A 44,964-nucleotide genomic window follows, 5' to 3' on the forward strand; every position below is an offset into this window, starting at 1 on the left:
AACTGTTGGAGGCAGATCACCGACCGGCCTCGGACACAGGGGTGCTGATAGGTCAGTCGCGGATTTCAGCGTCCGCGACGCCCCAAAGCGCCGCCTTGGGCACCCAGCCGCGATAGCCGCCCGCGGTCAGTTGGCACCATTCAGGATTGCAATCGCCAAGGCGGGCCACAACACCGGGTTCCAGCATGGCGTTTTCTAATGCGTCCGCTTCCGGGCGATTGCGCAGCGCTGTCTCACCCTCGATCACAACAGTCCGCGAGCCTGACAGCATCCGGTAATGGACCCAGCCACCTTGCCCGTCGCGGTCAATCACCCGCCGCCAGTGGCCGTATTCAGCAATCACCTGCAGCGGCATATCACGACGTTTGAACACCCAATCGATGCGATGCGACAGTGACGGACCGCGCCGGACATTCGCCTCGCTTGCACGAAGTGACACAAAACGGGGCAGGGGGAGGTTTGTTTCGGGGCCGATGGCTGGACCCGTCTCGGTCTGTTGGGCATCACTTGCGCCCACGCAAAGCATGACCGCCAAAACGGCGATCTGCATCCGGCAGAGCCACTGCGCCCATGGACCTAACTTGGCACCCATTACTTGCCCTTAACTGCTCTTTTTGTGGCGCGCTGTTCTTGTGCTGCGCGTCCCTTTGGCGCAACCTGCCATGCGACGAGTGATTTGAAAACCCGGGGAGATGTTTGAATGCCAGGTAAACAGTTGAGTGTTGTTGTGACGCGACGGTTGCCCGAGGTGGTTGAAACGCGTCTCAAAGAGTTGTTCAATGTCACCCTGCGCGAAGATGACACCCCGATGTCCACCGATGATCTGGCAGCCGCCATGGCAAGTGCAGATGTGCTGGTCAGCACCATCACTGATCATATCGATGCCAATCTTCTTGCCCGTGCTGGGGAGAACCTCAAACTGATTGCGAACTATGGGGCGGGTATCGACAACATTGATGTTTCGACCGCGCGGCAGCACGGCATCTATGTCTCGAACACACCCGGTGTGGTGACAGAAGATACCGCCGATATGGTGATGGCACTGATCCTTGGTGTGACCCGCCGATTAGCTGAGGGGCTGCGTCTGGCGCAATCAAATGACTGGCAAGGCTGGTCACCCACGGCAATGATGGGTGGGCGGATCAAGGGCCGCCGGTTGGGTATTCTGGGCATGGGGCGGATTGGTCAGGCGGTCGCACGCCGTGCAGCGGCCTTTGGCATGCAGGTGCATTACCACAATCGCAAACGCCTGCGTTCCGAAATCGAAGCGACGTTGGATGCCACCTATTGGGAAAGCCTTGATCAAATGGTCGCACGGGTCGATGTCCTGTCGATCAATTGTCCGCACACACCTTCGACGTTCCACTTGATGAATGCGCGCAGGCTGAAGTTGATGAAGCCTGATGCGGTGATCGTGAACACCTCACGGGGTGAAGTGATCGACGAAAACGCCCTGACAAGGATGCTACGCTCTGGTGAGATTGCGGGTGCAGGTCTGGATGTGTTTCAACGCGGTCACGCAATCAACCCGCGTCTCAAACAACTGCCAAACGCGATCCTCCTGCCGCACATGGGGTCGGCAACACGCGAGGGGCGGATCGAGATGGGCGAAAAGGTTATTGTGAATATCAAAACCTTTGCCGATGGTCACAAGCCACCTGATCTGGTTGTTCCGGCGATGCTCTAGCCGCCCCAGGTTTCGGGCAGAACCTGAGCTTGCACTGCCTCTTCGATGATCGTCTGATAACGTGGCATCGAATGCGCAAGAAACCTCTGGTCCGTCGTGGAACGCAGCAGTTTCGCCTTGCCCATATGGGTAAACGCGCTGGGCATCTTGGGTACAATATCATCGGTGCGGTTTAGCAAGAGGCACTTGTCGTCATGCTGCACGCGGTTTTGTGTCTTCTTGGGGCGGGGTGCTGCAAAACCGATAGCGGGCGCGTCATAGCTTTTTGACAGGATCTGTGTGGCCGCTGCGCCAAGCGAATGTCCGATAATGAAGTTGGGTTTGATTCCTTCGTCTTTGAGCCAGTCAAAGATCACCCGCGCATAGACCAGAAACCCCTGATGCCAGATTGTACCCGAAGCGCCATGCTCGGTTCCGCCATTGCTCATCGTTAGGCGCCGGTTGCCCAACCGCAGGGGGCGCAGGTTGAACTTGATGTAATCACGCACAGAATTGGAGCCGGGCAACAGTAGGATATTCCCCTGAAGCACATGCGCCTGTACATCGTTGTGATCCAACGATTTGATCACCGGAGGCGAGACGATCTGCCCCGCCGTATAGCTTGCCTTGGCCAATGTGGCGGCGTCTCTGAGCCTGTAGATTGTCATAACTTCCCCCTTCCGTTGACGTAAGGGAGCACGAATGTACGTCTCCGGCCAGTGCGGAAACCCTGACCTGAATTGCGCAATGATGTGCAGTTGTCGGTTTTGCGCCTCAACCGGTCGGCTGGTTCTATCGCCGCGTCACCGTTTCGCGCAAGTTATGGCGGATAGGTGCCAAGAGGAGTCGCGCTCATGAAAACGCAAGTTAAAGCATTGGTTGTTGGTGGCGGCGCAGTTGGCACGTCGATTGCATATCATTTGGCCAAGGCCGGCTGGAATGATGTCATGTTGCTGGAAAGGGATGAACTGACGTCTGGTTCCACCTGGCATGCTGCCGGTTTGCTGCCGCTTTTTAACATGTCATTTGCGACGACCCACATCCACAAATACTCGGTCGATTTCTACAAATCGCTGGAAGAAGAAACCGGGCTGAACGCCGGTTTTGCCGTCGTTGGCAACCTGCGCATGGCGCAAACGCAGGAACGGATGGATGAGTATATGCTCTATGCCTCCACTGCTGAAACCTGTGATGTCCCATACGTTTGGATGACCCCGGATGAGATCAAGGCGAAATGGCCATTGATCAATACTGAGGACCTCAAGGGCGCGATTTATCATCACACCGACGGCTATATTAACCCAGCCGACGTCACTCAGGCGATGGCCAAAGGTGCGCGCCAGCATGGTGCCGTGATCGAGCGTAAATGGCAGGCGGATGCGTTTCACTGGACCGGTGAGGCTTGGGAGGTCACTTGCACCAAGATGGTCGAAAAAGGCGGCAATCTGGTGCCGTCGGACGAGCAGGTTGTGATCACTGCCGAACATGTTGTGACGGCTTCGGGCAACCATGCCCAGACCACTGCCAAGAAACTGGGCATCAAGATGCCAGCGATCCCGGTCGAACACCAATTCATCGTCATGGACAAAGACCCTGCGCTAGAAGCCTACCGCGCCGAGGGAAATGTCGAGCACCCGGTCGTGCGTGACGCCGACGCGCAATCCTATGTCCGCGAGGAGCGTGGCGGCTGGATACTTGGTGTGTATGAAAAAGGCGCGCCTGCCGTGTTTGAACACGGTGTGCCGGACAGTTTCCGCGCCGACCTCTTTCCGCTCGATCTGGAGCGGATTGAAGAACAGTATATGGCGATGATCCACCGCGTGCCGTCATGCGAGGAAAGCGGGTTGAAGGATGATTTCAACGGCCCGATTTGCTACACCCCTGACGGCAACCCCTTGGTCGGGCCCGCGCCGGGCCTGCGCAATATGTGGCTGGCCGAAGGGTTTTCTTTTGGGATCACCGCTGCGGGTGGCACAGGCTATTACCTCGCCCAGATGATGGTCGATGGCGAGGCCGAGATCGACATGGCCTCGCTTGATCCCAAACGTTACGGCGACTGGATGACGACCGAGTATGCAGCCCGCAAGAACGTAGAATGCTACGACCACGTCTATGTCCTGCACCATCCGGACGAAGAACGCCCGGCCTGCCGTCCGCTGCGCACGTCACCCGCCTATGACCGGCAAGCCGCTCGTGGCGCACAGTTTGGGTTTGTGAACGGGTGGGAGCGTCCGAACTATTTCGCACCCGAAGGGTTCAACGACCACGACAGCCGTTCATTCCGACGCGGCGGTTGGTGGGAATATGCAGTGGAAGAGGCCAAAGCGATCCGCGAAGGGGTCGGATTGATCGACGCCACCGCCTTTACCAAGCACATCGTCAAAGGCCCAGGTGCCACTGCTTTCCTTGAATGGTTCACCACCAACAAGCTGCCCCGCGTTGGCCGGATCAACCTGACTTATGCGCTAACTGATCACGGTACGACCCGCACGGAGTATACCATCGTGCGGTTGAAGGATGATGAGTATTATCTTGTCTCTGCCGGTGCTTGGACCGACTATGACGCCGATTTCCTGCGCAAGGCGGTTGAAGATAAAGAGGCCGAGTTTGGGCGCATTGAGGTGCAGAATGTCACGACCCAATGGGGAGTCTTTGCCATTGCAGGGCCAAAGTCACGTGATGTGATGAATGCCGTGATCAAGGATGCAGACCCGGCAACAGCACTCACTAACAAGCGGTTCCCGTGGCTGTCCGCCAAGCAGATCGAGTTGGGCATGTGTCCGGTGAATGCGATCCGGGTGGCGTATACCGGCGAATTGGGCTGGGAATTGCATCACCCAATTGAGATGCAGAACTATCTCTTTGATCTGCTGGAAAAAGCGGGTGAACCGCATGGCATGAAACTGGTCGGTGCCCGCGCGCAGAACTGGTTGCGGCAGGAAAAATCCTATCGTGCCTTTGGCACTGAGCTGGGCCGTGACGCGACACCATTGGAGGCGGATTTGCCGCGCTTTGTGGACCTGTCCAAGGACTTCAATGGTAAGGCCGAAATGGAGGCAAAGGGCATCCGTTCAAAATGCGTGACCTTGCTGATCGATGGTCCTGACGATGCTGATCCATGGGGGCGTGAAGCGCTTTATGACATGGAAGGCAGCCGGGTTGGGCGTCTGACATCCGGGGGCTATTCTGTCGCGTTCGAGAAATCTATCGGGATGGGCTATGTGAGGCCCGATCTGGCAGAGGTGGGAACCAAGCTACAGGTCAAAATGCTTGATCAGCTTTGGAACGCCGAGATTGTCGAGGACAGCCCCTACGATCCCAAAAACGCAACGATCAGGGTTGACGGTTAAGTCTGAATCTCGGTGAACAGGCGCTGCACGTAGCTATGCAGCGCCCGTTTGCCGCGAAAAATACCGATGGCTTTGCCAATCAGGCTGGCACCGACAACCACCGCAAGCGCTGATGACAAAGGCACGCCAAGCGCCGCGTCCGGTGGCCAACCCCAATGAAACAATGTGAGGGCGACGGGAATGCTGATCAGCATTGCAATCGCCCCTTCGGTGCAGCCGCAAGGCCGGATCAGTTGTGCCAGACGATGTTCGGTCAGCGCGCGCTGCTCGGCGGGTAGGTGCGGTAGGTCGAGTTTGATCCGCCTGATCCGGTTGGTTTGCCTGACAACCTCCCACAGCTGATGGGGCTGTGTGATGTGGAGGTCGACCTGAGCCATCTAGCCGGCTCCGAAGAAAGCAAAGAAGATAATCGCGGCGACTAGGACGATAACGCCTGCCACGCCCAACCCGAACAACGGGTGTGGATGATGGCAGCGATGCCCCTGGTGTTTTTCGTTTTCCATGGCGGATCTCCCTACGTTACAGATAGGTCACGTGGCGCGAGGACCGCACGACACTGGATTGCCAGTTTGTCAGTAGCGGTTGCGCGATGCCCGGCGTTGCTGAGTTCATCAGGTTGCCGGTGTCCTCATTATGGCCCAGCAGGCAGGCGTGCCCGATTTCATGGGCCAAAAGCGCGGGCGGGCGTAGTGCGGGCCCTTCAATGGTGACGTAATTGTGGGTGCCAGACATCGAACAGCCGTTTGTTGTGCCCGGTTGGATGTCGTTGACAACAAATCCGACGATCTCGCCCCCGTAACCGATGACATTGCGCCAGTTGGAAGTGAACTTGCAGGTCTTTGTCACAAACTCGAACCAGCTGCCGTCCACCCACCAATCAGCAAAGAAGCCACCAGCGCCGCAATCCACGGTGATACTGCCGCCGGGCGGTGAAATACCCGATTCACAAAACCCGGTGAAGCGAGCGTCGATATTGCTGGTGCGGTCGTAGATTTCGATCACACTGTCCACCAGTGGCTGCAATTGGGCCTGCGTGGCAAGTGGGACATCATTGATGACCGGGATGACCACGCCGAAATACATCTTCTTGCGTGGGCGCACGCCCGCAAGGCTGAGGATGAAGTCAAAAATGCCGACAATGCGCCAGATAATCTCAAGCACCCAGTTAAGCACCGTGCGTATGATGCCGCCGATGATCGGAATAGAGAGGATCAATCCCACAATAAAGCCGATGACGTCCAGAATGACATTGACCACGGTACAGACAACGCGTGTGACCCATTTGCCAACGGTGACGACGACCCAGCGCACGACTTTGACGGTGACCCAGACAAGCCAGCAGAACAGTTTGTTCAGGCAGAGCATCCACCATTTGCAGCGCTCTTCGCGGCATCGTTCTTCTTGTCGATCTTCCCATTCTTCGATGGGGCGTTCGACTTGTTCTTCAATCCATTCGTGAATTTCGACACAGGTCCGACCCATGGCGCACCTCTCAATCTGCATTATGAAATATGTGGTTTCTAATGGCGAAATCATGACACAGGCTGTTTTTGCCGCCTATGCGGGAATTCCCTACTTATAGGAAAACACGTGTGTTTGGTTCAAAGTGGCGTCAAGCACCACGCAGGAGACCACTGAGATGTCAGAGAAAATCGCCGTCGAAAATGTGAATGTGCCGGGTCAGGTCACTAATGTGGGCCGGGCGAAATATGATGCGATGAAAACTGCAATGCTAAAGACGTTGCCCAAGACCTCTCCGGGAATGACAGCCAAAGAATCCAAGGAAGCTGCGAAGGCGCATCTGTCCGATGATCTGTTTCCCGAAGGTGCCACCTCAGGCTGGTGGCAGAAATGCGTCCAGCTTGATCTGGAGGCAAAAGGCCTGGTGATCCGCGAGGACACCAAGCCATTGCGGTTCTACCAAACCTAGTTAGATGGAGCGCTTGCGCTTGCGGCCATCAATTCGGCCATGATCTGGTTCATGCTCTCCGGCACGGTTTCCTTACTGTGATGCATGATGCTCATGTGTCGGTCGATGCAACAGCAAGCGGGTGGCGCTGCTGCCCTGCGTCATCAAAGTTCTCTGGGGCGATCCAGTTCTCAAATGCGGCCTTGATCCGTGGCCAGTCCTTGTCGAGGATCGAGAACCACGCCGTGTCCCGGTTGCGCCCTTTGTAGACCAAGGCTTGTTTGAACAACCCGTCGTAGGAAAACCCAAGCCGTTCCGCTGCCCGCCGTGATGGGTCGTTTAACGCGTCGCATTTCCATTCGTAACGCCGATAGCCCAGTTCATCAAAGACGCGCGCCATCATCAGATACATCGCCTCTGTGGCCATCACCGTGCGTTGAAGGGCAGGTGAGAACGTGATGAAACCCACCTCGGCGACCCCGTTTTCGGGCTGGATGCGCAGAAAACTCGCGACACCGACCGGATTGCCGTTGGATTTGTCGATCACGGTGAAAAAGAGCGGATCTTTGCTTTCACAGGCCCCTTGGACCCATGCGGCGTAGGCTGAGGCGTCCGAAAACGGTCCCGTTGGCATATAGGTCCAGAGCGTGCCGGTTTGATCCGCACTGAAAGCGGTATGCAGCGCTGCGCTATGGGTGGGTTCAAGTGGCACCACGTCACAGGTACGTCCGCGCATGGGTGTTTTGGGGATCGTTGCACAGCAGGTCCAGTTGGGCACTGGCGCGCCGATGGGTTGCCCCTGATCATTGTGATGTGTGCTCATGTGAACCTTTGTGGTGAAAGTTGTGCGATGGTAGGGGCGGGCAATTCTGGTGTCGCTCCACCGACGATATCTGCAAGTAGTCGGCTGGCCCCCGGCGCGGATTGCATGCCATAACCGCCTTGGCCCGCACACCAGACAAAGCTGGGGTCGGCACCATCACGCCCCAGCACAAGATTGCGGTCAGGCGCAAAGGTTCGCAGACCCGCCCAAGAGCTGATCAATCGTGTCACGGGTTCGGTCACAAACCCTTCATAACGGGCCAATCCTTCGGCCAGCACCATGTCATCGGTGTAGGCGTCATGTGGGGTGGTGGGGTCCTCTTCGGCTGGGGACACGATCAGCGCCCCTGCGTCCGGTTTGCAGTACCAGTCTTCGCCTGCGCCGAAGGCCATGGGCCAGCTACTCAGATCATGACCGCCGGGCGCGGGGATACGTGCCATAGAGCGGCGCAGAGGCGTGAACCCAAGCGGCACAATGCCTGCCATCTTTGCGATTTCGTCAACCCATGCGCCTGCAGCGTTGATGATGTTGCGAGCCTCAAAGGTTTCATTGCCCGCGACGACCTCCCAACCTGACTGTGTGCGCGTGATCGCTCTCACCCCGGATTTCACCGTGATCGCGGCGCCGTTGCTGCGTGCGATGCGTGCGAAGGTCTGCACCAGCTTGTCCGTATCAATGTCCCAGGCTGATCCATCATATGCGACACGGTCCACGACCTTATCATCTAGCACGGGGATCATGGCCTGGGCTTCTGCCAGGGTAATCTGCTCAAGATGCATGTCGTCAACGTCATGGGCGAAAATTTCGGCCAATTCCTTGGAGCCCACAAGCATCAGGCCACGCGGGCTAAGCACATCTGCTTCGCGGTGGAAATCACGGCTGGCTTTGTTTAGCTCTACCGTTGCAGGCTTGCCGTAGTTCTGCTCAAACATGGCCGCTGATCGACCGGAGGCATGATAAGCTAGCGCGTCTTCCTGTTCGAGCACCGTAACAGAGCCCAGCGCAGAAATTCGTGCAGCGGCTGAAATCCCTGCAATTCCACCTCCGATGATAAGAAAATCAATCATGCTTCTTCCAATCTGTCTGTCGCTGGTGCGGGGCTTTGGCTGAGGCGTGTGATGTGTGCGTAAAGCGCAGAAGTAAGCGTCAGATCGGCTGCCGCGAATGACGGTTCAAGCTGTGCGACTGAGCGTCCGGAGATAATCGGATGCGGCAGGCATGGATGGGCTGCGGCCCAGGCCACTGCCAATGTTGCCGGGTCGACGTTTTGTTCTGCGGCCAATGCAGCCAGTCCATTGGCCGCATCATGCATCCATCGCTGATCATAGCGCGCCTTGTAGCGGCTATCTTCGGTCAGCCGTCCCGTGCCGCCCTTGGCGTACTTCCCAGTCAGCAACCCGCCACCAAGCGGTGAATACGGGACAATCGCAATGCCCTGATCGCGGGCCATCGGGAAAATTTCGACCTCGGCTTGTCGTTTCACCAGACTATACATCGGCTGGATGACATCGATATTTGTACCAAGGCTGTGTGCGACCGCTTGTGCCTTCATCACCTGCCATGCAGCAAAGTTGGACACGCCGATATGTCGGATCAGCCCCTTTGATTGCAGCTCTGCCAGTGTCGCAAAGGTCTCTTCCAGCGGCGTGTCATCATCAAAGCGGTGCAAATAGAGCAGATCAACCTGATCTTCGTTCAACTGACGGCGAGAAGTGTCAAACATCTGGGTGATATTCTGGCGCCCCGATCCGCCAATATAGCCAACCTTCGTTGCCAGATAGATGTCATCCCGCGCTGCCTTGATCAGTTGACCCAGGATCGTCTCAGAGGCCCCATTGGTATAGGCTGCAGCAGTGTCGAAATGGTTGATGCCATGTGCGCAGGCGGCCGCGAACATAGCTTCGCTTTCGGTTGGTTCGGCGGTGCCGCCAAACTGCATTGCCCCAAAAGTCAGTCGTGAAATCGGCTGGCCGCTACGTGTTATCAGTTCTGTCATTTTCAAACTGTGGCACGCCTGTGATATGATGAAAAGACGTTGTGAAAGAGGGGTATCGAATTGGGTCGTGAAGCTGTTGCAGTCTGCCATTGGCAAGGTGAAATTGCCGAAGCCAAAGTGCATCTGGACAGCCGGTTCCTGCAACTGCGTGGGCAGATGCGGTTGGACCTGCCGCGCGATGCAATCCGCGCCGTTGATCTGGATGACGCGGGCGTTCTTGTCCGCACCCAAGGTGGCGATCTGATGATGGAGTTTGGCGCGGTTGAGGCGGCGCGTTGGCAAAAAGCCATCCTCAAGAAGCCGCCGACCTTGGCCGAGAAGCTGAGGATTTCGGCCCAGACGCCGGCATTTGTTCAGGGGACGTTTGATGATGCGCCTCTGGCTGAGGCTTTATCTGATGCAACGGTTGGTGATCCCGCAGACGCGATGCTCTTGGTTGCAGTGTTGCTGCGAGCCGATGATCTGCAACAGGCCTCTGATCTTGCGCTGGCGCACCCTGACAAGCACATCTGGGTGGTCCACCAAAAGGGCAAGGCTGCCGTTGTCGGAGATAGCACAATCCGCAGCCATATGCGCGGTCTTGGCTTTATCGACAGTAAGACAAGCGCGGTCTCTGACCAGTTGACCACAACCCGCTATCGGCAGCGCACATAGGCGTGATGCACTGCCACCCGGCAGGACGTTGACAAGCGTGCATCAGCATGGTCGCTTGCCCGTAATCGTCATAGGAGATGTCAATGACCTACGTGCCTGCCGAAGATCGCTATGACCGTATGGTCTATCGCCGCTGTGGTGCGTCCGGGGTAAAACTGCCGGCAGTGTCACTGGGGCTTTGGCATAACTTTGGCCATGACATGCCACATGAAACAAAGCAGGCCATGTGTCGGACGGCGTTTGATCTTGGGATCACGCATTTTGATCTGGCCAATAACTATGGCCCGCCACCTGGGTCGGCAGAGCATGCGTTTGGCTCTATTCTGGCCGAGGATTTCAAAGGGTATCGTGACGAGCTGATTATCAGTTCCAAGGCGGGCTATGACATGTGGCCCGGCCCTTACGGTGAATGGGGTAGCCGCAAATACATGGTTGCCTCTTGTGATCAATCGCTCAAGCGGATGGGCCTCGACTATGTCGACATCTTCTATTCGCATCGGTTTGACCCCGACACACCGCTTGAGGAAACCATGGGCGCGCTCGACTACATCGTGCGCTCGGGGCGCGCGCTTTATGCGGGGATTTCCTCCTATAACTCCGAACGCACGCGCGAAGCCGTCGCAATCCTCAATGATCTGGGTACGCCGTGTCTGATCCACCAGCCCAGCTATAATATGCTGAATCGCTGGGTGGAACGGGACGGGTTAAAAGACACGCTGAATGAATTGGGCGTCGGCTCCATCGCGTTTACGCCGCTGGCTCAAGGCATGCTGACTAAGAAATACCTTGGCGGCATCCCTGATGATAGCCGGGCCGCGCAGGACAAATCGCTGTTCCCATCGATGCTGACAGAAGAGGCGCTGGGCAATATTCGAAAGCTCAATGAGATTGCAGAGGCGCGCGGCCAGACACTTGCGCAAATGGCGATCGCCTGGGTTTTGCGAGACGGCGGGATCACAACAGCGCTGATCGGGGCCTCAAAGCCAAGCCAGGTTGAAGACTGTGCAGGTGCCATCGGCAATCTTGATTTCAGCGCCGAAGAACGGGCCTTGATCGATGAATATGCCGATGAAGAGCAGATCAACCTCTGGGCTGCCTCGTCCGAGCAGCAAGCTGGTGGCGCGGATCGCAAGAAATGATCCGCGACCCGATTTTACTGACGTGAGCGAGGATTGCGACATTGCGACCTTGACGTTTGGCTGGCACCACGAGAGTGCTATGCTGATTGACAGAGCTGGCGTTGCGATGGCCAGTACATGGCAGGGGTGTAAGAGGAACGATGTCGCCTGAGTTTTGGAATACTGCTGTTTGCCGCGCAGGCAAAGCGTCGGGCAAATGACTGCGTTGCCCATTGCCAAGCCCGGACAGGTGATCGGGCTTTTGGGGGGGTCATTTGACCCACCTCATGCGGGCCATGTGCATATCAGCAAGGCAGCGCTCAAACGGTTTGGGCTGGATCGGCTTTGGTGGCTGGTGTCGCCGGGCAATCCTCTCAAACAAAACGGCCCCGCGCCTTTGGCCGAGCGGATGCAGGCCGCTCAGGCCATCATGCAGCACCCGCGTGTCACAATTACCGATATCGAGGCACATCTGGGTACGCGCTATACCGCGCAAACCCTTGTGGCCTTGCACCGCCGCTATCCCGGCGTGCGGTTCGTGTGGTTGATGGGGGCTGACAATCTGGCGCAGTTTCATCGCTGGCAGGACTGGCGTTGGATTATCGAAAACGTGCCAATTGGCGTGGTTGCCCGCCCCGGTGATCGTATCTCGGCGCGTATGTCCAAGACTGCGAAAGTCTATGCCCAAGCCCGGATTCCGGGGCGGGCCGCCCATGTTCTGGGCCGGATGCCTGCCCCGGCTTGGGCTTTTGTGAATCTGCCGATGTCGGATCAGTCTTCAACAGCCATTCGCGCGCGGGGGGAATGGTGATGCGGGTCTCGCGGCGTGCGTTGTTGGCTGGTGCGGTGTCTGCTGTCGCGACACGCGCTTGGGCGGACGCCCCGCTGACCTCAATCCGCCCCATTGCCCGTGTCCCGAACAAGGATGCCGTTGCCCTGATGGTGGCGAATGCAGACCTTGCGGGCGAGGTTGGCGTTGTTGTGGTCGACACCGCATCAGGCGAAGTGATCGAGGCGATTTCAGCAGATACTCCCCAGCCGCCTGCCAGTGTGACCAAGACGATCACCGCACCTTACGCTTTGGAAGCGCTTGGGAGTGAGTATCGTTTTAAAACACGTCTGTTTGCTTCTGGGATCATTCAAAATGGAATTTTAGATGGTAATTTGATCTTGGCGGGTGGTGGCGATCCAAATCTCGTCACCGATGATCTTGCCCAACTCGCGCAGCGTTTGAAGGACATGGGGCTGCGTGCGGTCAAGGGTGACTTTGAGGTTTGGGACAGTGCATTGGTCAACCTTGATGAGATCGACAGCCAGCAACTCGACTATCTTGGCTACAACCCAACGATCACCGGGCTGAACTTGAACTTTAACCGTGTCCATTTCGAATGGAAGCGGATTGAGGATGCCTTTGAGACGGCAATGGATGCCCGGAGTGAGAACTACCGGCCCGTCGTGACCTCGTCGCGGATCCGTATCGTTGACCGCGCGAACCCGGTGTTCACCTACCGGACCGCTGGAAATGTCGATCAGTGGACAGTGGCAAAGGCAGCCCTGAATGACGAAGGATCGCGTTGGTTGCCGGTACGCAATCCGGCGCTTTATGCAGGACAGGTCTTTGCAACCTTCGCGCGGAGCCACGGGATTGTCTTGAAAACCCCGCAAGAGACAGCGGAAGAACCGAGCGGAACGCCCTTGGCAGAGATCGAGAGTCCGCCGTTGCCCGAATTGATGCGTTCAATGTTGCGCTACTCGACAAACATCACCGCCGAAGCAGCCGGTCTGATGGCCACATCAGTGCGCACTGGTCAGCAACGCGGGCTGCGCACTTCTGCTTATGGGATGGCGCGCTGGGCTGATGACCGTGCTGGCGGGATTGCCCCTTATCTGGTGGATCATTCCGGGCTTGGCGATCTGTCGCGGATAACGGCCGCGGATATGGTTCAGTTTCTACTGGCGCCTGACGTTGAAGACACGCTGCGCCCGATTATGCGGGTCGTCCCGCTGGTGGGGGAAGATGACAAGGTCATCGCAGGCGGTGCAGAGGTGCGGGCTAAGACGGGCACGCTGAACTTTGTCTCGGCGCTGGCGGGTTATGTGAAGACGCAGCAGGGCCGCAACCTTGCTTTTGCGATCTTTGCATCCGATCTGGAAGCGCGCGAGCGGGGCAAGCTGCAAGGCGATGAACGGCCACCGGGCGCGCGGTCATGGAACCGGCGTGCGCGGACATTGCAGCAGGATATCCTCAAACACTTGGCGGTACGTTTAGTCTAGCGTCAGATGCCGTGCGCGCGACCCGCGTTCAATGGCGGCGGCGTGCAGACGATCAAGGTTCAACTCGTCGCGAATCTCTTCCAGCATGCGCACTTCTTGCCCCGCAATGCGCCCGTCAGCCGCCGCAACATCGCAAGACAATGCATAGGCCGTCTCAAATAGGCGTTCCGGCAAGGCATCACGGATCAAACCAAAGAGCGCTTCTAGACCGTCTTCCTGTTCCAGCAGGTCAAAAACCATCTTGGACATGCGCGGCAGGCGTTCTGCATCATAGCCGGCAAACACAGGCAAGTTATTGATTGAATTGCTCATTTTCACCAGCTCTGCGGTGCGGATTTCCTCGTCAGAGGCCGACACGGCGATCATCAGCGCGGCAAGCGCATCCTGTGCGGTCATTGGGGCGTCTTCGAGCATGATCAATTCCTTTGCTTACCTTACCCATTTATTGACCCGACCCCCGTCTCGCAATAGGGAGTGCGCGTTGTGGGATCATAATGACCCCCTAAAACGATGCGAGACAACAGATGAGCAATTTGCGTGAAGCGGCGATGACGTCAAAGGCCTGGCCCTTTGTTGAGGCCCGCGCATTGCTCAAACGGTATGAGAACAAGACCCCTGAAAAGGGATACGTCTTGTTTGAAACAGGCTATGGCCCGTCTGGTTTGCCGCATATCGGCACGTTTGGTGAGGTGTTACGCACCACAATGATCCGCCGCGCGTTTCAGGTGATTTCCGATATCCCCACCAAACTGATCTGTTTTTCTGACGATCTGGACGGCATGCGCAAGGTGCCGGGCAACGTGCCGCAACAAGAGATGCTGGCGGAACATATGCACAAGCCGCTGACCACTGTGCCGGACCCCTTTGGCACCCACGAGAGCTTTGGCCACTATAACAACGCGATGTTGCGTCGGTTCTTGGATACGTTTGGATTTGAATACGAATTCTATTCGGCGCGCGAATTCTATCAGACTGGCCAGTTTGATGAAATTTTGCTGCGTGCTGCCGCCCGTTATGATGATATCATGGCGGTGATGCTAAAGTCTTTGCGCGAAGAGCGGCAAGGGACGTATTCGATCTTCTTGCCGATCCATCCAGAGACCGGTCGCGTTCTTTATGTGCCAATGAAGAACGTCGATGGTGCGAAGGGTGAGATCACCTTTGACGATCCCGATGGCCGCGAATGGACGCTGCCTGTCACCGGCGGCAATGTGAAGTTGCAATGGAAGCCGGATTTTGGCGCACGCTGGGCCGCCCTCGATGTTGATTTTGAGATGTACGGCAAGGAACATGCGACCAACACCGCGATCTATGATCGAATTTGCGAGATTTTGGGTGGGAAGAAGCCGAACCACTTCTCTTATGAGCTGTTTCTGGATGAGAACGGCCAGAAGATTTCGAAGTCCTCGGGCAATGGTATCTCTATCGATGAATGGCTGACCTATGCTTCGACCGAGAGCCTGAGTTATTTCATGTATCTCAAGCCAAAGACGGCCAAGCGGATGCATTTCGATGTGATCCCAAAGGCGGTGGACGAGTATCACCAGCAGTTGCGTGCCTATGCGACCCAAGACGATGCCGGGCGGGCGAATAACCCGGTGTTTCACATCCACGGACACAATGTGCCGGCCTCCGATATGGTCGTGCCGTTTGCGATGCTCTTGAACCTTGCCTCTGTCTCTGGGGCCGAGGACAAGGACACGCTGTGGGGCTTTATCCAGCGCTATGCGCCCGACGCATCAGCCGAAAAGAACCCGCAGATGGATCAGGCGGCAGGTTTTGCAGTGCGGTATTACAATGACTTTGTGAAGCCGACGAAGGTGTATCGCGCGCCCAACAATCAAGAGCGCGCGGCGCTGACTGATTTGGTAGGGCGGCTCAAAACTTGGGACGGTGGATTGGACGCGGAAGAGCTGCAAACCATGGTATTTGCCGTTGGCAAAGAGCATGGGTTCGAACCCTTGCGCGCTTGGTTTACTGCTCTTTACGAGGTGCTTTTGGGCGCATCACAAGGCCCACGCTTTGGTGGGTTCATAGCACTTTATGGTGTGGATGAGACGATAGCGCTGATCGAAGGCCGCTTGGCAGAGTAACGCAGTTTGCGCTAGGTTACGGTATGGACCGTGACGCCGTAATTGCCATCTACGACCGCCTGATTGCACAGCACGATGGCCTGACCCGCAAGGGCAAGGCTAACGCCTATACAGCCGTGAATGGCAATATGTTCAGCTTTGTTGGACCAGATGGAGAACTGTGTATCAGGCTTTCCAAAGACGACATCGCGACCTATGGCGATGCGTACTCAAACGACCCGGTCATCCGCTACAATAGTGTGATGAACGGCTATGTCGCGGTGCCAGACGCCCTATTGGTGGTCGAGGAAACACTGGCGGGGTGGTTCGCAAAATCAGTCGAATTTGCAAACGGATTGAAACCCAAGCCAACCAAAAAATGAAACTAATCTGCCGCCGCGTCCGTATCTATTCATATAGATTGGGACAGAAAGGCGTTTGGAATGCGTATTTTATCACTGGTTTTAGGGCTTTGGCTGGCGGCGACATCTGTATTTGCACAGGATTCAGATGCGATTGAGGGCGTTATCGCGAACCAGTTGAACGCCTTCAACGACCGCGACATCAATGAGGCTTGGCAATATGCCAGCCCGAACATCAAACGCTTGTTTGGCAACCCGGGCAACTTTGGCATGATGGTCCAGCAAGGCTATCCGATGGTCTGGGACAATGCTGAGGTGCGGTTTCTGGAATTGCGCGATGTGCGCGGCAACTTGTGGCAAAAGGTGATGGTGCGTGATGCACAGGGCGGTCTGCATGTTCTGGATTATCAGATGATCGAGACCGCAGACGGTTGGCAGATTAACGGCGTGCAACTGCTGCCCGCACCGGACGTCGGCGCTTAACGCGCGCAACAACTAACCCATCCCTGTTCCCACAATTGCGCCCGTCGGCGGAATGAAACACGCAAGCCCGACAGCGGTGTTGCGCGCCCCTACGTGATGGTGGTCTCAGCCCTGCTTCATCTTCTGCGCTTACCCCTTTGATGCGTCGCCCGGCATTTGCAACGGGCTTTTCGTAGTCATCAAAAGGGGCCATTTGCCATGAACAAAGCCATCACCGACGGGATCGTTTTTAACCCATTGCCGTTTTCTGCCGGGCTTGCGCTGTGGTCGTCGGGCGATGGCACGCCGGGGTCGAACAGCTATGCGATCAGCGGATCGGGCGTGTTTGTTGCGGCTGATCAGGACTTTTCAGGATGCCTTGAGGTACTCAAGACCGACGCCACAACGCGCGTGCGCTATATGGGCGAGACGCCGATTGAACCGGGCTGTTACCTTCAGGTTACTGCCCGGATCAAGGCGATATCGGGGCCGATGCCAGCGGTCAGCATCAGCGGTTGGGCCGGTCGGGCTGGTGGGATCGAATTGACCGGCGTGCCCGAAGTTGGCCCGTCGGTGCAACTGACCACCTATGGCGAAGTTGTTGAGGTCAAGGCGATCATTGCAACAGCGGACCGGTCCGGTGTGGATATGGTCTGGACCGGTGCAAACTATGGCCATCTGGGTATCAATCTGACTGGTCCGACGGGTGGTCTGGTGCGTCTGGACGACGTCACGATTGATGATGTCTCTTCGGTCTTTACCCGCGATTTGGTGGGCCTTGTTGATGTGCGGGATTATGGCGCAAAGGGTGACGGGGTCACCGATGACAGTGCGGCCTTCAATGCCGCTGATGCCGCCGCCAATGGCCGAACCGTGATGGTGCCCGCGGGTGACTATCTGCTCCAAAGCAATGTCACGATGGACAATGTCGTGCGCTTTGAAGGCCGGATCGTGCAGGCGCCGGATCACCGTTTCATCATGCAGCGCGATTTCAATTATGACACCTATTTGGCCGCGTTTCAGGACGAAGAGCTGGCCTTCAAAAAGGCCTATCAGGCGCTGATCAACTTTGCCGATCACGACTCGCTTGATCTGAGTGGTCGGCGTGTCTTGTTGACGGAACCTGTCGATATGCAGGCCACTGATCCATCCCGCATCCGGTTTGAGACCCGCCGCGTCATCCGCAATGGCCAGTTTCAGCCCAATGACAGCGCGGCGTGGGATCCGGTGCAGGTGACCTCTCAGGCAACTTATTCGGCCTCCAACGACAATGAGCTGACAAATGTGGCCAATATCGCCAACATCCCAGTTGGATCGCTGGTTGAAGGCAACGGCGTCGGGCGCGAGATTTATGTCACGTCGGTGAATATCGGTGCTGAGACGTTGGAATTGAGCAGTCCGCTCTTTGATGCCGAAGGCAGTCAGGTTTTTACCTTCACCCGCTTCCAATACATGCTGGATTTCTCGGGCTATCAGAAGCTGAGCCAGTTCATCCTTGATGACATCGAATTTCAGGGGCGCGGAGTTGCCAGCGGCATCATGATGGCGCCGGACGGTTTCACCTTTCATGTGCGCGATTGTTTTGTGAACAAGCCTAGGGACCGTGGCATCACTTCACCCGGACGTGGTTGTCAGGGTATGATGATCGACCGCTGCCAACTGATTTCGGACGAGCAGGCCGTACCTGTCGCTTCTCGTGTCAGCATCGGCTTCAATGCCAACGCCAACGACGTCAAAATCCGCGACAACCGGGTCAGCAAGTTCAAGCACTTCTGCGTACTTGCGGGGTCGGGCAGCTTGATAACTGGCAACCACTGGTTCCACGGCGATAATGAGGTGAATGGTGTGCGCATGGGGGGTATCGTGCTGACACTACCGAACCCCAAAAGCATCTTTACCGGTAATTACTGCGACAACAATTTCATTGAGTGGACCAATGAGCATAACTCATCACCTGCACTTGGCGCGCAGTTTTCATTTGGTGGGCTGAGCATCACCGGGAACATGTTCACAACCAATGATGTTGCCGATTGGTTCAACTTCATTGTGATCAAACCCTATGGTGCAGGGCATTTCATCAATGGATTTTCGGTGGTGGGGAACGTTTTCCGGTCGCTCAATGGACGTATTGACCGTGTCGAAAGCGTTGATACGACATTTGCCGATCTCGACTTTGGCCGCACGCGCGACTTCGACTTCTTCGGCAATACCTTTCACAATGTGAACGAACCAGCGCGAAACCCCACCCAACTAAGCCATGACCAGCAGACTGAGGCAACAACCTGGGTCATGGATACGGGCACGACATTGCCCTTTGGTGGCCGCGCCCGCAGCGTGGAAACTGTGTTGCCTCAAGGTGCGATCACCAATGCTGCATCAACACGTATCCATGATTTACCTTGGTCACAGGGCGAACAGGGGGTGGGCAATCGGTTCGTGCATCTCAACTGGAGCCAGCCCGTCAAAGGCGAAGTGCGCTATGCGGTGCGGATGGATCAGGTCACATAGGCAGATTGAGAAGCGATCAAGAAGGGCACCCTTAGGTGCCCTTCTTGACGTAGGGGCAGCAATGCAAATTGCGCATGTTCGGCATGCAGAATGGGCCGTTGTTAGGCGAGGTGATCAGGCCTAGTTGAAGTGTTGGGAGGACTGACAATTCAACTTACGAGGCACATGATGACACTTCGTCCCGACAACACTTTGATCTCCAACCGCGAAATGCTGCAGGAACTGGTCCTGATGCCCTTTCGCGCCATGGCGCGCTTGCTGGAAGGTATGACCGAGAGCAACTCGCGCGCGCAGGCACTGGCTGCTGTGAGCGCGATTCCAGAAGACGATCTGCGCGCCAAGGGTTTGACCCGCGCTGATGCAATCAGCATGGTCTTTCGCCACGACGCCTAAGAACAGAGACTAGCGGCTCACCTCTGACAGAGGTGAGCCGTTTGATTTTGGATTGCTGGGCGCTGAACCATTCGTGCAGCGCTCCGGCGCATAATCGCGTATCCTTGGTGCATGACGATTCTACTGACATTGATCCTGATGGTTGTCGCGCTCCTGCATTTTGCATGGGGTCTGTCGATCTGGATCCCGATCAGAGATGAAGAGCAGCTGGCGCGCACAGTTGTTGGCGCAAAGGGCGTGACCCGCATGCCCGGCACAATCCCCTGCCTGCTGGTCGTGGTCGCCGTGCTGGTGGTAGTCGCCGCGATTTGGATGCCGCATATGGCAATTGCGCGGTTCGTAATGTGGTTCGCCCTTGTTGTGTTTCTGGCGCGTGGCGCCATCGCCTACACCAAGATGTGGCGCGCGATGACGCCCGAGGAACCTTTCAACACATATGATCAACGCTACTACGCACCGCTGTGTGTGGTGATTGCTATTGGGTTGCTTGTGATCTTGCTCAGCGCTTGACCTGTGGCATAGCGCGAAGTTTCACCCAATAGCCCAAGACCGCGATGACCTCGCGCAGGCGGTGCTTGATGTGCCGGCCCGTTGGATCGGGGCAGTCTGCCGTTGCGTTTAGGCCAAAATGGCGGGCAACCATCAGCGCCCGGCGTGCATGATATGTGTCAGTGACGATGATGATCTCGTCACCTTTGGCCAATTGCGCGCCGAATTTGATGTTTTCAAGCGTATTGGATGACTGATCTTCGCGCTCAATCGCAGATTCAGCTACACCACCGGCGATCAGCAGGTCGTGCATGGCGTCCGCCTCGGAGGGCGGATGCTGACCCAGACCACCGCAAGCAATGATTTCGGCCTCTGGGTTTGCGTGCCACAGTCGGGCGGCATGGGCTGCGCGCCGCCGCAACGTGGGCGATGGGCCGTTTGGCCAGACAGCGGCACCAAGGATCAGGATAGATTGCATACGGTGTGGATATCCGATGCCCGAGCGATTACGAAGCGCCATATATGAGGCGAAAATTTTTTGACAACACCGATTTGGCAGAATAGTGGAAATTGACAAATGCAGATAATCGGATGTTAGGCATCTTGGATTCATCTGCATTTTCATCATGATGCACGACAAAAGCGGCTGCGGACAATGATCCGCGCCATCAAGACAATTCAATGGGGGACAAGCCATGACCGATTTTCCAGCCGGAACCTACACACCATCTGCCGATATGGCCAAAGGCGCACATGCTGATAAGGCGACATATGACGCGATGTATCAGGCATCGATCAACGATCCTGAAGCGTTCTGGGCCGAGCATGGCAAGCGGGTCGATTGGATTAAGCCTTTCTCGCAGGTTAAGAACACCAGCTTTGCCCCCGGCAATGTTGATATCAAATGGTTCGAAGACGGCACGCTGAATGTCAGCGCCAATTGCATCGACCGTCATCTGGCAACACGCGGTGATCAGACGGCGATCATTTGGGAACCCGACAGCCCCGATGATGAAGCCCTGCACATCACCTACAAAGAACTGCACGAGAAAACCTCGCGCATGGCCAATGTCCTCAAGGAAATGGGTGTGGGCAAAGGCGACCGCGTCGTCCTTTACATGCCAATGATCCCCGAAGCCGCCTATGCGATGCTTGCCTGCACGCGTATTGGCGCAATCCATTCCATTGTCTTTGCGGGTTTCTCGGCTGACGCTTTGGCCGCACGTATCAGTGGATCACAGGCCAAAGTGGTGATCACAGCCGATGGTGCGCCGCGTGGTGGCCGTGTCACCAACCTCAAGGACAGCGTCAATCAGGCCCTGATCAACGTGATGCATGACTGCAAATGCCTCTGCGTGAAACGTACTGGTCAGCAGATCGCGTGGCGACCAGAAGGTGACTATTGGCTGCACGAGATGGCCGAAACTGTAAGCGCCGATTGCCCACCAGAGGAAATGGCTGCCGAAGACCCGTTGTTCATTCTTTACACATCCGGCTCTACCGGGATGCCCAAGGGGGTGGTGCATACCACCGGCGGCTACCTCGTTTATGCGTCGATGACCCATCAATATACGTTCGACTATCATGACGGCGATATCTTCTGGTGTACGGCCGATGTGGGCTGGGTCACCGGCCACAGCTATATTGTCTATGGCCCGCTGGCCAACGGTGCGACGACGCTGATGTTTGAAGGGGTGCCAACCTACCCTGACGCGGGCCGGTTCTGGCATGTCTGTGAAAAGCATAAAGTGAACCAGTTCTACACTGCCCCCACCGCCATTCGTGCACTCATGGGGCAGGGGGATTCCTTTGTCGAGAAATACGACCTGTCGGATATCAAAGTGCTGGGCACTGTAGGTGAACCGATCAATCCAGAGGCCTGGAACTGGTACAATGACGTCGTTGGCAAGGGCAAAGCACCGATTGTCGACACATGGTGGCAGACCGAAACCGGGGGTCACCTGCTAACACCACTGCCTGGCGCTACTGCCACAAAACCGGGTTCTGCTACGTTGCCGTTCTTCGGCATCAAGCCGGTGATCTTGGAGCCGACGACAGGCGAAGAAATTCACGACACTGCCGCCGAAGGTGTGCTTTGCATCAAAGACAGTTGGCCTGCCCAAATGCGCACCGTCTGGGGCGATCATGAACGGTTCGAGAAAACCTATTTCGCCGACTACAAGAACTACTATTTCACAGGTGACGGCTGTAAGCGCGATGAGGACGGTTACTACTGGATCACCGGTCGCGTGGACGATGTGATCAACGTATCCGGCCACCGCATGGGCACGGCAGAGGTGGAAAGCGCCTTGGTCGCCCACGCCAAAGTGGCCGAGGCTGCGGTGGTTGGCTATCCGCATGACATCAAAGGGCAGGGTATCTACGCCTATGTGACCTTGATGGGCGGGCAGGAGCCATCAGAAGAGCTGCGCAAAGAGCTTGAGGTTTGGGTCCGATCCGAGATTGGCCCGATTGCCAAACCTGATCTGATCCAATGGGCGCCGGGCCTACCCAAGACACGTTCCGGCAAGATCATGCGCCGCATCCTGCGCAAAATTGCAGAGGATGATTTCGGTGCGCTGGGCGATACGTCTACGTTGGCCGATCCATCCGTTGTGGATGATCTGATCGAGAACCGGATGAACAAAGGCTAAGACGGCGCCAGTAAGACACCAAAAGCCGCGCTATCATGCGCGGCTTTTGCGTTTGGCCGTCTGGCATCTTGACGGCTTCTCAGCCATCAAGGTTGCGGCGCTCCCTGCGCGAACGGAGAAACACCATGCAGATCGAACCCTTCGGCGTTGAGCTTTGGATGAACGAATGGGAGACCAAATGTGAATGGAACCTAGCCGAGACCTGCGTTGAAAGCCTGACCATTGATCAACTCCTCCAGCTCTCAGGCAAAAACGATGCGGATCTCTCTGATCTACTGACGATGAAAATGACCTATGGGGCGATTGAGGGGTCAGAGCGGCTGCGGCACGCGATTACAGGTCTTTATGGCAAGCAATCTGCGCAAAACATCGTGGTCACCCACGGCACCATTGGGGCCAACATGCTGGTGCATAAGACGCTGGTTAGCAGGGGTGATCAAGTTGTCGCTGTGGTGCCGACCTACCAACAGCATTATTCGATCCCTGCCAGCATCGGGGCTGAGGTGGCACAACTAAGACTGCGCGAAGAGGATGACTGGCAGCCCGATTTGGACGCGCTGCGCGACCTGATGACACCGCAAACCAAACTGATCGCCCTCAACAACCCGAACAACCCGACCGGGGCGTTGATGGATCAGGCATTGCTGGAACAGATCGTGGTGATCGCCAGAGAGGCAGACGCTTGGATCCTCTGCGATGAGGTCTATCGCGGCACGGATCAGGCCGATGAGGGGCTGACCGTTTCAATCGCGGATCTCTACGAGAAGGGTATCAGCACGGCAAGCATGTCCAAGGCGTTTTCGCTTGCCGGATTGCGTTTGGGCTGGATTGCCGCGCCGGAGAACCTGATCGAAGACATCATGATCCACCGGGACTATGACACGATTTCGGTAGGGATGATCGATGACCATTTTGCTACTCTGGCCTTGGAAAATAAGGCGGCAGTGCTGGCGCGCAGCCAACGGATCACGCGCGGCAACCTGTCGATCCTGTCCGATTGGGTGGATGCAGAGCCGCGCATAACATGGATCAAGCCAAAGTCCGGCACGACTGCGCTTTTGAAGTACGATGCGCCAACACCCTCGCGCCAGTTTTGCATTGATCTGTTGGAAAGCTCCGGCGTCTTACTGACACCGGGGTCTGCCTTGCAGATGGAGGGGTATCTGCGCATCGGCTATGCCAACAATCCCGACATCCTGAAGGAAGGGTTGTCACGCATGTCCGCATTTCTTGCGAAGCTGACGTGAAACGCTAGTTGCCAGCCTTCACATTGACCTGTTCGCCTTCCAGCACCTTCACTTCGCGCTGTGGGAACGGAATGCTGATGCCGTTTTCCTCAAACGCGTCCCAAAGGGCCAGGAACACATTGCCGCGGATATTGGTCAGACCACCGGTGGGGTCCCGTATCCAGAACCGCAGGATGTAATCTACCGAACTGTCGCCGAACCCCACGATGTGGCAGACGGTCGGGCGGTTCTTAAGAACGCGATCCACGCTTTGCGCGGCCTCAATGGCAATGCGCCGTACCTCATGCGGGTTGTCGTGATAGGCGGTGCCAAAGTTGATGTCGAGGCGGACAAAGTCGTTGGAATGCGACCAGTTGACCACCTGCCCGGTGATCAGGTCTTCGTTTGGGATCAGATATTCGCGCCCGTCGCGGGTGACGACCGACACGTAACGCGCACCCAATGAATTGATCCAGCCAAAGGTATCCCCAAGGCTGATCACGTCGCCGGGTTTGATGGATTTATCCAGCAGAATAATCACGCCCGAGACAAGGTTTGAAACCACCTTTTGTAGACCAAAACCAAGGCCGACACCGATGGCGCCGGACAGGACCGCAAGCCCGGTCAGATCGATCCCAAGCGCGCGGACACCAAGAAAGAACGCGGCTCCATAAAAGGCAATCTGCACGCCTTTGACGATCAGCACTTGCATGGAGGGGCTGATGTCTTCGTTTGATCTGATCCGCGATGCGGTGGTTGTGGTAAAGAACCGCGCAAGCGCGATCAAAACGCCGAGGATGACCAACCCCTGCACAAGCAACAGCAAGGAAAACCGGATGTCGCCGATCTGGAAACCAATACTATCAAGAAGCCGTTCGGCCTCTTCCAGAAGTCCCAATATCTGCAAAGTGGCCCAAGTCCACGCCCCGTAGCGGACCATTTTGCGCAGAAGCGGGCTTTTGATAAGGCGTGTGCCAAAGACAATGGCCAACCATGCAAAGGCAAGTGTGCCGATGATGCTCAACAGGTAACTGCGGCTGTTCCATGTGTACTCGCGCATGGCATAGATCACCGCCCAGATCAGGACGACAAAGAAGATAGCGCGCAGCCGTTGATGGACCACGACTAGAATGCGCATCCGCCACTTGGGCCAATTGGCCCGCGCGCCCATCCAGGCCCGGATGCGCGGGCCCAGGATGGCCCGCAGCACATGGGCCACAAAGAAAACACCTAAGGCGATCAGCAGTTGATAGAAATTCCACGGGCGGAACATGCTCTCGACAAAAACCTGCCCTTGCGAAAACAGATCACTGCCGATGCTGATCACCTCATCTAATGGCGCCTCAGCTGCATCATTGTCGGGAGTGCTTTCGTGAATGGCCATTATGGTCCTGAGTGGTTCGTTCTATCGGAAGGGTCGCATGGGGCAGGGGGTGTAGGCAAGCGGCGCAATTCTGCCACTCAGAGGGCAGATTTAGGGGGTTTGGTGCTCTTTTCTTGTTTGGATCGCTGTCTCGGGCTAACAATTTTGTAACCATCATTCCGGGAAAGAGCCGATCATGGATATGACCATTATTTTGTTACTTGTCGCGTCCGGCGCACTCATCGTGCCGTTCATTGGCGGAGATGACGATGATGATGCGGAAAACAGAGACGAAATTCGCGGCACGTTGGGTGATGACGATCCGCTAGATGGGACGGATGGCAATGACTCTATCTTTGGATTTGACGGTGACGACACTATCAATGCTGGCGCCGGTGTTGACTTTATTAACGCAGGTTTAGGCAACGATACAGTCAATGGCGGCGATAACCGCGACACAATCGAAGGCCGTGCAGGTGACGATACGCTGAATGGCGAGGGCGGCAACGACGAGATCAGGGGCGGCGCTGGCAACGATACCATTGATGGAGGCTACGGCAGTGACGTTGTGCGCGCCGGTCGTGGTGATGACGAAATTTCCGGTGGGTTTGGGGCGCGTCTGATCGGCGGTGAATTGATCAATGCAACGGATCGTACTGACACGTTGCGTGGTGAAGGTGGGTCCGATACCATCTACATGTGGGGCGGTGGTGGTCTTGCATCCGGAGGGTTGAGCAGCGATGACCCCGTCGACAATGTGGACGAAAAGGACACGCTGATCTTGGTCACCGGCGAAGGTGAATTGCGTGACGATCAGGGTACCACGGATTTCTTTGCTCTCGCCAATCTGGACAACGATGAAGAGACATTTGCGACCATTACGGAATTTGATCCATTTGAGCATCGGATGATCTTGACGATTGATGCGGCGGGCATGCCGCCGACGACGGCCGGTGTTGATTTCACACTGGAGCAAACAACGATCAATGGTGTGAACGGCGTCCTTGTCACCGCCGTGCTTGATGATCCGACATCAATCGATGACGACGACTATGAAGCGTCCTCTGCATTTTTCCGTGGTTTGGTTCTCACGTCGATTGACCCGGACGATCTGGATATTGAAGTTGTGATGACGAATGCCGACGATACCGATTATTTCCTACCGGAAGACACGGTTGAAGTGGTGAACGGATTGATCCCGGCCAACCCTGCGACATAAAGCCGTGTCAGGTACTTTCCGTGCCTGCCCTTGCAGCTATGCGCCTGCCTGTGTATCTGATCCTCTATGAAAAAGGTTTTTGACATGGATGATCGCGCACGGCTGCCTTGGCGGTTCTTTGGTGCGCGTGGCACGATCCTAGCCCGCGGATAAATTTAGCCGTTTCCGCACGCCTGACGACCACTGACATTTTGATACGGGAGAGGACAATGTCCCCCAAAACGCTCTATGATAAAATCTGGGATGCGCATGTAGCCCATGAAGCCGAAGACGGCACTTGCTTGCTGTATATCGACCGCCATCTGGTTCACGAAGTGACCAGCCCGCAAGCCTTTGAAGGGCTGCGCATGGCAGGCCGCCAGGTGCGCGCGCCCGAAAAGACCATTGCGGTGCCAGACCACAATGTGCCCACCACACCGGGCCGTGACGACCCAAAAAACATGACCGAAGATAGCGCCATTCAAGTGGCCGCCCTGGATACCAACGCCAAGGAATTTGGCATCCACTACTACCCTGTTTCCGATGTTCGTCAGGGTATCGTGCATATTGTAGGCCCAGAACAGGGTTGGACATTGCCCGGCATGACCGTCGTTTGTGGTGACAGCCACACGGCGACCCACGGTGCCTTTGGTGCTTTGGCCCACGGCATCGGCACGTCTGAGGTAGAGCATGTTCTGGCCACGCAAACGCTAATCCAGAAGAAATCCAAGAACATGAAGGTCGAGATCACGGGCAAACTGCGCCCCGGCGTGACCGCAAAGGACATCACCCTGTCTGTCATTGGTGCAACTGGCACCGCCGGCGGCACAGGATATGTCATTGAATACTGTGGTGAAGCGATCCGCGATCTGTCCATGGAAGGCCGCATGACGGTCTGCAACATGGCGATTGAAGGTGGTGCACGCGCAGGGCTGATCGCATCCGATGAAAAAACCTATGAATATTGCAAAGGTCGCCCACATGCGCCGAAGGGCGCGGCTTGGGAAGCAGCTGAGGCCTATTGGAGAACGCTCTATACCGACGAAGGCGCGCACTTCGACAAGGTTATCACGCTGAAGGGCGAAGACATTGCACCGGTTGTGACATGGGGTACGTCACCAGAGGACGTGCTGCCAATCTCAGCAGCGGTGCCCGCTGCCGATGATTTTGAAGGTGGCAAGGTTGGTGCGGCGCAGCGTTCGCTTGACTATATGGACCTTGAGCCGGGTACGCCCTTGTCCGAGATCAGTATCGACACGGTCTTTATCGGCTCTTGCACAAATGGCCGGATTGAAGACCTGCGTGCAGCAGCGGCCATTCTCAAAGGCAAGAAAAAGAAAGACGGGCTGCGCGCCATGGTCGTGCCCGGTTCCGGTCTGGTCCGTGCGCAAGCCGAAGAAGAAGGGCTGGCGCAGATTTTCATTGATGCCGGTTTTGAATGGCGGCTTGCAGGCTGTTCTATGTGTCTGGCGATGAACCCCGATCAGTTGGCGCCGGGTGAGCGGTGTGCGGCGACGTCAAATCGCAACTTTGAAGGCCGTCAGGGTCGGGGCGGACGCACCCACCTGATGTCACCCCAGATGGCAGCTGCAGCAGCGATCACTGGCAAACTGACCGACGTTCGGGAGATGATGTAATGCAAAAGTTCACAAAACTCAGCGGCATCGCCGCACCGATGCCTTTGGTCAACATCGACACTGATATGATCATCCCCAAGCAATTCCTGAAAACAATCAAGCGCTCAGGTCTTGGCGTGAACTTGTTTGACGAGATGCGCTATGATGATGACCGCAATGAAGTCGCGGATTTTGTGCTGAACAAGCCACAATACCGCGAGACCCAGATTTTGGTGGCTGGCGATAACTTCGGCTGTGGATCATCGCGTGAACACGCACCTTGGGCCATTGCGGATTTCGGGATCACCTGCGTGATCGCGCCGTCCTATGCCGATATCTTCTATAACAACTGCTTCAAGAACGGCATTTTGCCGATTGCTTTGCCGCAAGAGCAGGTCGATGTGCTGATGAAGGACGCTGAAAAGGGTTCAAACGCCCGGATCGAAGTGGATCTGGACGCGCAGACGATCACATCATCAGATGGTGAGGTCTTCAGCTTTGAGGTTGATCCGTTCAAAAAGCACTGCCTGATAAACGGCCTGGATGACATTGGTCTGACCATGGAAAAGGCCAAGTCCATCGATAGTTTCGAAGCACAGGCCAGCGCCGCTCGCCCTTGGGTGTAGCCAAGTCAGAATAAGAACAAAGGGCCGCGCCTCAACCTAGGTGCGGCCTTTTGCGTTCCTGCTACTGTCTGCGAACGGTCGGCAAATTTACTACATTCGGTTGCATTCGTGCATCACTCTTTCCACAAAGCGTTCCCGGTGCGCGGTTTCACGCTTCTGTTTATTGATGCGTCCAAACTGATTGCGCAGTATATTACCAACAATAAGAATATGACGCCGATCATGGCCACACGGACGAATTTACCGTGTGACTTGTCTGCTAGGCCTTAAGAGGGATAATACGCATTGCTGACGCGACTGCCCGGAGCAATTGTCAGAGCCATCATGGTCATAATGTTGATCGTGCTGCCATATGCATTGTTGCCAAGCAGCAGCGGCAACAGCACGCAGATTGTCACCCTTGTGGCGATCTTTGGCGCTTTGTTCACCATCGTTGAATATAGCTCGAAAAGCCCAAGTCTGGTTGAATTTCGCGACGCCCCCCCGTTCAATCGGGTCCGCTTCTCGGCGCTTTTCGCTACTGTTTTTTGCCTTGCGATCATTTTTCGCGGCGGCGATGCGCCATCGGCGATGTCGGCACAGTTTCAGGCAAGCGGGTCGCAGATCGGGCAGGCAATTGATTTCCCCTATTCGCCTGTGCGTCTGATGGTGCTGATGATGCCTGATGGCACTGACCCAGAGGTGATTGCGCGCCTGCGCGATGCCGCAGGCCTCAGCTATCTTGTGGCGGTGTTTTCGGTGATCTGGTTTGTCATCCTGTTGCGCCTTTATCATTGGCCGCGCCGGACAGAGGCGTTCAACGTCTGGATCAACCTGCCCACATTTGACCCCACAGCGGGCGGTGATGTTGTCAAACGCCTGCAAAGGGACGGTCGCGTTAACATTATCTTAGGATTTCTGCTGCCCTTCTTTGTTCCAGCGGTTGTGAAAATGGTAGAGCGTCTGGGCACGCCCATCAATCTTGACAATCCGCAGACCTTGATCTGGACGGTATCTGCATGGGCCTTCTTGCCAGCCAGTATTCTGATGCGCGGTGTCGCCCTCAGCCGTGTGGCGCAGATGATCCTGTTGCAACGCGAGAAATCGCACGATCGCACCGCTGGGCGCGCTGGCCCCTTCTGATTATTATGCTTGCCGCTGGTGCGGCATCGGCTGACACCTATCGCATCGCGACATTCGCAGCACCGCTCAGCCGTGATGGGCCGGGCTTGTTATTGCGAGATCTGATCAAAGGCGAAGACGCTACGGTCAAGGCAACCATTGACGTGATCGCACACATCGCCCCAGACATTCTGGTCCTGACGGATTTTGACTATGATCTTGATGGCGCCGCACTCGCCTTGTTTGCCGATAGGTTTGGTGCGCAATTCCCGCATCAGTTTGCCTTGCAGCCCAATTCAGGCATGCCAACGGGGCGGGACATTGATGCCAATGCCAGGTTGGGTGATGCCCGCGACGCGCAGGGCTTTGGGCGTTTTGCCGGTGATGGCGGCATGGCGATCCTATCACGCTTTCCGATCCTGACCGAAGATGTCGTGGATCATTCAAAACTGCTTTGGGCCGACCTTCCGGGTGCGATTTTGCCGCAAACGGCGGCCGGGCCTTTTTTTGATGAGGGCACGTTGGCCATTCTCCGACTGTCTTCGACAGGGCACTGGATTGTCCCGGTTACCTTGCCGGACGGCCTGCCGGTTTCGCTGCTCGCTCACGCGGCGACGCCACCTGTCTTTGATGGTCCTGAGGACATGAATGGCCTGCGCAACCGTGATGAACTGCGTCTTTGGCGGGCGGTGCTGGACGGCAGGTTTGGCACGGCACCGTCAAGTTTCGTTGTTGCGGGCAATGCCAATCTTGACCCATCAGGCGGGCAGGGGTTCTCTGAAGCTATGGCCGGTTTCCTGTCCGACCCACGTTTGCAGGATCCATTGCCCGGTCAGGCGACGGCTGATTGGCCTGACGATGATGCGGGTAATCTGCGGGTCAGTTATGTTCTGCCTTCACGCGATTGGACAGTGACCGACGCGGGCGTTTTTTGGCCCGCGCCGGATGATCCTCAGGCGGCGCTATTAGGTGACGATGGGCTGGCGGCTGGGGTTCACCACCTTGTTTGGGTGGATATCAGCCGGTAGGCCTGCCAGCATGACCTCATCCAAAGGTGTGGCAATGAAACCTGGCAGCAGCCGTTTGAATTTGGCGGCGCTGATCTGATGCGGCATCTCGTAAAGGTAACGCATCTCGCGCATCTCGCGGGCCAGTTCCCAGAATGGCGCCAGCACGGTCATGATGGCCCAGGGAAAGCGCGAAATCTTGATTTGGCGCCCCATCTTTGCCTGCACAGCCGCCTGAAGCGTGTTGATCGTGAAGGCATGGCCCGGAAAAGGCACGTCTTCAAACGGTGCCAGCACACTGCGCTTTTCGGCCAGTTGGACAGCCGCGCGGGCCCAATCGGGAACATAGGCATAGGCCTGCAATGTGCCCGGGTCTGATGCCGACGTAAGCGTGCCCTTGGCGATGTTGCGCATCACCAGCATGCTCATGATATCGCCATTGCCTGCGGGGTCGATGAAGTTGCCAGCGCGTAGGACGATTGTGGGCACACCAGCGGCGCGATAGGACTCTTCCATTTCAATACGCACGCGGCCCTTTTTGGTAAGTGCATTCTGCGGGGTCGTTTCGCCCAAGACCCCCGGCTGATCACCATAATTGTAGACATTGCCGGGGATGATCACGGTTGCGCCGCTGGCCTGCGCGGCGGCAATCACCTGACTTGTGATTTCGGGGATCGTGCGTTCCCAATCATGATAGGCAGGTGGGTTAAGCCCGTTAACAATCACATCCACGCCTCTAGCCGCGGCGACCATATCGCCTGAAGTGCGGTCGTACTGCCGGACTTCCCAGCCTGCATTCCAAAATGCATCAGTGGCACGGCTGCCGATCTTGCCGGACCCACCGAGAATAAGAACTGTCTGTCGCATCTGATTGCTCCTTCATTTGCGCATGAGGGATAGATGAGCCAAGCCTGCTATTAAATAAATTGTATGATTGTGCAGATCATGTATTCATAAATGAATGGAAAAAACGCTCGACGCTTTGGATTGGTCATTGGTGCAGGCGTTCCTTGCGGTTGCAGAGACAGGTAGCCTGTCAGGGGCTGCGCGGCAGTTGAGCACAAGCCAACCGACCCTTGGACGGCAGATCAAGGCGATGGAGGCCCAGCTTGGGGCCGAGTTGTTTCGCAGGCAACCGCGCGGATTTGCGCTGACCCAGACAGGTGCGGAACTGGTGACCCCGGCGAAGGCAATGCAGAACGCGGTCCGCCAGATTGCGTTGACGGCTGCCGGGCAGCAGGCGCGTTTGGATGGCACCGTGCGCATCACCGCCAGTGTTGCGACATCGGCCATGCATCTGCCCCCGATCATAGCCAAGATACGCAGACTTGAACCGCAGATTGCCATTGAACTGGTGCCCAGCGATGACAGCCGCAACCTGCTATTTCGCGAAGCGGATATCGCTGTACGGATGTACCGGCCAACCCAGCTTGATCTAGTGACCCAGCATATTGGCGACATCGCATTGGGGGTGTTCGCGGCGAAAACCTATCTGGCCGAACGGGGCACGCCATTGTCACTTGCCAGCATCGCTGATCATGATGTCGTGGGCTACGACACCCATACCCACATCATCGACGGCATGGCCCTTGCAGGCATTCATGTGGACCGGAATCGGTTCAAAGTGCGCTGTGATGACCATATTTCCTATTGGGAACTGGTGCGCGCAGGGTGTGGGATCGGGTTTGCACAGACAAACATCGGGCGCCGCGACCCGCTGGTGGATGAATTGATGAAGGATATTCATATCCCGCCACTTCCCATTTGGCTGACAGCACATGAAGCCATGCGTCAAACGCCACGTGTGCGCAGGGTCTGGGATCTGCTCGCAGAGGGGTTGAAGCCCTTGGTATCTTGAACCCAGCGCCCCATCGCGCTAGGGCCTGTTCAACCTATTCAAGCAAGGACGTGACCCATGGCTAACCCTTCCCTTTTGATCCTCGCCGGCGACGGTATCGGCCCCGAAGTTATGGACGTGGTGAAGCGGATCATCAGTTGGTTCGGCGACAAGCGCGATCTGACTTTTGATGTGTCTGAGGATCTGGTGGGTGGTGCCGCTTATGATGCGCACGGCGTGCCGCTGCATGATGACACGATGGCCAAGGCGCAAGAGGTGGACGCGGTTCTACTGGGGGCCGTGGGTGGCCCAAATTATGACGATCTTGATTTCAGCGTAAAGCCAGAGCGCGGCCTGCTGCGCCTGCGCAAAGAGATGGACCTGTTCGCCAACCTGCGCCCTGCCCAGTGCTTTGATGCGTTGGCCGATTTTTCCTCGCTTAAGAAGGAATTGATCGCTGGTCTTGATATCATGATCGTGCGCGAACTGACTTCTGGTGTTTACTTTGGTGAACCCCGCGGCATCCATGTTGAGGACAACATGCGCGTTGGGATCAACACCCAACGCTACACCGAAGCCGAGATTGAACGTGCGGCCCGTGCTGCATTCGAACTGGCCAAGAAACGTGGCAACAAGGTCTGCTCAATGGAGAAGGCCAATGTCATGGAGAGCGGCATCCTGTGGCGCGATGTGGTCAATGAAGTGCATCAGGCGGACTACGCCGATGTCGAGTTGAGCCATATGTACGCCGACAATGGTGCCATGCAGTTGGTCCGCGCTCCTAAGCAGTTTGATGTGATCCTGACGGATAACCTCTTTGGTGACATCCTGTCTGATTGCGCGGCGATGTTGACCGGCTCGCTCGGCATGTTGCCATCAGCGTCTCTGGGCCTGCCGATGGCCAATGGACGGCCCAAGGCGATGTATGAACCGGTCCACGGCTCTGCCCCTGACATCACAGGTCAGGGCAAGGCGAACCCCATTGCTTGCATTCTGTCTTTCGCCATGGCGCTGCGCTATTCCTTTGACCAGGGTACTGAAGCGGACCGTCTGGAAACTGCCATTGAAAAGGTTCTGGCGGATGGTGCTCGTACGGGCGATCTGATGGGTCCAGAAGGCGGCACACCGCTTAGCACGACAGAAATGGGTGATGTGATCCTTGCTGCGTTGGATGCGAGCCTTTGAAACGGGGCGTAGCCCTCGGTGTGGTAGCGGTCGGCGTCGGCGCGCTTGCTGCATTGGGTGGTTGCGAAATCGTGGCGGTTGGTGCGCTTAACCTGATTGAAACCACCCGGTTCACTGTGGACGGTGAAACCCTCTACATGAGCGGTGAAATCAATAGCAAGACGGATGAGCAGTTTGCTGCAGTCATTGCAGCGAATCCTCAGATCACAACGATTGTTGAATGTGATGTGCCGGGTTCGCTGGATGATGACACGATGATCCCGCTGTCCTATCAGGTCCGCGCGCTGGGCCTGAACACGCATCTGACTTCGCACAGCCAAATCGCCTCTGGTGGGGTGGATTTCTTCCTTGCAGGTGTCGAACGCACCATGGAAGCTGGCGCCCAGATTGGTGTGCATTCGTGGTCTGATGGCACCAGCGAGGCCAAAGACTATCCGCGTGACGCCCCTGAGCATGAGGCGAACCGCAAATACATCGCTGATATGCTGGGCGATGATGCGTTCTATTGGTTCACGATCTACGCAGCCCCTGCGGATGACATTTATTGGATGCGCCCTGATGAGATCGCCGAATACGGCATGCTGACGGCCCCTGTGACGCACGATAGCGCCTACGTCTGCCCATCTGAGTCCTGAGCGAAAAGGAAAGATCATGTCACCCAATGTCAAAGGTGCTTTGTTCGCGCTGCTCGCCTTTGGCATTTTCTCGACCCATGACGTGGTGGTGAAAATTCTGGGCGGGATCTATTCGCCATTCCAGATCGTGTTTTTCAGCGTTTTGCTCAGCTTCCCGCTTGCGATGATCATGCTGATGCGCGACGGCAAACCGGGTACATTGGTGCCCGTGCACCCTTGGTGGTTGGCACTGCGCACGGCCGCCGCCTCGGTCACCGGGGTGAGCGTTTTTTACGCATTCTCGGTCCTGCCCTTGACGCAAGTCTATGCCATCGTTTTTGCCACACCATTGCTGATCACCATCCTTGCGATCCCGGTTCTTGGCGAAAAGGTGCGGTTGCGCCGTTGGATGGCTGTCTTTGTCGGGCTGGCGGGCGTGATGGTTGTTTTGCGGCCCGGCCATACGGACCTGACACTGGGCCACCTCGCCGCCTTGGTTGGAGCATTTGGCGGGGCCTTTGCATCCATCGTGGTGCGCAAAATCGGGGCCGTGGAACGGCCAGCCGTCATGCTGCTTTATCCTATGATGGCCAACTTTATCCTCATGGCCTGTGCGTTGCCCTTCGTCTATGTGCCCATGCCGATTGAGCATCTGGGATTGCTTGCCGTCATCGCGACCTTTGCATGGTTTGCCAGCCGCCTTGTGATTGCAGCCTATCAGTCCGGTGAGGCCGCGATCATCGCGCCGATGCAATATAGCCAGATCATCTGGGCTAGCATCTTTGGCTATGCGTTCTTTGGCGAAACCATTGATCGGCCTACGGCGATTGGCGCGGCCATTATCATCGCCAGCGGCATGTATATCGTGCTCCGTGAAAGCCTTGCCGGCAATTCCGAGAACACGCCCGTGTTGCGCACCCGGTCGCGGGCAGAGACGGGCACAACCCCGCGAATGTCACTGATGATGCGCGTGGCAGGGCGCACGCCGCCGCGTCAGGACGACTGACGCGCCTCAGGTGGGGCAAAGCTGTGTGCATCGGCCCGGTTCCAGCGTTCGGTAAACCCGTGATCATCACCGGTGCCTTCCAGCAGAAACCCTTCTGGCATGTAGGTGTAGACGTCATTGGCTTCGGTCATGGTCCCGTCGCCACGCCGTGCCATGAAGTGATAAGGCAGGAAATCACACGGGTTTTGCAATCCCGCGGCCCCCGCCATTTCGCCCAGCGCCTTGAGCGTGTTGTTGTGAAAGCGCGCCACCCGCTGGCTTTTGTCGCCCACGTTCAGCGCCTTCTGGCGCAGCGGATCTTGCGTGGTGACGCCCACGGGGCAGTGATTGGTATGGCAGGCCTGCGCCTGAATGCAGCCAATGGCGAACATATACCCGCGGGCAGAGTTGCACCAATCCGCCCCCAGCGACAACGCATGGGCGATATCAAATGCACTGACCAGTTTGCCAGCGGCCCCAATCTTGATCTGATCCCGGACACCTGCACCGCGCAGCGTGTTATGCACAAAGCTAAGGCCTTCAACCATCGGCATGCCCATGTGGTTTGCAAATTCCAACGGGGCCGCACCGGTGCCACCCTCAGAGCCGTCGACGACGATAAAATCCGGGATGATCTTCGTTTCCAGCATCGCCTTGACCATGCACATAAATTCGCGCCGGTGGCCGATGCAGAGTTTGAAGCCAACAGGCTTGCCGCCGGATAGGTCGCGCAACTGACCCAAGAACTGCATCATCTCCATCGGGCCGCTGAACGCGCTATGGGCGGCGGGCGAGACGCAATCGACACCCATCGGGATACCACGTGCCTCTGCAATTTCCGGTGTGATCTTGGCGGCAGGAAGCATGCCACCGTGGCCGGGTTTGGCCCCCTGGCTTAGCTTCACTTCAATCATCTTGACCTGATCAAGGGCTGCACGTTCAGCGAATTTGTCAGGGTTGAAACTGCCATCATCGTTGCGGCAACCGAAATAACCAGAGCCGATTTCATAGATCAGATCGCCCCCGCCTTCGCGGTGATAGCGGCTAATCCCACCTTCGCCTGTATCATGGGCGAAGCCCCCAATCTTGGCGCCTTTGTTCAGCGCCGAAATGGCATTGGCCGAGAGCGAACCAAAGCTCATCGCGGAGATATTATAAAGCGACGCCTTGTAAGGCTGCTTGCAATCCGGGCCGCCAACGGTGACGCGAAAGTCGCTGTTATCAAAATGTGTAGGCTCAACCGAATGGGTCAGCCAGTGATATCCGGCCTCATAGACCCGCTCTTGCGTGCCGAAAGGGCGCTTGTCCTCCGCCCCTTTAGCGCGCTGGTAAACAAGCGAGCGTTGTTCCCGGCTGAAGGGTTGTTCGTCTTGATCGCTTTCGATCAGGTACTGGCGAATTTCGGGGCGGATTTTCTCGAACAAAAACCGGATGTGCCCGATAATGGGATAGTTGCGGGTGACGGCGTGGTGGTCCTGACTGATGTCGCGCAGGCCGACGAGTGTCACCAAAGCGAAAATCACAAAGAGGACAAAGACCCAAGGCGCCCAAAACCCGACACAGAATGTAATAACGGCCAAAACGGCCACAATCACCAGCGTTGCATATCGCTGCAACGAGATTAATTCACGCAAAACTATCCCTCCGTTATCAGGCTTACCTTAGGGTGCTGATTTGGATAGCGAAAGATAGTTTATATGAGGTCAAAAATCGGCTGTGACGCCGGGCAAATCAAGCGCTTTGATCAATTCGCGCAATTCCTGCCGGGCAGCAACATTTGAGATGTTCATCCCCTTCACCCCAATGTCGCGCAAGTCCAACAATGTCAGGCCCCGCGGAAAGAGTTCGCGGAAAATCACCCGCTCATTGAAACCAGGAGCAGTACGAAAGCCGATGCGTTTGGCAAGTTTGGTGATGACGCGCTGCATCTTTTCCTTGTTCACCATAGCCTGCGCGCCCATGCGGTTGCGCACCACGATCCAGTCGATGGGCTTCAGGCCGGCTTGACTGCGCAACTGCCGCGCATTCCAGACCATTTCGGAATAGACCGAAGGCCCCGTGATCTCTTCGCCGTCACTGTCCACATGGGCCAGCAGATCGAAATCAACAAAACTGTCGTTGAGCGGGGTAATCAGCGTATCGGCCAATGAATGGGCAACCTGGCTCAGCCGAGTATGCGAGCCGGGGCAATCGATGAGGATAAAATCGGCAGATGATTCCATCTTGGCCACGGCCATCGAAAGCCGGTGATCATAGGCGTTTTCGCCCGGCTTCAGCGTCGTTTGGTCAATCTCGGGCAGGTCGTGATAGGCAGGGGTCGGCAGGTCGAGGCCTTTGCTGGCCAAGAACGATTGCCTATTCTTGATGTAACGCCCCAGTGTTTTCTGGCGCAGATCAAGGTCCAGCGTGCCAACCTTATGGCCCATACGGGCCAGCGCCGTTGCCACATGCATCGAGACCGTAGATTTGCCTGCACCGCCTTTTTCGTTGCCGACAACAATTATATGCGCCACTGCATGGCCCTCACCATTTATGTCTTTGTACCACTATATGATGTGGCCTGCATGGATGAAAGCACGAGGCGACACCGAGCGCGTTCTTTTTCGCGCCGTCTTGACAGATGGCCTGCGAAGGCGCATGTGCCACCTAACCGACGCAAGCTGCCGCGTGAGCAGAGCGAGACGTACAGTCTGTCGCAAGGCGTCGTTTAAACTTCAGGTTCCCACATCACGCAGGGGTCCCGCGCCACATCGGCGCCCGGACAATGCGGTCTTGGCTGTCAGCATATTGGCGCAACCTTGCACGGGTTCACGGCCTTTATGCCATGGGCCAAATGATATGTGCGGGCCAGATGCCCGCAAGAAATAGGATATCCATTCATGGATTTTGACATGCTGGGCCTCGCGCCCCGATTGATTAACGTACTCAAAGAACAAGGGATCACTAATCCCACCCCGATTCAAACCCAAGCCATCCCGCACGCCATGAATGGCCGCGACGTGATGGGCCTTGCGCAGACGGGCAGCGGCAAGACTGCGGCCTTCGGTCTGCCAATGATCCATTCGCTGATGAAAGCGGGTGTAAAACCCAACCCGAAAACATCGCGCGGTCTCATCCTCGCGCCGACGCGCGAATTGGCCAAACAAATCGCCGACAACCTCACGGCCTACACCAAAGGCAGCCACCTGAAAGTGGCGCTGGTCGTGGGTGGGGCTGGGATCGTGGCCCAGACGAAACGTCTGGCTGGTGGTGTCGACCTGCTGGTTGCAACGCCCGGTCGTTTGATTGACCTGCTGGATCGCCGCGCTGTGCGGTTGGACGAAACTATCTATCTGGTCCTCGATGAAGCTGACCAGATGCTCGACATGGGCTTTATCCACGCGTTACGCCGCATTGCGCCGCTGCTGGCCAAAGATCGCCAAACTATGATGTTCTCGGCCACGATGCCAAAACTGATGGGCGAATTGGCGGGTACGTACCTGACCGACGCCGTGCGCGTGCAGGTGAACCCTCCGGGGCAGGCGGTGAAGAAGATCAACCAGTCGGTGCATTTCGTGGCACAAGCGGCCAAGACCGACCTGTTGGTGGAATTGCTCGACAAACACCGTGATGAGCTGGCGATTGTTTTTGGCCGGACTAAGCACGGCTGCGAGAAGCTTTATAAGGTGCTTGAGAAGAAGGGCTTTGCGGCTGCTTCCATCCACGGCAACAAATCCCAAGGGCAACGGCAACGCGCGCTAGAGGCTTTTAAGGCGGGCAAGACCCGCGTGCTTGTGGCAACGGATGTTGCGGCGCGTGGGTTGGACATTCCCGATGTGCGGTTTGTCTATAACTACGACCTGCCGAACGTCGCTGAGAACTATGTTCACCGGATTGGGCGTACCGCGCGCGCCGGGGCCGATGGCAGCGCTGTGGCGCTGGTGGCACCAGATGAAATGATCGAATTGCAGGACATCGAGAAGGCGATGAAGGAGAATATTCCTGTCGCCTCTGGTCGCCCTTGGGAAATTCAACCCGGTCAGAAAAAGCGGCCCAACGGTGGCGGCGGTCGTCGCGGCGGCGGCGGCGGTGGCAATCGCGGTGGTGGGCAGCGCGCTGGCGGCAATCCGGGCGGCGGTCAGGGGAAACCTGGTGGGCGTCGTCGCGGTGGCGGCGGTGGCCGTGGGCGTGGAAAGACGGCGGCGTAGGGCGATCAGAGTTTTGAAAAAAACTCTGCCCCAAAATCTTTGAAGATTTTGGTGTCACCCGTATTTGCGAAACGCCTCCATCTCAACGGCGAGCCTCATGTGAAGTTCTGAAAGGCGGGTCATTTCGGATTTGCGCTCCGCCTCATCCGTCAGGGTTTTGAGCTTGTCCTGCGCCTCTAGTATCTGGCGGCGCAGCACGACAACAGGCGACTTCGCATCCGCCTCTTGCATCATTCGGTGCAGCACGGCGTTTTGCGGATCATCCAGATGTGCCAAAGGCTTGCCCGCACCGGGCAGGTCTTTGAATTCACCGCGTCGTTCGGCGTTTTCCACAATCTGATCGATTAAACCGCGTAGCGGGTGGTCCATGGCATGCCCCTTTCATTGCCATGAATATAGGCACGCAGTCGCATTGCCGCAATTCAGGTGGCAAAGCTCTTGGCAGAGATTGCGATATCGCCCCAGCGATCCTCGGCAACGCCTTCAGCGGTCTGCGCGCAATGAACCACCCATTGCGCACCTGCTGCATATTCCAGTTTGATGGGGTGAATGGGACGTGGATTGGGCGAGGTGTGCGCCAGCACCACCTTGTTTTGGTGGCGCACCGCGCGGGCCAACGCAGTAACGCGTGGATCATTGTCGGTTGATGGCGCATGGCTCAATTCAAACCTGCTTTGCGCCTTGGCAATCAGATCACGGATCGTCTTGGACTGGCTTTCTATCAGCTTTCCAGCGGCGCGACGCGCGGCCTGCATCCGTTCAATTTGTGCCAGAGCAGGGTGGGGGTTGGCCAGCAATAGCCCAATCGCCTCGGCCTCATCCTCGGTCAAGGCTGTCAGCTTTGTGCGATACTCAAACCCCAACTCTATCCCTCCAAGAGCACCTTGATGCACAATCACGGGCAGCCCAGCTTCGGTCATGGCATCCAGATCTCGGAGGATCGTGCGTTGTGAAACTTCAAGTTCATCCGCCAAGGCCGCACTGGTCATCCGCCCCCGGTTCTGCAGCAAAAGCAAGCATTGCAATAATCGGGCACCGCGCATTTTTCGTGATCCATATATGACATTAGATGTCATATATGGGGCGATAGTCAGTGCAAAACGTCAAGGAGTTTTGCATGCCGCAGGTTGAAGTCCAACGCCATATCAATGCGTCGCCCGTGCAGGTCTGGGCGGTCCTGACGGACCGAACAACACTTGTCAATGGTTCTTTCGGGATCACCCGGCTGGAAGGAGATATCGCACCAAATGCCCGTCTGGCCCTTTATACAGAGGTCGCCGGGAACAGGACATTCAAGCTTCGGGTGACAGCCTTTGATCCGGCTCACAAGATGGTCTGGCAAGGGGGGATGCCGCTTGGGCTCTTTGCCGGTACCCGCAGTTTTACCCTTGCCGAAACAAACACCGGGACGGATTTTCATATGAAAGAGGTCTTCACTGGTCCACTGGCGGGGATGATTTGGAAATCCATGCCCGATCTGCAACCGTCATTTGATACATTCGCCCAAGCGCTAGAGCAGCACGCAACAGGAGAGACCTGATGAACACAGTGACCTATGGCACAGGTGAAGCAGACGATCCCTGGACCTTGAAAACACCCCCATTGAGTTCGGAATTTCAAGTTTGGCGCAAACCGGAAAGTGACCCACCCGCGGTGTTGGTTCAGGTGGGCAAGACGCAGTTGTCCTATCAGTTGCGCGCCATTGAAGACGCGCATGCCTGGCTGCTTGAGGTAGGCGACTGGGTTCCGCTGGGCAACGCCGACGAAGGCAAGCCCGTCAAGGAGGGCACGTTAGAGGCATGGGCGCGATCGGACGACAACCCGGTCGGCGGCTACTATGGGTTACGCAAAGGCTATCGCGGCCGGTTTGCGAACTACGTGGGGCCAGTGTTGGAACTGCTGGGGTTGGCCGAATTGGAACATAACGCGCGCAACAATCGCATCCGCGCAATTGCAAAAGACTAACCCGCCGATCACTGATCTTCTGTCAAAACAGGCGCGGTTTGAAATCCGTTTCGCCAGATAACAAGACAGAGGACCGGATGGTCAAATGTCGTCATCGCGTGGGGTTGGTTGCTTGCATGAAATGACGTCATTCCAGGATGCAAAATTTGCGGGGCCTCACCATCCTTCGCAAAACTGGCCTGCCCCGCGAGCACAAGATAGATTTCTTCACCGGGGTGGTGATGCCACGGATAATGCAGATGCGGCGGCATATAGACCGCCCACATCCACAGGCTTTCGCTGGTAAACGGCCCGCCGTTTCCAATGATGGAATAGCAACCAAAGCGATCAAGGAAATCCTGCCCGATATGCGTGCCTTTGTAGGTTTCACGCCATTGGGCTGTGGCCCCGACCGCAATGATGGCATCGCGCAGGTCGGGATACTGCGTGGTTGCTAACGCGGTTTCACTGGCGAGAAGCGCCGCCGCAGGGATGGAGTGCGGATCAACGGGCTGCGGGATGACGTCATGCGGAAACGCCGCAAATGCGCGCGTGTCAGGGTGATCGTCATACGCCATGCGAGCGAATTTGAGCAGTACGTCCTGATCTGAGGTCGGCTGATACATCGTTTCCCTCGTGCCGGTGATGTCACCTTGAAATGACCGCGAGGCGATGGCTGTCCTGAAAACGACTTCTGGCTCAGGCTGCTGCACGCCAAAGACAAACGCAAAACGCCGCCCCCTTGGGGCGGCGCTTGTAATCCGTAGGGTGGGTAAAACCCACGCAGGTCTTAGAAACCCAGACCGGCGTATTTGTTCTTGAACTTGGACACACGGCCACCAGCGTCCATCAGACGGGTGGAGCCACCGTTCCATGCAGGGTGAACGGATGGATCAATATCCAGCGCCATTGTGTCGCCTTCCTTGCCCCATGTGGATTTCATCTGCACCACTGTGCCGTCGGTCATTTTGACGTCGATGATGTGATAGTCGGGATGCGTATCTTTTTTCATGATCGTAATCCTTACGCTTCGGCGCCCTTAGGCGCTTTGTAGTTAGTAACCTCTGCGATACGTGCGGATTTACCGCGACGCGAACGCAGATAGTACAGCTTGGCGCGACGCACGCGACCACGGCGAACCACGGTGATGCTGTCGATGTTGGTGGAGTGCAGCGGGAAAACACGCTCCACACCTTCGCCAAAGGAAATCTTGCGCACTGTGAAAGATCCGGCAATGCCTTTGCCGTTCTTGCGGGCGATGCACACGCCTTCGTAGTTTTGCACACGGCTGCGCGTGCCTTCGGTCACTTTGTAACCGACGCGGATGGTGTCACCCGCTTTAAAGTCGGGGATTGTGGCCCCAAGTGCGGCGACTTGTTCCGCTTCGAGTTGTGCGATCAGGTCCATCTGAAACGCTCCTTTAAAATGCTTGCGGTTATCCGCAATGTTTCTTTCGTGGCTCAGAGCTCTGCGTCGTTACCGGGTCCAGTTGCCTGCCCGCCAGAGATGCGTCATCATTTCTTTGTTGTGGTTGTCCGGCCTGACTGGTGAGGACTGCACCAACGAAGGTGCTCTCATGATCCAGTTGGTTCCATAAACCAACACCCGGAATCAGCAAAGCTGACCGGGAATGCTGCCGTATAAGCGCACAAGGGTAGTGGATCAAGTGGTTTTGGGGCGTCTGACGGGGCGATTGTTGGGGGTGATGTGGTTCAGTGCGCCGTCGCCGTAAGATTGGGTGACTTCAGAGATCACAACGTGAAATCCGCCGTACCATCTTTCGTACTGTTTCTTGGCTTCAATGTGCGATGGATGCGCCGAGAACGCCTTTAGAGCGGCCTGATTGTCCCAGTAGTACATGGAATTTCGCGTTTTTCGGTCTTCACTGAACCAGTTTTCCTTGCCCAAAAATCCGTCGGTGTCCTCGGCTGCTTGTGCAATCAGCTGGTCTAACCGGAAGAATTCATCATCCAGATCGGTTTCTGTGAAAATGAAGCTGGCCGTGAGCACTACTTTTCCTTCTGCGCCAACTTGTGCGCCGCCCAAAGATCATGCCGCCGATCTCGTGTGATCTTCTCTGACATTTCACGTCGCCATTTGGCGATTTTAGCGTGGTTACCTGACAGCAGTACATCGGGTATTGAATGGCCCTCCCACTCAGCGGGTTTGGTGTATTGTGGGTGCTCTAGTAACCCCGAAGAAAAGCTTTCTTCGACCGCACTCTCTGCATTCCCCAACACACCCGGCAGCAAGCGCACGGTCGCATCGATCATCGCCTGCGCTGCAATTTCGCCCCCGGTCATGACAAAATCACCAAGGCTGACTTCTTGAATGCCAAAGTGTTGCAACACCCGTTCGTCGACACCTTCAAACCGGCCGCAAAGCATTGTTACCCCGTCCATACGCGCCCAATTGCGCGCCATGGCTTGATCGAAACGCGGGCCGCGCGGTGAAAGATAGACCAAAGGGGCAATGCCCTTTGTGCCGCTGCGGGCATCTTTGATCGCTTTTTCAAGCACATCGGCACGCAGCACCATGCCAGCGCCGCCACCAGCGGGGGTGTCATCGACATTGCGATGCTTGCCGATGCCATAGTCGCGCAGATCGTAGGTCTGCAATTGCCACAAACCATCCTGCAACGCCTTGCCAGTCAGGCTTTCGCCCAACACACCGGGGAAGGCTTGCGGAAACAGCGTGATGATCTGTGCGGTCCACGATCCGGCAATATCCGGCGTGTCTGTCATCAACTCACGCGGTTTCAGCGTAGGGCGGACGGCGATGCGGCCTGCGGATCTTGGTGGCTTGCTCAAAACAACCCCTCTGGTGGGTCGGCAATAATGCGCCCGCTGGTCAGATCAACGGTGGGCACTGCGGCTTGGGTGAAGGGCAGCAGAACGGTGTCAGACGCGCCGGGCACGATAACTTCGAGCAGGTCACCCGCGCCATGGTCCATAACGTTCTTGACGGTGCCGAGCGTTGCGCCACCGGCATCCAGCACGGTGAGGCCGATCAGATCGTTGTAATAGTATTCGTCGTCGGGCAGCGAAGGCATAATACTGCGATCCGCATAGAGGTTCACATTGCGCAGGGCGTCAGCGTCCTCTTTGGTCACAACGCCATCAAAGCGCGCGGTAAAACCGTTCTTTAACTGACCTGTCAGAACCACCTGCGCAAAGGCCCGCCCATCTTCGGCATAAAGCGGGGTGTACTCTGCAATTGCTTGGGGGTCGGCACAATAGGACTTCAGGCGCACTTCGCCCTGAACGCCAAATGCGCCTGAAATAGCACCAACAATGACACGATCATTCATTCGCTCAAATCCACTCCGACGCAGATGTTTTCAAC

The 44,964-nt window shown here is 56.6% G+C and carries 49 protein-coding genes; 27 read left to right on the forward strand and 22 right to left on the reverse strand.

Annotation, left to right across the window (positions count from 1 at the left end; translation table 11 throughout):
- Positions 1-52 precede the first annotated feature (52 nt).
- Complete coding sequence (locus tag DHN10_RS03410) at positions 53-592, reverse strand: SH3 domain-containing protein (RefSeq protein WP_108813819.1); 540 nt, start codon at positions 590-592, stop codon at positions 53-55.
- 108 nt (positions 593-700) lie between these two features.
- Between DHN10_RS03410 and DHN10_RS03415 the strand changes: the two genes are divergently transcribed.
- Entirely contained in the window at positions 701-1,687 is a 987-nt protein-coding gene (locus tag DHN10_RS03415; RefSeq protein ID WP_108813820.1) for a 2-hydroxyacid dehydrogenase, read from the forward strand.
- Here the strand turns inward: DHN10_RS03415 and DHN10_RS03420 are convergent.
- A complete protein-coding gene (locus tag DHN10_RS03420) occupies positions 1,684-2,334 on the reverse strand; it encodes a hypothetical protein (RefSeq protein ID WP_108813821.1) in 651 nt (216 codons plus the stop codon). The two genes, DHN10_RS03415 and DHN10_RS03420, sit on opposite strands and share 4 nt — an antisense overlap.
- Before the next feature lie 186 nt (positions 2,335-2,520).
- Between DHN10_RS03420 and DHN10_RS03425 the strand changes: the two genes are divergently transcribed.
- Positions 2,521-5,016 carry a GcvT family protein gene (locus DHN10_RS03425; protein WP_108813822.1) on the forward strand — a complete coding sequence of 832 codons (2,496 nt, stop codon included), beginning with the start codon at positions 2,521-2,523 and terminating at the stop codon, positions 5,014-5,016.
- Here DHN10_RS03425 and DHN10_RS03430 read toward each other — a convergent pair.
- Genes DHN10_RS03430 through DHN10_RS03435 form a run of 3 tightly spaced genes read right to left on the reverse strand, consistent with a single transcriptional unit; the run spans position 5,013 to position 6,498 of the window.
- Positions 5,013-5,393, reverse strand: coding sequence for a hypothetical protein (locus tag DHN10_RS03430; protein WP_108813823.1), 381 nt, complete (start codon positions 5,391-5,393; stop codon positions 5,013-5,015). The genes DHN10_RS03425 and DHN10_RS03430 overlap by 4 nt on opposite strands.
- The gene (locus DHN10_RS20085) at positions 5,394-5,519 is read right to left on the reverse strand and encodes a hypothetical protein (protein ID WP_267895702.1); all 126 of its coding nucleotides are present in this window, start codon (positions 5,517-5,519) and stop codon (positions 5,394-5,396) included. It abuts the gene before it with no gap.
- A gap of 16 nt (positions 5,520-5,535) precedes the next feature.
- Positions 5,536-6,498, reverse strand: coding sequence for a hypothetical protein (locus DHN10_RS03435; protein ID WP_108813824.1), 963 nt, complete (start codon positions 6,496-6,498; stop codon positions 5,536-5,538).
- Between the two features lie 157 nt (positions 6,499-6,655).
- Between DHN10_RS03435 and DHN10_RS03440 the strand changes: the two genes are divergently transcribed.
- Positions 6,656-6,946, forward strand: a complete 291-nt coding sequence (locus DHN10_RS03440) for a DUF6958 family protein (protein ID WP_108813923.1) — start codon at positions 6,656-6,658, stop codon at positions 6,944-6,946.
- A 91-nt stretch (positions 6,947-7,037) separates the two neighbouring features.
- Here the strand turns inward: DHN10_RS03440 and DHN10_RS03445 are convergent, their stop codons facing one another.
- From DHN10_RS03445 to DHN10_RS03455, 3 genes are read right to left on the reverse strand one after another with little or no spacing between them, the layout of a single operon-like run.
- A complete protein-coding gene (locus tag DHN10_RS03445) occupies positions 7,038-7,748 on the reverse strand; it encodes a GNAT family N-acetyltransferase (protein ID WP_108813825.1) in 711 nt (236 codons plus the stop codon).
- Positions 7,745-8,815, reverse strand: a complete 1,071-nt coding sequence (locus tag DHN10_RS03450; RefSeq protein WP_108813826.1) for an NAD(P)/FAD-dependent oxidoreductase — start codon at positions 8,813-8,815, stop codon at positions 7,745-7,747. Before DHN10_RS03450 ends, DHN10_RS03445 begins: the two co-directional genes overlap by 4 nt.
- Positions 8,812-9,744 carry an aldo/keto reductase gene (locus DHN10_RS03455; protein ID WP_108813827.1) on the reverse strand — a complete coding sequence of 311 codons (933 nt, stop codon included), beginning with the start codon at positions 9,742-9,744 and terminating at the stop codon, positions 8,812-8,814. The genes DHN10_RS03450 and DHN10_RS03455 overlap by 4 nt, the downstream gene beginning before the upstream one ends.
- Before the next feature lie 60 nt (positions 9,745-9,804).
- Here DHN10_RS03455 and DHN10_RS03460 point away from each other — a divergent pair, with 60 nt between their 5' ends.
- From DHN10_RS03460 to dacB, 4 genes are all read left to right on the forward strand, one after another.
- Complete coding sequence (locus DHN10_RS03460; RefSeq protein WP_108813828.1) at positions 9,805-10,398, forward strand: hypothetical protein; 594 nt, start codon at positions 9,805-9,807, stop codon at positions 10,396-10,398.
- A gap of 83 nt (positions 10,399-10,481) precedes the next feature.
- The gene (mgrA, locus tag DHN10_RS03465) at positions 10,482-11,537 is read left to right on the forward strand and encodes an L-glyceraldehyde 3-phosphate reductase (protein WP_108813829.1); all 1,056 of its coding nucleotides are present in this window, start codon (positions 10,482-10,484) and stop codon (positions 11,535-11,537) included.
- A gap of 196 nt (positions 11,538-11,733) precedes the next feature.
- Positions 11,734-12,327 (forward strand): nicotinate-nucleotide adenylyltransferase, encoded by a 594-nt coding sequence (locus tag DHN10_RS03470; RefSeq protein ID WP_108813830.1) that lies wholly within the window; start codon positions 11,734-11,736, stop codon positions 12,325-12,327.
- A complete protein-coding gene (gene dacB / locus DHN10_RS03475) occupies positions 12,327-13,790 on the forward strand; it encodes a D-alanyl-D-alanine carboxypeptidase/D-alanyl-D-alanine endopeptidase (RefSeq protein ID WP_234416968.1) in 1,464 nt (487 codons plus the stop codon). The genes DHN10_RS03470 and dacB overlap by 1 nt, the downstream gene beginning before the upstream one ends.
- On the opposite strand, the gene DHN10_RS03480 is transcribed toward dacB, so the two are convergent.
- Complete coding sequence (locus DHN10_RS03480) at positions 13,782-14,204, reverse strand: tellurite resistance TerB family protein (RefSeq protein ID WP_108813832.1); 423 nt, start codon at positions 14,202-14,204, stop codon at positions 13,782-13,784. The genes dacB and DHN10_RS03480 overlap by 9 nt on opposite strands.
- 110 nt (positions 14,205-14,314) lie before the next feature.
- Here DHN10_RS03480 and DHN10_RS03485 point away from each other — a divergent pair, with 110 nt between their 5' ends.
- From DHN10_RS03485 to DHN10_RS03510, 6 genes are all read left to right on the forward strand, one after another.
- Entirely contained in the window at positions 14,315-15,883 is a 1,569-nt protein-coding gene (locus DHN10_RS03485; RefSeq protein WP_108813833.1) for a lysine--tRNA ligase, read from the forward strand.
- A 23-nt stretch (positions 15,884-15,906) separates the two neighbouring features.
- On the forward strand, positions 15,907-16,245 hold the full coding sequence (locus DHN10_RS03490; RefSeq protein WP_108813834.1) for a hypothetical protein: 339 nt from the start codon (positions 15,907-15,909) through the stop codon (positions 16,243-16,245).
- A gap of 60 nt (positions 16,246-16,305) precedes the next feature.
- Positions 16,306-16,707, forward strand: a complete 402-nt coding sequence (locus tag DHN10_RS03495) for a DUF4864 domain-containing protein (protein WP_108813835.1) — start codon at positions 16,306-16,308, stop codon at positions 16,705-16,707.
- A 198-nt stretch (positions 16,708-16,905) separates the two neighbouring features.
- Complete coding sequence (locus DHN10_RS03500; protein ID WP_108813836.1) at positions 16,906-19,194, forward strand: glycosyl hydrolase family 28-related protein; 2,289 nt, start codon at positions 16,906-16,908, stop codon at positions 19,192-19,194.
- A 168-nt stretch (positions 19,195-19,362) separates the two neighbouring features.
- Positions 19,363-19,587, forward strand: a complete 225-nt coding sequence (locus DHN10_RS03505) for a DUF1127 domain-containing protein (RefSeq protein ID WP_108813924.1) — start codon at positions 19,363-19,365, stop codon at positions 19,585-19,587.
- A gap of 111 nt (positions 19,588-19,698) precedes the next feature.
- The gene (locus DHN10_RS03510) at positions 19,699-20,097 is read left to right on the forward strand and encodes a DUF3995 domain-containing protein (RefSeq protein ID WP_108813837.1); all 399 of its coding nucleotides are present in this window, start codon (positions 19,699-19,701) and stop codon (positions 20,095-20,097) included.
- On the opposite strand, the gene DHN10_RS03515 is transcribed toward DHN10_RS03510, so the two are convergent.
- Positions 20,087-20,596: a YdcF family protein gene (locus tag DHN10_RS03515; protein ID WP_234416970.1), complete on the reverse strand. Its 510-nt coding sequence runs from the start codon at positions 20,594-20,596 to the stop codon at positions 20,087-20,089. The genes DHN10_RS03510 and DHN10_RS03515 overlap by 11 nt on opposite strands.
- 175 nt (positions 20,597-20,771) lie before the next feature.
- Here DHN10_RS03515 and acs point away from each other — a divergent pair, with 175 nt between their 5' ends.
- Positions 20,772-22,730, forward strand: coding sequence for an acetate--CoA ligase (gene acs, locus DHN10_RS03520; RefSeq protein ID WP_108813838.1), 1,959 nt, complete (start codon positions 20,772-20,774; stop codon positions 22,728-22,730).
- Between the two features lie 125 nt (positions 22,731-22,855).
- Positions 22,856-23,977: an aminotransferase gene (locus DHN10_RS03525; protein ID WP_108813839.1), complete on the forward strand. Its 1,122-nt coding sequence runs from the start codon at positions 22,856-22,858 to the stop codon at positions 23,975-23,977.
- Positions 23,978-23,981: 4 nt separating this feature from the next.
- Here DHN10_RS03525 and DHN10_RS03530 read toward each other — a convergent pair whose 3' ends face one another.
- Positions 23,982-25,340, reverse strand: a complete 1,359-nt coding sequence (locus tag DHN10_RS03530) for a mechanosensitive ion channel family protein (protein ID WP_108813840.1) — start codon at positions 25,338-25,340, stop codon at positions 23,982-23,984.
- Positions 25,341-25,515: 175 nt separating this feature from the next.
- Here DHN10_RS03530 and DHN10_RS03535 point away from each other — a divergent pair, with 175 nt between their 5' ends.
- The 5 genes from DHN10_RS03535 to DHN10_RS03555 all read left to right on the forward strand — a co-directional run bounded on the left by DHN10_RS03535 (position 25,516) and on the right by DHN10_RS03555 (position 30,888).
- The gene (locus tag DHN10_RS03535; RefSeq protein ID WP_108813841.1) at positions 25,516-26,538 is read left to right on the forward strand and encodes a calcium-binding protein; all 1,023 of its coding nucleotides are present in this window, start codon (positions 25,516-25,518) and stop codon (positions 26,536-26,538) included.
- A gap of 209 nt (positions 26,539-26,747) precedes the next feature.
- Complete coding sequence (gene leuC / locus DHN10_RS03540) at positions 26,748-28,154, forward strand: 3-isopropylmalate dehydratase large subunit (RefSeq protein ID WP_108813842.1); 1,407 nt, start codon at positions 26,748-26,750, stop codon at positions 28,152-28,154.
- Positions 28,154-28,759: a 3-isopropylmalate dehydratase small subunit gene (leuD, locus tag DHN10_RS03545; protein WP_108813843.1), complete on the forward strand. Its 606-nt coding sequence runs from the start codon at positions 28,154-28,156 to the stop codon at positions 28,757-28,759. Before leuC ends, leuD begins: the two co-directional genes overlap by 1 nt.
- Positions 28,760-29,083: 324 nt before the next feature.
- Positions 29,084-29,881, forward strand: coding sequence for a hypothetical protein (locus DHN10_RS03550; RefSeq protein ID WP_108813844.1), 798 nt, complete (start codon positions 29,084-29,086; stop codon positions 29,879-29,881).
- A 5-nt stretch (positions 29,882-29,886) separates the two neighbouring features.
- Positions 29,887-30,888 (forward strand): endonuclease/exonuclease/phosphatase family protein, encoded by a 1,002-nt coding sequence (locus tag DHN10_RS03555; protein WP_108813845.1) that lies wholly within the window; start codon positions 29,887-29,889, stop codon positions 30,886-30,888.
- On the opposite strand, the gene DHN10_RS03560 is transcribed toward DHN10_RS03555, so the two are convergent.
- Positions 30,826-31,734 carry an NAD-dependent epimerase/dehydratase family protein gene (locus tag DHN10_RS03560; protein ID WP_108813846.1) on the reverse strand — a complete coding sequence of 303 codons (909 nt, stop codon included), beginning with the start codon at positions 31,732-31,734 and terminating at the stop codon, positions 30,826-30,828. The genes DHN10_RS03555 and DHN10_RS03560 overlap by 63 nt on opposite strands.
- A gap of 94 nt (positions 31,735-31,828) precedes the next feature.
- On the opposite strand from DHN10_RS03560, the gene DHN10_RS03565 reads away from it, so the two are divergent.
- From DHN10_RS03565 to DHN10_RS03580, 4 genes are read left to right on the forward strand one after another with little or no spacing between them, the layout of a single operon-like run.
- Positions 31,829-32,725, forward strand: a complete 897-nt coding sequence (locus DHN10_RS03565; RefSeq protein WP_108813847.1) for a LysR family transcriptional regulator — start codon at positions 31,829-31,831, stop codon at positions 32,723-32,725.
- A gap of 57 nt (positions 32,726-32,782) precedes the next feature.
- Positions 32,783-33,889: a 3-isopropylmalate dehydrogenase gene (gene leuB, locus DHN10_RS03570; protein ID WP_108813848.1), complete on the forward strand. Its 1,107-nt coding sequence runs from the start codon at positions 32,783-32,785 to the stop codon at positions 33,887-33,889.
- Entirely contained in the window at positions 33,886-34,524 is a 639-nt protein-coding gene (locus DHN10_RS03575; RefSeq protein WP_234416971.1) for an alpha/beta hydrolase, read from the forward strand. The genes leuB and DHN10_RS03575 overlap by 4 nt, the downstream gene beginning before the upstream one ends.
- A 16-nt stretch (positions 34,525-34,540) precedes the next feature.
- Complete coding sequence (locus DHN10_RS03580; RefSeq protein ID WP_108813850.1) at positions 34,541-35,509, forward strand: DMT family transporter; 969 nt, start codon at positions 34,541-34,543, stop codon at positions 35,507-35,509.
- Here the strand turns inward: DHN10_RS03580 and DHN10_RS03585 are convergent.
- Positions 35,497-37,122, reverse strand: coding sequence for an FMN-binding glutamate synthase family protein (locus DHN10_RS03585; RefSeq protein WP_108813851.1), 1,626 nt, complete (start codon positions 37,120-37,122; stop codon positions 35,497-35,499). The genes DHN10_RS03580 and DHN10_RS03585 overlap by 13 nt on opposite strands.
- Before the next feature lie 69 nt (positions 37,123-37,191).
- Positions 37,192-38,001, reverse strand: a complete 810-nt coding sequence (locus DHN10_RS03590; RefSeq protein ID WP_108813852.1) for a division plane positioning ATPase MipZ — start codon at positions 37,999-38,001, stop codon at positions 37,192-37,194.
- A 366-nt stretch (positions 38,002-38,367) separates the two neighbouring features.
- Between DHN10_RS03590 and DHN10_RS03595 the strand changes: the two genes are divergently transcribed.
- Positions 38,368-39,675: a DEAD/DEAH box helicase gene (locus DHN10_RS03595; protein WP_108813853.1), complete on the forward strand. Its 1,308-nt coding sequence runs from the start codon at positions 38,368-38,370 to the stop codon at positions 39,673-39,675.
- A gap of 54 nt (positions 39,676-39,729) precedes the next feature.
- On the opposite strand, the gene DHN10_RS03600 is transcribed toward DHN10_RS03595, so the two are convergent.
- Both DHN10_RS03600 and DHN10_RS03605 read right to left on the reverse strand, forming a co-directional pair.
- A complete protein-coding gene (locus DHN10_RS03600) occupies positions 39,730-40,044 on the reverse strand; it encodes a J-domain-containing protein (protein ID WP_108813854.1) in 315 nt (104 codons plus the stop codon).
- Positions 40,045-40,097: 53 nt separating this feature from the next.
- The gene (locus DHN10_RS03605) at positions 40,098-40,751 is read right to left on the reverse strand and encodes a helix-turn-helix transcriptional regulator (protein WP_306419250.1); all 654 of its coding nucleotides are present in this window, start codon (positions 40,749-40,751) and stop codon (positions 40,098-40,100) included.
- 41 nt (positions 40,752-40,792) lie between these two features.
- On the opposite strand from DHN10_RS03605, the gene DHN10_RS03610 reads away from it, so the two are divergent.
- The gene (locus DHN10_RS03610) at positions 40,793-41,215 is read left to right on the forward strand and encodes an SRPBCC domain-containing protein (protein WP_108813856.1); all 423 of its coding nucleotides are present in this window, start codon (positions 40,793-40,795) and stop codon (positions 41,213-41,215) included.
- Positions 41,215-41,640 (forward strand): DUF6855 family protein, encoded by a 426-nt coding sequence (locus DHN10_RS03615; protein ID WP_108813857.1) that lies wholly within the window; start codon positions 41,215-41,217, stop codon positions 41,638-41,640. Before DHN10_RS03610 ends, DHN10_RS03615 begins: the two co-directional genes overlap by 1 nt.
- An 8-nt stretch (positions 41,641-41,648) precedes the next feature.
- Here the strand turns inward: DHN10_RS03615 and DHN10_RS03620 are convergent, their stop codons facing one another.
- From DHN10_RS03620 to rimM, 6 genes are all read right to left on the reverse strand, one after another.
- Positions 41,649-42,245, reverse strand: a complete 597-nt coding sequence (locus DHN10_RS03620) for a dimethylsulfonioproprionate lyase family protein (protein WP_159086899.1) — start codon at positions 42,243-42,245, stop codon at positions 41,649-41,651.
- A gap of 164 nt (positions 42,246-42,409) precedes the next feature.
- Entirely contained in the window at positions 42,410-42,631 is a 222-nt protein-coding gene (gene rpmE / locus DHN10_RS03625) for a 50S ribosomal protein L31 (RefSeq protein ID WP_100369192.1), read from the reverse strand.
- A gap of 11 nt (positions 42,632-42,642) precedes the next feature.
- Positions 42,643-43,026, reverse strand: a complete 384-nt coding sequence (gene rplS / locus DHN10_RS03630) for a 50S ribosomal protein L19 (protein ID WP_055686448.1) — start codon at positions 43,024-43,026, stop codon at positions 42,643-42,645.
- A gap of 255 nt (positions 43,027-43,281) precedes the next feature.
- Positions 43,282-43,665, reverse strand: coding sequence for an antibiotic biosynthesis monooxygenase family protein (locus DHN10_RS03635; RefSeq protein WP_199910623.1), 384 nt, complete (start codon positions 43,663-43,665; stop codon positions 43,282-43,284).
- The gene (gene trmD, locus DHN10_RS03640) at positions 43,629-44,429 is read right to left on the reverse strand and encodes a tRNA (guanosine(37)-N1)-methyltransferase TrmD (RefSeq protein ID WP_108813860.1); all 801 of its coding nucleotides are present in this window, start codon (positions 44,427-44,429) and stop codon (positions 43,629-43,631) included. The genes DHN10_RS03635 and trmD overlap by 37 nt, the downstream gene beginning before the upstream one ends.
- Complete coding sequence (gene rimM / locus DHN10_RS03645; protein ID WP_108813861.1) at positions 44,426-44,929, reverse strand: ribosome maturation factor RimM; 504 nt, start codon at positions 44,927-44,929, stop codon at positions 44,426-44,428. The genes trmD and rimM overlap by 4 nt, the downstream gene beginning before the upstream one ends.
- Positions 44,930-44,964: the final 35 nt, after the last annotated feature.

It is taken from the genome of Loktanella sp. Alg231-35 (genome assembly GCF_900143545.1).
Taxonomy (GTDB): domain Bacteria; phylum Pseudomonadota; class Alphaproteobacteria; order Rhodobacterales; family Rhodobacteraceae; genus Yoonia.

Bases quoted from the DNA above. Each gene is read 5' to 3' on its own strand.
- DHN10_RS03410 (WP_108813819.1), bottom strand. From the start codon at position 592: ATGGGTGCCAAGTTAGGTCCATGGGCGCAGTGGCTCTGCCGGATGCAG.
- DHN10_RS03415 (WP_108813820.1), top strand. From the start codon at position 701: ATGCCAGGTAAACAGTTGAGTGTTGTTGTGACGCGACGGTTGCCCGAG.
- DHN10_RS03420 (WP_108813821.1), bottom strand. From the start codon at position 2,334: ATGACAATCTACAGGCTCAGAGACGCCGCCACATTGGCCAAGGCAAGC.
- DHN10_RS03425 (WP_108813822.1), top strand. From the start codon at position 2,521: ATGAAAACGCAAGTTAAAGCATTGGTTGTTGGTGGCGGCGCAGTTGGC.
- DHN10_RS03430 (WP_108813823.1), bottom strand. From the start codon at position 5,393: ATGGCTCAGGTCGACCTCCACATCACACAGCCCCATCAGCTGTGGGAG.
- DHN10_RS20085 (WP_267895702.1), bottom strand. From the start codon at position 5,519: ATGGAAAACGAAAAACACCAGGGGCATCGCTGCCATCATCCACACCCG.
- DHN10_RS03435 (WP_108813824.1), bottom strand. From the start codon at position 6,498: ATGGGTCGGACCTGTGTCGAAATTCACGAATGGATTGAAGAACAAGTC.
- DHN10_RS03440 (WP_108813923.1), top strand. From the start codon at position 6,656: ATGTCAGAGAAAATCGCCGTCGAAAATGTGAATGTGCCGGGTCAGGTC.
- DHN10_RS03445 (WP_108813825.1), bottom strand. From the start codon at position 7,748: ATGAGCACACATCACAATGATCAGGGGCAACCCATCGGCGCGCCAGTG.
- DHN10_RS03450 (WP_108813826.1), bottom strand. From the start codon at position 8,815: ATGATTGATTTTCTTATCATCGGAGGTGGAATTGCAGGGATTTCAGCC.
- DHN10_RS03455 (WP_108813827.1), bottom strand. From the start codon at position 9,744: ATGACAGAACTGATAACACGTAGCGGCCAGCCGATTTCACGACTGACT.
- mgrA (WP_108813829.1), top strand. From the start codon at position 10,482: ATGACCTACGTGCCTGCCGAAGATCGCTATGACCGTATGGTCTATCGC.
- DHN10_RS03470 (WP_108813830.1), top strand. From the start codon at position 11,734: ATGACTGCGTTGCCCATTGCCAAGCCCGGACAGGTGATCGGGCTTTTG.
- dacB (WP_234416968.1), top strand. From the start codon at position 12,327: ATGCGGGTCTCGCGGCGTGCGTTGTTGGCTGGTGCGGTGTCTGCTGTC.
- DHN10_RS03480 (WP_108813832.1), bottom strand. From the start codon at position 14,204: ATGCTCGAAGACGCCCCAATGACCGCACAGGATGCGCTTGCCGCGCTG.
- DHN10_RS03485 (WP_108813833.1), top strand. From the start codon at position 14,315: ATGAGCAATTTGCGTGAAGCGGCGATGACGTCAAAGGCCTGGCCCTTT.
- DHN10_RS03490 (WP_108813834.1), top strand. From the start codon at position 15,907: ATGGACCGTGACGCCGTAATTGCCATCTACGACCGCCTGATTGCACAG.
- DHN10_RS03495 (WP_108813835.1), top strand. From the start codon at position 16,306: ATGCGTATTTTATCACTGGTTTTAGGGCTTTGGCTGGCGGCGACATCT.
- DHN10_RS03500 (WP_108813836.1), top strand. From the start codon at position 16,906: ATGAACAAAGCCATCACCGACGGGATCGTTTTTAACCCATTGCCGTTT.
- DHN10_RS03505 (WP_108813924.1), top strand. From the start codon at position 19,363: ATGACACTTCGTCCCGACAACACTTTGATCTCCAACCGCGAAATGCTG.
- DHN10_RS03510 (WP_108813837.1), top strand. From the start codon at position 19,699: ATGACGATTCTACTGACATTGATCCTGATGGTTGTCGCGCTCCTGCAT.
- DHN10_RS03515 (WP_234416970.1), bottom strand. From the start codon at position 20,596: ATGGCGCTTCGTAATCGCTCGGGCATCGGATATCCACACCGTATGCAA.
- acs (WP_108813838.1), top strand. From the start codon at position 20,772: ATGACCGATTTTCCAGCCGGAACCTACACACCATCTGCCGATATGGCC.
- DHN10_RS03525 (WP_108813839.1), top strand. From the start codon at position 22,856: ATGCAGATCGAACCCTTCGGCGTTGAGCTTTGGATGAACGAATGGGAG.
- DHN10_RS03530 (WP_108813840.1), bottom strand. From the start codon at position 25,340: ATGGCCATTCACGAAAGCACTCCCGACAATGATGCAGCTGAGGCGCCA.
- DHN10_RS03535 (WP_108813841.1), top strand. From the start codon at position 25,516: ATGGATATGACCATTATTTTGTTACTTGTCGCGTCCGGCGCACTCATC.
- leuC (WP_108813842.1), top strand. From the start codon at position 26,748: ATGTCCCCCAAAACGCTCTATGATAAAATCTGGGATGCGCATGTAGCC.
- leuD (WP_108813843.1), top strand. From the start codon at position 28,154: ATGCAAAAGTTCACAAAACTCAGCGGCATCGCCGCACCGATGCCTTTG.
- DHN10_RS03550 (WP_108813844.1), top strand. From the start codon at position 29,084: ATGGTCATAATGTTGATCGTGCTGCCATATGCATTGTTGCCAAGCAGC.
- DHN10_RS03555 (WP_108813845.1), top strand. From the start codon at position 29,887: ATGCTTGCCGCTGGTGCGGCATCGGCTGACACCTATCGCATCGCGACA.
- DHN10_RS03560 (WP_108813846.1), bottom strand. From the start codon at position 31,734: ATGCGACAGACAGTTCTTATTCTCGGTGGGTCCGGCAAGATCGGCAGC.
- DHN10_RS03565 (WP_108813847.1), top strand. From the start codon at position 31,829: ATGGAAAAAACGCTCGACGCTTTGGATTGGTCATTGGTGCAGGCGTTC.
- leuB (WP_108813848.1), top strand. From the start codon at position 32,783: ATGGCTAACCCTTCCCTTTTGATCCTCGCCGGCGACGGTATCGGCCCC.
- DHN10_RS03580 (WP_108813850.1), top strand. From the start codon at position 34,541: ATGTCACCCAATGTCAAAGGTGCTTTGTTCGCGCTGCTCGCCTTTGGC.
- DHN10_RS03595 (WP_108813853.1), top strand. From the start codon at position 38,368: ATGGATTTTGACATGCTGGGCCTCGCGCCCCGATTGATTAACGTACTC.
- DHN10_RS03600 (WP_108813854.1), bottom strand. From the start codon at position 40,044: ATGGACCACCCGCTACGCGGTTTAATCGATCAGATTGTGGAAAACGCC.
- DHN10_RS03605 (WP_306419250.1), bottom strand. From the start codon at position 40,751: ATGACATCTAATGTCATATATGGATCACGAAAAATGCGCGGTGCCCGA.
- DHN10_RS03610 (WP_108813856.1), top strand. From the start codon at position 40,793: ATGCCGCAGGTTGAAGTCCAACGCCATATCAATGCGTCGCCCGTGCAG.
- DHN10_RS03615 (WP_108813857.1), top strand. From the start codon at position 41,215: ATGAACACAGTGACCTATGGCACAGGTGAAGCAGACGATCCCTGGACC.
- DHN10_RS03620 (WP_159086899.1), bottom strand. From the start codon at position 42,245: ATGTATCAGCCGACCTCAGATCAGGACGTACTGCTCAAATTCGCTCGC.
- rpmE (WP_100369192.1), bottom strand. From the start codon at position 42,631: ATGAAAAAAGATACGCATCCCGACTATCACATCATCGACGTCAAAATG.
- rplS (WP_055686448.1), bottom strand. From the start codon at position 43,026: ATGGACCTGATCGCACAACTCGAAGCGGAACAAGTCGCCGCACTTGGG.
- rimM (WP_108813861.1), bottom strand. From the start codon at position 44,929: ATGAATGATCGTGTCATTGTTGGTGCTATTTCAGGCGCATTTGGCGTT.